Source organism: Streptomyces sp. NPDC033845 (genome assembly GCF_055576225.1).
Window position 1 is genome coordinate 1 of the sequence record NZ_JBVIRI010000026.1, and the last position, 53,959, is coordinate 53,959.

55 protein-coding genes (1 of these 55 cut by a window edge) are annotated in these 53,959 nt (G+C 74.5%); 28 read left to right on the plus strand and 27 right to left on the minus strand.

Features of this window, described 5'->3' with window-relative positions; translation table 11 throughout:
- Positions 1-362 (plus strand): hypothetical protein (locus tag ACZ50K_RS33235; RefSeq protein ID WP_468910154.1); only part of this gene is annotated, 362 nt, incomplete at its 5' end.
- Between the two features lie 146 nt (positions 363-508).
- On the opposite strand, the gene ACZ50K_RS33240 is transcribed toward ACZ50K_RS33235, so the two are convergent.
- Positions 509-1,717 (minus strand): NupC/NupG family nucleoside CNT transporter, encoded by a 1,209-nt coding sequence (locus ACZ50K_RS33240; protein WP_468910157.1) that lies wholly within the window; start codon positions 1,715-1,717, stop codon positions 509-511.
- Positions 1,718-2,026: 309 nt separating this feature from the next.
- On the opposite strand from ACZ50K_RS33240, the gene ACZ50K_RS33245 reads away from it, so the two are divergent.
- Positions 2,027-3,553: a peptide MFS transporter gene (locus tag ACZ50K_RS33245; protein ID WP_468910160.1), complete on the plus strand. Its 1,527-nt coding sequence runs from the start codon at positions 2,027-2,029 to the stop codon at positions 3,551-3,553.
- 43 nt (positions 3,554-3,596) lie between these two features.
- Here ACZ50K_RS33245 and ACZ50K_RS33250 read toward each other — a convergent pair whose 3' ends face one another.
- From ACZ50K_RS33250 to ACZ50K_RS33260, 3 genes are all read right to left on the minus strand, one after another.
- Complete coding sequence (locus ACZ50K_RS33250) at positions 3,597-4,877, minus strand: chloride channel protein (RefSeq protein ID WP_468910163.1); 1,281 nt, start codon at positions 4,875-4,877, stop codon at positions 3,597-3,599.
- A 79-nt stretch (positions 4,878-4,956) separates the two neighbouring features.
- Positions 4,957-6,084: an FUSC family protein gene (locus ACZ50K_RS33255; protein WP_468910166.1), complete on the minus strand. Its 1,128-nt coding sequence runs from the start codon at positions 6,082-6,084 to the stop codon at positions 4,957-4,959.
- Positions 6,085-6,196: 112 nt separating this feature from the next.
- Positions 6,197-7,672 carry a multicopper oxidase family protein gene (locus ACZ50K_RS33260; protein WP_468910169.1) on the minus strand — a complete coding sequence of 492 codons (1,476 nt, stop codon included), beginning with the start codon at positions 7,670-7,672 and terminating at the stop codon, positions 6,197-6,199.
- 310 nt (positions 7,673-7,982) lie between these two features.
- Here ACZ50K_RS33260 and ACZ50K_RS33265 point away from each other — a divergent pair, with 310 nt between their 5' ends.
- Positions 7,983-9,335 carry a bifunctional 3,4-dihydroxy-2-butanone-4-phosphate synthase/GTP cyclohydrolase II gene (locus tag ACZ50K_RS33265; RefSeq protein ID WP_468910172.1) on the plus strand — a complete coding sequence of 451 codons (1,353 nt, stop codon included), beginning with the start codon at positions 7,983-7,985 and terminating at the stop codon, positions 9,333-9,335.
- A 33-nt stretch (positions 9,336-9,368) separates the two neighbouring features.
- Here the strand turns inward: ACZ50K_RS33265 and ACZ50K_RS33270 are convergent, their stop codons facing one another.
- Positions 9,369-9,632, minus strand: coding sequence for a hypothetical protein (locus ACZ50K_RS33270; RefSeq protein WP_468910174.1), 264 nt, complete (start codon positions 9,630-9,632; stop codon positions 9,369-9,371).
- Positions 9,633-9,853: 221 nt separating this feature from the next.
- Between ACZ50K_RS33270 and ACZ50K_RS33275 the strand changes: the two genes are divergently transcribed.
- On the plus strand, positions 9,854-11,374 hold the full coding sequence (locus ACZ50K_RS33275; protein WP_468910175.1) for an SDR family oxidoreductase: 1,521 nt from the start codon (positions 9,854-9,856) through the stop codon (positions 11,372-11,374).
- Positions 11,375-11,404: 30 nt separating this feature from the next.
- On the opposite strand, the gene ACZ50K_RS33280 is transcribed toward ACZ50K_RS33275, so the two are convergent.
- Positions 11,405-12,214: a hypothetical protein gene (locus tag ACZ50K_RS33280; protein ID WP_468910178.1), complete on the minus strand. Its 810-nt coding sequence runs from the start codon at positions 12,212-12,214 to the stop codon at positions 11,405-11,407.
- Positions 12,211-13,089, minus strand: a complete 879-nt coding sequence (locus tag ACZ50K_RS33285) for an MbnB/TglH/ChrH family RiPP precursor modification enzyme (protein WP_468910181.1) — start codon at positions 13,087-13,089, stop codon at positions 12,211-12,213. The genes ACZ50K_RS33280 and ACZ50K_RS33285 overlap by 4 nt, the downstream gene beginning before the upstream one ends.
- Positions 13,090-13,511: 422 nt before the next feature.
- Here ACZ50K_RS33285 and ACZ50K_RS33290 point away from each other — a divergent pair, with 422 nt between their 5' ends.
- The 7 genes from ACZ50K_RS33290 (at position 13,512) to ACZ50K_RS33320 (ending at position 18,158) form a co-directional block, all read left to right on the plus strand.
- Positions 13,512-13,697, plus strand: a complete 186-nt coding sequence (locus tag ACZ50K_RS33290) for a hypothetical protein (RefSeq protein WP_468910184.1) — start codon at positions 13,512-13,514, stop codon at positions 13,695-13,697.
- Positions 13,698-13,765: 68 nt separating this feature from the next.
- Positions 13,766-13,948, plus strand: coding sequence for a hypothetical protein (locus ACZ50K_RS33295; RefSeq protein ID WP_468910186.1), 183 nt, complete (start codon positions 13,766-13,768; stop codon positions 13,946-13,948).
- 123 nt (positions 13,949-14,071) lie between these two features.
- Positions 14,072-15,160, plus strand: a complete 1,089-nt coding sequence (locus ACZ50K_RS33300; protein WP_468910189.1) for an ABC transporter ATP-binding protein — start codon at positions 14,072-14,074, stop codon at positions 15,158-15,160.
- Positions 15,157-16,023, plus strand: a complete 867-nt coding sequence (locus ACZ50K_RS33305; RefSeq protein WP_468910192.1) for an ABC transporter permease — start codon at positions 15,157-15,159, stop codon at positions 16,021-16,023. Before ACZ50K_RS33300 ends, ACZ50K_RS33305 begins: the two co-directional genes overlap by 4 nt.
- A gap of 216 nt (positions 16,024-16,239) precedes the next feature.
- Complete coding sequence (locus ACZ50K_RS33310; RefSeq protein ID WP_468910195.1) at positions 16,240-16,371, plus strand: hypothetical protein; 132 nt, start codon at positions 16,240-16,242, stop codon at positions 16,369-16,371.
- Positions 16,372-16,449: 78 nt separating this feature from the next.
- Positions 16,450-17,970: an aKG-HExxH-type peptide beta-hydroxylase gene (locus ACZ50K_RS33315; RefSeq protein WP_468910198.1), complete on the plus strand. Its 1,521-nt coding sequence runs from the start codon at positions 16,450-16,452 to the stop codon at positions 17,968-17,970.
- Entirely contained in the window at positions 17,967-18,158 is a 192-nt protein-coding gene (locus tag ACZ50K_RS33320; RefSeq protein ID WP_468910200.1) for a DUF2180 family protein, read from the plus strand. The genes ACZ50K_RS33315 and ACZ50K_RS33320 overlap by 4 nt, the downstream gene beginning before the upstream one ends.
- 100 nt (positions 18,159-18,258) lie before the next feature.
- Here the strand turns inward: ACZ50K_RS33320 and ACZ50K_RS33325 are convergent, their stop codons facing one another.
- From ACZ50K_RS33325 to ACZ50K_RS33335, 3 genes are all read right to left on the minus strand, one after another.
- A complete protein-coding gene (locus ACZ50K_RS33325; protein WP_468910202.1) occupies positions 18,259-19,599 on the minus strand; it encodes an aminotransferase class III-fold pyridoxal phosphate-dependent enzyme in 1,341 nt (446 codons plus the stop codon).
- Between the two features lie 187 nt (positions 19,600-19,786).
- The gene (locus tag ACZ50K_RS33330) at positions 19,787-20,440 is read right to left on the minus strand and encodes a response regulator (protein WP_468910205.1); all 654 of its coding nucleotides are present in this window, start codon (positions 20,438-20,440) and stop codon (positions 19,787-19,789) included.
- Complete coding sequence (locus tag ACZ50K_RS33335; RefSeq protein WP_468910208.1) at positions 20,437-21,783, minus strand: ATP-binding protein; 1,347 nt, start codon at positions 21,781-21,783, stop codon at positions 20,437-20,439. The genes ACZ50K_RS33330 and ACZ50K_RS33335 overlap by 4 nt, the downstream gene beginning before the upstream one ends.
- Positions 21,784-21,988: 205 nt before the next feature.
- Here ACZ50K_RS33335 and ACZ50K_RS33340 point away from each other — a divergent pair, with 205 nt between their 5' ends.
- The 3 genes from ACZ50K_RS33340 (at position 21,989) to ACZ50K_RS33350 (ending at position 24,120) form a co-directional block, all read left to right on the plus strand.
- The gene (locus ACZ50K_RS33340) at positions 21,989-22,807 is read left to right on the plus strand and encodes a carbon-nitrogen family hydrolase (RefSeq protein WP_468910210.1); all 819 of its coding nucleotides are present in this window, start codon (positions 21,989-21,991) and stop codon (positions 22,805-22,807) included.
- A gap of 197 nt (positions 22,808-23,004) precedes the next feature.
- Complete coding sequence (locus ACZ50K_RS33345; protein WP_468910213.1) at positions 23,005-23,736, plus strand: aquaporin; 732 nt, start codon at positions 23,005-23,007, stop codon at positions 23,734-23,736.
- A 207-nt stretch (positions 23,737-23,943) separates the two neighbouring features.
- The gene (locus ACZ50K_RS33350) at positions 23,944-24,120 is read left to right on the plus strand and encodes a hypothetical protein (RefSeq protein WP_468910216.1); all 177 of its coding nucleotides are present in this window, start codon (positions 23,944-23,946) and stop codon (positions 24,118-24,120) included.
- A 73-nt stretch (positions 24,121-24,193) separates the two neighbouring features.
- On the opposite strand, the gene ACZ50K_RS33355 is transcribed toward ACZ50K_RS33350, so the two are convergent.
- Both ACZ50K_RS33355 and ACZ50K_RS33360 read right to left on the minus strand, forming a co-directional pair.
- Complete coding sequence (locus tag ACZ50K_RS33355) at positions 24,194-25,726, minus strand: TfuA-like protein (protein WP_468910219.1); 1,533 nt, start codon at positions 25,724-25,726, stop codon at positions 24,194-24,196.
- 1 nt (position 25,727) lies between these two features.
- Positions 25,728-27,023 (minus strand): YcaO-like family protein, encoded by a 1,296-nt coding sequence (locus tag ACZ50K_RS33360; RefSeq protein WP_468910221.1) that lies wholly within the window; start codon positions 27,021-27,023, stop codon positions 25,728-25,730.
- A 606-nt stretch (positions 27,024-27,629) separates the two neighbouring features.
- Here ACZ50K_RS33360 and ACZ50K_RS33365 point away from each other — a divergent pair.
- Complete coding sequence (locus tag ACZ50K_RS33365; RefSeq protein ID WP_468910223.1) at positions 27,630-28,046, plus strand: ATP-binding protein; 417 nt, start codon at positions 27,630-27,632, stop codon at positions 28,044-28,046.
- Between the two features lie 87 nt (positions 28,047-28,133).
- On the opposite strand, the gene ACZ50K_RS33370 is transcribed toward ACZ50K_RS33365, so the two are convergent.
- From ACZ50K_RS33370 to ACZ50K_RS33400, 7 genes are all read right to left on the minus strand, one after another.
- The gene (locus ACZ50K_RS33370) at positions 28,134-29,459 is read right to left on the minus strand and encodes a cytochrome P450 (RefSeq protein WP_468910224.1); all 1,326 of its coding nucleotides are present in this window, start codon (positions 29,457-29,459) and stop codon (positions 28,134-28,136) included.
- Between the two features lie 145 nt (positions 29,460-29,604).
- Entirely contained in the window at positions 29,605-30,525 is a 921-nt protein-coding gene (locus tag ACZ50K_RS33375) for an alpha/beta fold hydrolase (RefSeq protein ID WP_468910227.1), read from the minus strand.
- A 162-nt stretch (positions 30,526-30,687) separates the two neighbouring features.
- Complete coding sequence (locus tag ACZ50K_RS33380; protein WP_468910229.1) at positions 30,688-32,235, minus strand: multicopper oxidase family protein; 1,548 nt, start codon at positions 32,233-32,235, stop codon at positions 30,688-30,690.
- A gap of 175 nt (positions 32,236-32,410) precedes the next feature.
- Positions 32,411-32,584, minus strand: a complete 174-nt coding sequence (locus ACZ50K_RS33385; protein WP_468910230.1) for a hypothetical protein — start codon at positions 32,582-32,584, stop codon at positions 32,411-32,413.
- A gap of 109 nt (positions 32,585-32,693) precedes the next feature.
- Positions 32,694-33,032 carry a hypothetical protein gene (locus ACZ50K_RS33390; RefSeq protein ID WP_468910233.1) on the minus strand — a complete coding sequence of 113 codons (339 nt, stop codon included), beginning with the start codon at positions 33,030-33,032 and terminating at the stop codon, positions 32,694-32,696.
- 122 nt (positions 33,033-33,154) lie between these two features.
- Positions 33,155-34,873: an FAD-dependent monooxygenase gene (locus tag ACZ50K_RS33395; protein WP_468910236.1), complete on the minus strand. Its 1,719-nt coding sequence runs from the start codon at positions 34,871-34,873 to the stop codon at positions 33,155-33,157.
- A 13-nt stretch (positions 34,874-34,886) separates the two neighbouring features.
- Complete coding sequence (locus ACZ50K_RS33400; RefSeq protein ID WP_468910238.1) at positions 34,887-35,126, minus strand: hypothetical protein; 240 nt, start codon at positions 35,124-35,126, stop codon at positions 34,887-34,889.
- A gap of 343 nt (positions 35,127-35,469) precedes the next feature.
- Here ACZ50K_RS33400 and ACZ50K_RS33405 point away from each other — a divergent pair, with 343 nt between their 5' ends.
- Both ACZ50K_RS33405 and ACZ50K_RS33410 read left to right on the plus strand, forming a co-directional pair.
- Complete coding sequence (locus tag ACZ50K_RS33405; RefSeq protein WP_468910241.1) at positions 35,470-36,408, plus strand: MbnB/TglH/ChrH family RiPP precursor modification enzyme; 939 nt, start codon at positions 35,470-35,472, stop codon at positions 36,406-36,408.
- The gene (locus ACZ50K_RS33410) at positions 36,408-37,214 is read left to right on the plus strand and encodes a hypothetical protein (RefSeq protein WP_468910244.1); all 807 of its coding nucleotides are present in this window, start codon (positions 36,408-36,410) and stop codon (positions 37,212-37,214) included. The genes ACZ50K_RS33405 and ACZ50K_RS33410 overlap by 1 nt, the downstream gene beginning before the upstream one ends.
- A gap of 92 nt (positions 37,215-37,306) precedes the next feature.
- Here the strand turns inward: ACZ50K_RS33410 and ACZ50K_RS33415 are convergent, their stop codons facing one another.
- Positions 37,307-37,507: a hypothetical protein gene (locus ACZ50K_RS33415; protein ID WP_468910247.1), complete on the minus strand. Its 201-nt coding sequence runs from the start codon at positions 37,505-37,507 to the stop codon at positions 37,307-37,309.
- A gap of 204 nt (positions 37,508-37,711) precedes the next feature.
- Here ACZ50K_RS33415 and ACZ50K_RS33420 point away from each other — a divergent pair, with 204 nt between their 5' ends.
- Positions 37,712-38,578, plus strand: coding sequence for a GNAT family N-acetyltransferase (locus ACZ50K_RS33420; RefSeq protein WP_468910250.1), 867 nt, complete (start codon positions 37,712-37,714; stop codon positions 38,576-38,578).
- A gap of 34 nt (positions 38,579-38,612) precedes the next feature.
- On the opposite strand, the gene ACZ50K_RS33425 is transcribed toward ACZ50K_RS33420, so the two are convergent.
- Positions 38,613-39,425: a DUF4328 domain-containing protein gene (locus ACZ50K_RS33425; RefSeq protein WP_468910252.1), complete on the minus strand. Its 813-nt coding sequence runs from the start codon at positions 39,423-39,425 to the stop codon at positions 38,613-38,615.
- Between the two features lie 207 nt (positions 39,426-39,632).
- Complete coding sequence (locus ACZ50K_RS33430; RefSeq protein WP_468910255.1) at positions 39,633-39,755, minus strand: hypothetical protein; 123 nt, start codon at positions 39,753-39,755, stop codon at positions 39,633-39,635.
- 100 nt (positions 39,756-39,855) lie between these two features.
- Between ACZ50K_RS33430 and ACZ50K_RS33435 the strand changes: the two genes are divergently transcribed.
- The 4 genes from ACZ50K_RS33435 to metX all read left to right on the plus strand — a co-directional run bounded on the left by ACZ50K_RS33435 (position 39,856) and on the right by metX (position 44,466).
- On the plus strand, positions 39,856-40,128 hold the full coding sequence (locus ACZ50K_RS33435) for a hypothetical protein (RefSeq protein WP_468910257.1): 273 nt from the start codon (positions 39,856-39,858) through the stop codon (positions 40,126-40,128).
- Positions 40,129-40,437: 309 nt separating this feature from the next.
- Complete coding sequence (locus ACZ50K_RS33440; RefSeq protein WP_468910260.1) at positions 40,438-41,901, plus strand: hypothetical protein; 1,464 nt, start codon at positions 40,438-40,440, stop codon at positions 41,899-41,901.
- A 43-nt stretch (positions 41,902-41,944) separates the two neighbouring features.
- Positions 41,945-43,309 (plus strand): bifunctional o-acetylhomoserine/o-acetylserine sulfhydrylase, encoded by a 1,365-nt coding sequence (locus ACZ50K_RS33445; RefSeq protein WP_468910263.1) that lies wholly within the window; start codon positions 41,945-41,947, stop codon positions 43,307-43,309.
- 71 nt (positions 43,310-43,380) lie between these two features.
- A complete protein-coding gene (metX, locus tag ACZ50K_RS33450) occupies positions 43,381-44,466 on the plus strand; it encodes a homoserine O-acetyltransferase MetX (protein ID WP_468910265.1) in 1,086 nt (361 codons plus the stop codon).
- A 63-nt stretch (positions 44,467-44,529) separates the two neighbouring features.
- On the opposite strand, the gene ACZ50K_RS33455 is transcribed toward metX, so the two are convergent.
- Both ACZ50K_RS33455 and ACZ50K_RS33460 read right to left on the minus strand, forming a co-directional pair.
- Positions 44,530-44,745: a DUF6243 family protein gene (locus ACZ50K_RS33455; protein WP_468910268.1), complete on the minus strand. Its 216-nt coding sequence runs from the start codon at positions 44,743-44,745 to the stop codon at positions 44,530-44,532.
- A gap of 86 nt (positions 44,746-44,831) precedes the next feature.
- Complete coding sequence (locus tag ACZ50K_RS33460) at positions 44,832-45,446, minus strand: TetR/AcrR family transcriptional regulator (RefSeq protein ID WP_468910270.1); 615 nt, start codon at positions 45,444-45,446, stop codon at positions 44,832-44,834.
- Positions 45,447-45,538: 92 nt separating this feature from the next.
- On the opposite strand from ACZ50K_RS33460, the gene ACZ50K_RS33465 reads away from it, so the two are divergent.
- Positions 45,539-47,275: an amidase gene (locus ACZ50K_RS33465; protein WP_468910272.1), complete on the plus strand. Its 1,737-nt coding sequence runs from the start codon at positions 45,539-45,541 to the stop codon at positions 47,273-47,275.
- Positions 47,276-48,198: 923 nt separating this feature from the next.
- Here ACZ50K_RS33465 and ACZ50K_RS33470 read toward each other — a convergent pair.
- The gene (locus ACZ50K_RS33470) at positions 48,199-48,720 is read right to left on the minus strand and encodes a MarR family winged helix-turn-helix transcriptional regulator (RefSeq protein WP_468910275.1); all 522 of its coding nucleotides are present in this window, start codon (positions 48,718-48,720) and stop codon (positions 48,199-48,201) included.
- A 108-nt stretch (positions 48,721-48,828) separates the two neighbouring features.
- On the opposite strand from ACZ50K_RS33470, the gene ACZ50K_RS33475 reads away from it, so the two are divergent.
- The 5 genes from ACZ50K_RS33475 to ACZ50K_RS33495 all read left to right on the plus strand — a co-directional run bounded on the left by ACZ50K_RS33475 (position 48,829) and on the right by ACZ50K_RS33495 (position 53,197).
- Entirely contained in the window at positions 48,829-49,689 is an 861-nt protein-coding gene (locus tag ACZ50K_RS33475; protein ID WP_468910278.1) for an SDR family NAD(P)-dependent oxidoreductase, read from the plus strand.
- A gap of 138 nt (positions 49,690-49,827) precedes the next feature.
- Positions 49,828-50,448, plus strand: a complete 621-nt coding sequence (locus ACZ50K_RS33480; RefSeq protein ID WP_468910279.1) for a hypothetical protein — start codon at positions 49,828-49,830, stop codon at positions 50,446-50,448.
- 89 nt (positions 50,449-50,537) lie between these two features.
- The gene (locus ACZ50K_RS33485) at positions 50,538-51,974 is read left to right on the plus strand and encodes an NAD(P)/FAD-dependent oxidoreductase (protein ID WP_468910281.1); all 1,437 of its coding nucleotides are present in this window, start codon (positions 50,538-50,540) and stop codon (positions 51,972-51,974) included.
- A complete protein-coding gene (locus ACZ50K_RS33490; RefSeq protein WP_468910283.1) occupies positions 51,971-52,933 on the plus strand; it encodes an FAD-dependent oxidoreductase in 963 nt (320 codons plus the stop codon). The genes ACZ50K_RS33485 and ACZ50K_RS33490 overlap by 4 nt, the downstream gene beginning before the upstream one ends.
- Positions 52,934-53,026: 93 nt before the next feature.
- The gene (locus ACZ50K_RS33495; protein WP_468910285.1) at positions 53,027-53,197 is read left to right on the plus strand and encodes a hypothetical protein; all 171 of its coding nucleotides are present in this window, start codon (positions 53,027-53,029) and stop codon (positions 53,195-53,197) included.
- Between the two features lie 69 nt (positions 53,198-53,266).
- Here ACZ50K_RS33495 and ACZ50K_RS33500 read toward each other — a convergent pair whose 3' ends face one another.
- Together ACZ50K_RS33500 and ACZ50K_RS33505 are read right to left on the minus strand one after the other, a co-directional pair.
- Positions 53,267-53,818 carry a hypothetical protein gene (locus ACZ50K_RS33500; RefSeq protein ID WP_468910287.1) on the minus strand — a complete coding sequence of 184 codons (552 nt, stop codon included), beginning with the start codon at positions 53,816-53,818 and terminating at the stop codon, positions 53,267-53,269.
- Positions 53,819-53,882: 64 nt separating this feature from the next.
- Positions 53,883-53,959, minus strand: the 3' end of a protein-coding gene (locus ACZ50K_RS33505) for an ABC transporter permease (protein ID WP_468910289.1). The gene runs 817 nt beyond the window's last position; the window shows 77 of its 894 coding nt (coding positions 818-894); the start codon falls outside the window, past its right edge; its stop codon occupies positions 53,883-53,885.

The following is a 53,959-nucleotide window of genomic DNA, read 5'->3' on the forward strand; positions in this document are numbered from 1 at the left end:
TCCGCAAACTCAGCGACGGCGAAGGCCCCGACGGCGAGAAGACCATCGTCCAGCTCATCCACGACGGCCAGGTCGACCTCATCGTCAACACCCCGACCCGCTGCGGGACCAGCGACCCGGGCAGCGACGGCCACGCCCTCCGGGCCACGGCCGTCGCCAGGTCCGTCCCCTGCCTGACCACGGTCCGCGCGCTCGCCGCGGCCGTCCAGGCCGTCGAATCGCTGCGCCGCGCCGAGACCGGGGTCCGTTCCCTCCAGGAGGCCGTCGTACCGCCCGGCGGCCGGGACCGTCGGCGGGAGCGGAACGGGCGGGTGCCGCACCGGTCGCCCCGCGCGCCGGGCCTGTTGCCCTGGGCCGCGTGACCGCCCCGCCGGAACGTACCGGCCGCCGGAAAGCCCGAGGGCAGCGGGCGCTTCGGGCCGGCCCCGCGGCGGCGGCCGTAGCCCGGCGCCACCGGTAGGCCGAAGGGGCGGGCCGCGTGGCGGCCCGCCCCTTCCGTTCGGCCCGGTCAGCCGACGATGCCGACGATGGCCGCGTTGCTGAGGTTGGCCAGGGTCCCCGCGAAGAGGGCCAGGAGGCCGAGGCGGGCGACGTCGGACCGGCGCTCGGGTGCCAGCGCGCCGAAGGAGCCGAGCTGGATGGCGATGGAGCTGAAGTTGGCGAAGCCGGCCAGGGCGAAGGTGGTGATGAGGACGGTCTTGTCCTCCAGGGTGGGGATCTCCGGGCCGAAGGAGGCGTAGGCGACGAACTCGTTGATGACCAGCTTCTGTCCGAGGTAGCTGCCGACGGTGGTGGCCTCGTCCCAGGGCACCCCGATCAGCCAGGCGACCGGGGCGAAGACCCAGCCCAGGATCCGCTGGAAGGTGAGGCCGTCGATGCCGACCCAGCTTCCGGCGACGCCCAGGATGCCGTTGGCCAGGGCGATGAGTGCCACGAAGGCGATGAGCAGGCAGCCGACGATGACGGCGAGGCGGCCGCCGCTGAGCGCGCCGCGGGCGACCGAGTCGATGGCGTTCGCCGACTCGGTGTCGCGTACGGCGCTGATGTCGCCGCTCTGCTCCACCTCCTCGGTCTCCGGGTAGATCGCCTTGGCGATGACCAGCATGGCGGGGGCGTTCATGACGCTGGCGGCGAGCAGGTAGGGCAGGGGGGCGCCGAGGAGGGAGTAGCCGACGAGGGTGGAGCCGGCCACGGAGGCGAAGCCGCCGGTCATGCAGGTGAAGAGTTCGGAGCGGGTGAGCCGGCGCAGGTACGGGGCGATGAGCAGGGGTGCCTCGGACTGGCCGAGGAAGATCACCGTGGTGGCCCAGATGGATTCGACGCGGCTGGTCCTGAGCAGTTTGGAGATGGCGCCGCCGACGATCTGGACGACCCATTGGATGACGCGCAGGTAGTAGAGCAGGCCGACGAGTGCGCCGAGGAAGATGATGACGGGGAGCACGCCGAGGGCGAAGGGGACGTTCGAGCCCTTGGCCAGGGAGCCGAAGAGGAACTCGGTTCCGGCGGTGGTGTAGCCGATCAGTTTGGCGATCATGTCGGCGAAGGCGCGGAGTGCTTCGCGGCCGGGGCCCCACTTGAGGACCAGCAGGGCGATGGCCACCTGGAGGGTGAGGCCGATGCCGAGGGTCCACCAGTTGATGCGGCGGCGGTGCCGGGACATGGCGTAGCACAGTCCGTAGATCACGATGAGGCCGAGTAGCCCCTGCAGCCGGGTCATCGGACGCGATCTCCCCATCGGGCCGAGGCCGGCCCCTGGTGGCCGGGCGGGCCGCACGGATCTGAAGCCGGGCAAACCGGTCGATCAGAACTTACGAGACATCTGCCGGTGCGGTGCTCAGGACACGCCCGTCCCGCGTCGCAGGTCACACGGGCTCCGGGCGCCCAAACCCTCCGACCGGGGTCGGCCGGGGTCGAACCGGAACCAGCCCCGGGGCGCTGCGAACGGCTCTGTCTCCCGGTTGCGGGCGGCCGGAAGAGTGGCCGGTGCGCTTCTGCGCTCCCCCGGAACCACGGAAGCGGGCACCTCATGTCCCCCACCAGCACCACGACCAGCGCGGCGGCCACCCCGGACCGGCCGCCCCGGACGTTCTTCGGGCACCCCCGTGGGCTGACCACGCTCTTCCTCACCGAGATGTGGGAGCGGTTCAGCTTCTACGGCATGCGGGCCCTACTGCCGCTCTATCTGATCGCCGGCGGGCCGGCCGCGGCGTCCGGTTCCCAGGGCCACGGTCTGGCCCTGGACGCGACCACCGCGCTGGCGGTCACCTCCCTGTACCTGGCCATGGTGTACCTGCCCTGTATGGCCGGGGGCTGGCTGGGCGACCGGCTGTGGGGCCCGCGCCGGACCGTGATCGTCGCGGGCTGTGTGATCGTCGCGGGGCATCTGCTGCTGGCGGTTCCCGGGCCGGGCACCTTCTACGCGGGCCTGGTGCTGGTCGCCCTCGGCTCCGGGCTGCTGAAGGCCAACATCTCCACGATGGTCGGCCATCTCTACGAGGGTCCGGCCGATCCGCGCCGCGACGGCGGCTTCACCGTCTTCTACATGGGGATCAACCTCGGCGCCCTGCTGGCCCCGCTGGTGATCGGCACGGTGGGCCAGCAGGTCTCCTGGCACCTGGGCTTCGCCCTGGCGGCCGCGGGCATGGCCCTCGGCCTGGCCCAGTTCGTGATCGGCACCCGGCACCTGTCCGCCCGCAGCGACATCGTGCCCGAGCCGCTGCGGCCCGGTGAGCTCGCCTCCGTGGTCCGCCGGTTCTGCCTGTTCCTGGGCGCGGCGGCGGTGGCCTACGGCGCGCTGGCGCTGTCCGGCCGGTTCACGATGGCCTGGGCGCTGGTGCCGCTGGCCCTGGCGGGCGTGGCGATCCCGGTCGGGGTGCTGATGCGGATCAAGCGGGACAGGACCCTGGACGCGGCGGAGCAGTCGCGGATGAACGCGTACCTCTGCTTCTTCGCGGCCGCCGCCTTCTTCTGGATGATCTACGACCAGGGGGCCTCGACCATGGCGGTGTTCGGTGCCGGCCACACCACCGGGGAACTGTTCGGCCTGGGGTTCCCCAGCTCCTGGTACCAGACGGTGAACCCGCTGTGGATCCTGATCCTGGGGCCGGTGTTCGCCTGGCTGTGGACCTGGCTGGCGCGGCGCGGCAAGGAGCCGCCCACCGTGGTGAAGTTCGCCCTGGGCCTGGGATTGGTCGGGTTCTCCTTCCTGGTCTTCGTCGTGCCGATGGCGATGGCGGCCGGCGGGGGCGCGGTCGGCCCGATGTGGCTGATCTCGGTCTACTGGATCCAGACGGTCGGCGAACTGTGCCTGTCTCCGGTCGGTCTGTCCATGACCACCAAGATGGCGCCGGTGAAGTACGCCGGCCAGATGATGGGCATCTGGTTCCTGGCCGTGACGGCCGGGGACAGCGTGGCCTCCCTGCTGCTCCAGGCCGGCGTCAACCTGAGCACGACACCGGTGGTCGCCGTGGAGGGCCTGCTGGCCCTGGCCGCGGCGGTGGCGGTCTATCTGGTGCGCGGCCGGATCCAGCCGCTGCTGGGCACGGCCCGCTGAGCCCGGGGCCTACGCGGCCCGGAGGCCTACGGAGCCCGGAGGCTTACCCCGCCGGCTTGCGGAGCGGCAGCCGGGGCCCCCGAAACGGGCCGGAGCCGCGCAGCAGGGCGGCCGTGGCGGTGGCGCCGGAGACGGCGATCAGGAGCGGGATGAGCACCTCCTGCTGGAAGCCGGTGAACTCCAGGGCGAGCACGGCCGCCGTCAGCGGCATCCGCTGGGACACCGCCAGGAACGCTCCGGCGGCCACCACCGCGTAGGAGCCCAGGACCGTGCCGGGCCACATCAGCTCCCAGAGCCGGCCCGCGACGATGCCGAGCAGCGCGCCGTTGGCGAACGACGGTGTCAGGAGCCCGCCGTAGGCGCCGGCCCGCAGGCACAGGGCGACGACCAGGGTGCGCAGCAGCAGCAGTAAGACGGCCAGCAGGAGCGAGGGGTGGGCGGTGAAGGCCAGGTCGGCGGGCCCCTTGCCGTTGCCGAGGAGCTGGGGGAACGGGATGGCGAGCAGGCCCACGCACAGGAACGCGGCCGGTGCGGTCAGCAGCAGGGTGTTGCCGCGCGGGGCGCGGCCGCTGGCGCCGGCCATCAGCCGGGCGAAGCCGTGCGCGCAGACCCCCACCAGGGGTCCCACCAGGAGGGACCAGACGATCAGCGAGCTGCTGAAGGGGAGTTCGGGGAGCCGGTAGACCGGCTCGTCCGGGACCACCAGCCGGGCGACGAGGGTGGCGACGGCAGCCGTGAGCAGCGCGGGCACCACGGAGCGCAGGGCCCAGGTGCCGAGGAGGACCTCCAGGGTGAACAGGGCGCCGCCGAGCGGGACGTCGTAGACGGCCGCGAGGCCGCCGCCGGCCGCGCAGGCCACCAGGATCCGGCTCTGGTCGGGGGTGAGTCCCGTCCGGCGGGTGATCCCGGTGGCGAGGACGGCGGCCAGCTCGCGGGGGGCGACCTCCCGCCCGAGGGGGGAGCCGAGGCCGATGGTGACCACCTGGAGGGTGGCGTGGGCGGAGGTGGTGAGGCCGGGCATCCGGGGCGGGCGCATCCGCAGCGCCTGGGCGATGCCGACCAGGGGTCGGCCGTAGCGGTGCAGGGTCCACCAGCCGAGGCCGGCGACGACTCCGGCGAGGGCCATGGCGGCCAGCCGGCGCCCGGGTGGGGCGGCTTCGACCCCGTCGAGGAAGGATCCCTGGTCGTAGCCGTAGGCGAGGTGCTGCACGGTGTGCAGGAGCAGGGCCAGGGCGGCGCCGGCCCCGCCCGCAGCCAGTCCGACGGCGAGGGCCGCGGCGGCGAACCGGAGCCGCCGCACGGTGGGGCTGTGATCGACCGGCATGCGGGAACAGTAGACACCGGGGGATCCCGGGGCCGGGAGGACGCTCGGGCGGGCCCGGTGGATGGCCCGGCCGGCCGTGTCAGCGGGCGTAGGCCGCCCGGGAGCGGGCACCGGGGCGGCGGGCACGGATCCGGCCGGCTCGGGTGCGGTGGGCTCCGGTGCGATGGGCTCCGGTGCGATGGGTGCGCGGCCAGAGGGCGTGGCCGGCGACCAGGGCGATGGCGCAGCCGATCAGGCTGTCCGACATCAGCTGGCCGGCCAGCTCCGCGCCCTCCAGGTTCGCCAGGTCGGACAGCAGCAGGATGACCGGGGTGACGGCCGCGGTCTGGGATCCGTAGCCCCGGGAGGAGAGGACCGGGACCAGTGCGCCGAGCAGCAGCATGACCGGCACCTCCCACCAGCCGCGCGGTACGGCGAGGAACACCAGGACCGCCGCCAGCAGGCCGACCGCGGTGCCGGCGGCCCGCAGCAGGGCCCGGTCGAGCACCGGGCCGAGGTCCGGTTTGAGGACGAACACCACGGTGACCGGCACCCAGTAGGCGCGTTCGAAGGGCATCAGGAACACCAGCGTCTGGGCCAGTCCCACGCACAGCGCGAGCCGGAGTCCGTAGTTCCACGGGGCCACCGGGGGCACCGGAGGCACCGGGGGCGCCTGCGGGGTGGCGGCCGGGGGCACGGGCGGGTCCGGCGGCCGGGCGCGGGCGGCCCGGGCCGGGGTGGCGGCGTACAGCGCCAGGACGAACAGTCCGCCGCCCGCGACGAGCAGCGGCGGGATCCAGCGGGGCCCGGTCGGCGGCGGTCCGGCGGCCAGGACGGCGTTCAGCAGCAGCATCAGCCCGGCCAGCGAGGCGGCCCGGCCACGGGCCGAGAGCATCCCGGAGAGGAGCGCCAGCAGCGTCAGCGCCCCGACGGCGACCCAGCCGTGGCCCTGGAGGAGCCCGCCGACGGCGGCTCCGGTCCCGCCGAGCAGGAGGCAGCCGGTGACGGTGCGCAGCCGGGTCCGGCGGTCGGGCGCGGTGGCGGCGAGGACGGCGAGCAGGGCGCCGAGGGAGGCCGCGGCGCCGTACTCGGGGCGCCGCAGGGCCAGCCCCAGCGCGAGCGGTGCGGCCAGTGCCAGCGCCGCCCGCGCGGCCGTCCCCACGGGTGCGGCGGACGGTTGCGCGGGCGGCGGCGGGCTGTCGGGCGGGCGGGGGCCGGGGCGGTTCATTCCGGTGTCCTCCGACGTCGTACCGGGTCACGGGGTGGTCGTGGAGTCCCAGCACAGCAGCCGCGGCGGCGGTCCGCGGTCATGCCGTCGGAGGATCGGGGGGAGGAATCCGTTACTTCTCGATCTCCAGCGTGGCCATCATGCCCGCGTCCTCGTGGTTGAGGATGTGGCAGTGCAGCACGGTCTTGCCCGGGAAGTCGACGAAGCGGGAGCGGATCACGATGTTGCCCCGTGCGGGGACGTCCACCGTGTCCTGGAAACCGTAGTTGACCTGCGGTTCGCCGTTGATGCTCATGACCTGGAAGTCGTTGGTGTGGACGTGGTACGAGTGGACCTCGTCGCTGTCGTTGCGGATCGTCCATTCCTCGACGGTGTTCAGCTTGACCTTGAAGTCGATCCGGTTGTGGTCGAACTGCTTGCCGTTGATGTAGAACTGCGTGCCGTCCGCGTTCTCGGTGAACACGATCGTCTTGCGGCCCGCGATCGGCTCCTTGGCCAGGTCGTCGACGGGCGCGAAGGTGGTCGGGAGGGCGGCCTGCTCCACCGGGGTGCCGGCGGTCTCCACGGTCGCGAGGGTGGCCTGCGGGAACTGGTTGCCGGCCTTGCCCGTGTTGTAGGGCTGGGTGACGAGCTCCTTGGTTCCGGCGTCGCCGCCCTGCACGAGCACGTCGTAGCGGGCGCCGGCCGGGATCACGATGGAGTCGACCGGGTAGACCTTGTTCACCGGGTAGCCGTCCTGTGCCACCACGTGGAAGGTGGTGCCGGGCAGGGCGACCTTGTAGAAGATGTTGGCGCCGATGTTGGCGAGCCGCCACAGCTGGGTCTCGCCCGGCTTGATCCGGATCCGCGGGTTCAGCTGTCCGTTGACGGTGCGGGTGGTCGGTGCGCCCATCTTCAGATCGGTGGTCTTGATCTGGTCGCCGACGATCTGGAAGTCCTTGAGGGCGATGGAGTGCTCGGTGATCCCGCGCAGCGGCTCCGGCATGTAGCGGTCGAGGCCGTCGACGACGATGAGGCCCGCCATGCCGCCCGCGGTCTGCGCGGCGGACTGGGTGTGCGGGTGCGGGTGGTACCAGTAGGTGCCCGGTTCCAGCGACTTCAGGAACTGGTACTTGAAATCGAAGGTCTTCCCCGGGTCGATGGTGAGGAAGATGTTGTCGGAATTCCCGACGGGCGAGACGTGCATGCCGTGGACATGGAGGTTCGTGTAGTTGGTGACCTCGTCCGGGAGCCTGTTCTCGAAGGCGATCTCCATGCGGTCCCCGGGCCGCAGGCGCAGCGTCGGCGGCATGTAGAGGCCGTTGTAGGTGAGGGCCCACAGGTCCTTGCCGGCCAGCCGGACCTTCTTGCGCTCGACCACGATCCGGGTCTTGAGCAGGCCGTTCTCGCTCACCACCTCGGCGGGGTCGCGCAGGTCCTCGGTGGCTGCCGCGGTGATGGCGGGCGACGGGCTGACCGCCGCCGACGTGGCGGCGGTGGGGGCCCCCGCCCCGCCGTCGGGCGTGCTCGTACCGCATCCGGAAGCGAGGGCCAGGGCCGCGAGGAGCGACCCGATTGCGGTCCACCTGCGAAGGGGGTGTCTGATCATCCGGTCTCTCCGAAAAGGAAGGGAAACACACGGCCGCCGGGGCCGGTTCCGCGCCATCATGCCGCGCCGGGGCGGACAACCCTTTCAATGACCCGCAGTGCGGGCAGAGTTGCCGGAATGGTGCGACTGGAAATCCGGAGATCACGCGTCGGATATACGTAATTCATTCCGGAGGAGCGGATTTCCGTCGGCTTCCCCTCCGAATGGAGGACAGCCCGGGAGGGTCCTTCGTGGGGTACTCGGGAGAGCTGCCGGCACCCTCGCACGCCATCCGCCGGTTCCGTAGTCCGCCTCCCGGAAGGCCAGCCTGATGAACAGCGCCGACGAAACCACCAGCCGACCCTCCCGGCCGGGCGGCCGCCCCGCACTCGACACCGTGGAGCGGGCCGTCGCCGAGATCGCCGCCGGCCGCCCCGTCGTCGTGGTCGACGACGAGGACCGGGAGAACGAGGGCGACCTGGTGTTCGCCGCGGCCCACGCCACGCCCGAGCTGATGGCCTTCACCGTCCGGCACACCTCGGGGGTGGTCTGCGTCCCCATGACCGGGAGGGCCCTCGACGCTCTGCGGCTGCCCCCGATGACCGCCGTGAACGAGGACCCCAAGGGCACCGCCTACGCCGTGTCCGCCGACGCCCGCACGGGCGTCACCACCGGCATATCGGCCGCCGACCGGGCCCGTACCGTACGGCTGCTCGCCGACCCCGCCACCGGCCCGTCCGACCTGACCCGGCCCGGCCATGTGTTCCCGCTGCGCGCCGTACCGGGCGGGGTGCTGGCCCGGGCCGGGCACACCGAGGCCGCCGTGGACCTGGCGCGACTCGCCGGGCTGCCGCCGGTCGGGGTGATCGCCGAGATCGTCGACGACGACGGCTCCATGGCCCGGCTGCCGCGGCTGCGGGCCTTCGCCCGCGAACACGGGCTGGCCGTCATCTCCATCGAGGACCTGATCCGGCACCTGAGGCACGGCGCCTCCCGCGTCGAGCGGGCCGCCACCGTCTCGCTGCCCACCACGTACGGCAACCTCACCGCGGTCGGCTACCGGGACGCGGCGACCGGCTCCGAGTACGTGGCACTCGTCGCCGGCCGGCTCGACGAGCGGGGCCGGGTGCCGGACGGCTCCGAGGTTCCCGTCCGCCTCCACTCGGGATGCCTGACCGGCGACGTCTTCGGCTCCCTGCGCTGCGACTGCGGACCCCAGCTGCACGAGGCGCTGCGGCGCATCGCGGGCAACGGCCGCGGGGTCGTGGTGTACCTGGCCGACCACGAGGGCCGGGGCATCGGCCTGGTGCAGAAGCTGCGCGCCTACGCCCTCCAGGAGACCGGCCGGGACACCGTGGACGCCAATCTCGACCTGGGGCTTCCGGCGGACGCCCGGGACTGGACGGCCGCCACCCGGATCCTCGCCGACCTGGGGGTCCGCTCCTGCCGGCTGCTGTCCAACAACCCGGACAAGGCGCGGGCACTGGCCTCGCTGGGGGTGCTGGTCACCAGCGTCGAGCCGCTGCCGGCCCCGGCCTGCGAGGACAACCTCCGGTACCTGCTGACCAAACGCGACCGGATGGGCCACCGGCTGCCGTGGCTGTCCGAAGCCTGCGCCGAAACCGAGACGGAGACCGAAGCCCGCGCCACCGCCGACGCCACCACGAGCACCACGGTGGGCTGATGCCCACCCGGCCGGCCCGCGCGGGGCGGGGACTCAGGTCTCGCGGTCGCAGGCCGCGCAGATGCGGATGCCGCTGACCGGCGGCCACCAGCTGTCACCGGCCGTACCGGGCCGGTCACCGGGCGCGGGTACCATCCCGGAGGTGCTGAGCCCGCACAGGGTGACCGGGCCCGCCCGAAGCCCGCTGTCGTCGGTCTCCGCGGCATGGACGGTACCGACCCCCTCCCGGCCGGTGGGCCCGCCCGGGCGCGGCGGCATCTGCTCCGCCGGCTCGTGGACGGCCGCGTATCCGTTCACCCGGGTCCCCTTCCTCGCTGTGTGGGCCCGCCCAGGGTAGCCACCGCCACCGCCTCGAACCCCTCGTCGGCACCGCCCCGGACCTGGTGTCGAGCGGCGGGCGGGCATGAGAGCGCGATGAAATCGGGTGACGGTGCGTGTGACGCTGTTGCATGCTGGGGCGCCGGCGGGCGTGGACGCCCTGTCCGCCGAGGGCCGCCACGACACCCGTAGGACATCACATGGACAGCGCGCGCGTTCAGGACTGCCTGGACCTCCTCCGGCAGGCCCGGGAGCTTCCCCTCGACGACTCCCGGCGGCGGCTGGTGGAGCGGGCCGCCGGCGACCTCGTCCGGGACGGGCGGCACCGGCGCCGGGCCGGCGCGCGGGCGGAGCGGGCGGCGGCCGACGCGAAGGTCCTGGCCGGCACGCGCATGGGCGCCGCGGACCGCACCATGGACGCCCCGCTGTCCACCGGCACCGCGCCCGAGCGGGCCGTCGCGGGCCGGGACTCCCCCGGGGTCCGGCCCGGCCGCGCGGAGGGCTCCGGGTCGGCGCGACTGCTGCACCGCCCCCAGCGCTGCTATGTGTGCAAGGGCCACTACCGGCAGGTCCACCCCTTCTACCACCTGCTCTGCCCGCCGTGCGCCGACGAGAACCTGGCCCGCCGCACGGCCCGTACGGACCTGACCGGCCGGCGGGCCCTGCTGACCGGCGGACGGGTCAAGATCGGTTTCCAGACCGCGCTGATGCTCCTGCGCGACGGAGCCGAGCTCACCGTGACCACCCGCTTCCCCCGGGACGCGGTGCGCCGCTTCGCCGCGGCCACCGACGCCGCCGACTGGTGGGACCGGCTGCACGTCGCCGCCCTCGATCTGCGCGATCCCCGACAGGTCCTCGCCTTCGCCGACCACCTGCTCTCCCGGGGCCAGGCCCTGGACATCCTGATCAACAACGCCGCGCAGACCCTGCGCCGTTCCCCGCACACCTACAGCGCGCTCGCCGAGATCGAGACCGGGGCCGAGACCGGGACGGCAGCCGGGTCCGCGACCGGCCGGACCGCGCTTCCCCCGTCCCGGACCTGGACCGCTCCGGGATTCTCCGTTCCCGGGGCCGGGACCGGGACCGGCGCCGCTCCCCTTCCCTGGACGGGCGAACTCGCCCCACGCCCGGCGGCGTTGTCCGCCGTGGGCGAGTCCGTCGGCGCCGTGTCCGCGCCGCCGGCCGCCCGGCTGCCCCGGCAGGCCGTCGACGAGGCGGGGCTGCTGCCCGAGACGGCCGCCGTCAACTCCTGGACGCTGCGGCTGGGTCAGGTCGACCCGGCGGAACTCCTCGAAGTCCAACTGGTGAACGCGATAGCGCCGTTCCTGCTCGCGGACCGGCTGCTCCCGCTCCTGGAGGCATCGCCGGGGCCCCATCGCTACCTCATCAACGTGTCGGCGGTGGAAGGCCAGTTCGCCGTCCGCAACAAGACCGGCGGCCACCCGCACACCAACATGGCCAAGGCCGCCCTGAACATGCTGACGCGCACCAGTGCCGACGAACTGGCCGCCCGCGGGATCCACACCTGCAGCGTCGACACCGGCTGGGTCACCGACGAGAAGCCGCTCCCCGCCCGGGAGAGGCACGCCGCCACCGGGTGGCGGCCGCCGCTGGACGTGGTCGACGGGGCCGCACGGATCTACCACCCCATCGTCGCGGGCCAGGCGGGCGCACCCCTGCACGGGGTCCTCCTCAAGGACTACCGGCACGTCCCCTGGTGACCGTGCGGACCCTCCCTCCGGGTGGGGTGCTCATCCGTCCGCTCCCCCGCGCGGGACCAGCAGGCCGGCGTCGGCGAGCGCCCGCAGGACCGTGCCGGCCTGTGCGGGGTGAGCTCCGGCCTCGGCGGCGGCGCGCGGAGCGGTGCGGGTGCCGTCGCACAGCCGGAGGAGTGCGCGGGTGCCGGGGTCGAGCCGGAAGGCGCGCACCGGCTCCCGCCACACCCGTTGCAGGGCCACGGTGACCGGTTCTTCGGGGACCTGCTCCGGGGCGCCGGGGGCGGTCACGTCGTGGCCGTAGGAGACGACCAGGACGGTGGCCGGTACGACCGGGACGCCCCGGTCGACCCAGGCGGCCGGGTCGTCGGGGGCGTTCCGCCGCCGGGCCGCGGACTGGTGCAGGTAGTGGGCGGCCTCGGAGGCGATCTCGTCGCGGCGCAGCCGGAAGCGTTCCAGTTCGAACCGGCCGAATTCCACTAGTCCCGCGGGGAGTCGGCCGGCGGCGTGGTCCAGGAACGCCTGGGCGGCCCGTTCGGCTCCGACCGGGTCGTCCGGCTGCGGGGGGCGCACGGTTCCGTTCAAGTAGGCGTCGAGTACCGGACGGTGACGCGCCGTCACCTCGGTGATGGTGTCCGGCATCGGCTGGGCGATCACCAGCCGGTGCTTGGCCGCGACGTCCTGGGCCACCCGGCCGTAGGCGCTGTCGGGGACCCCGGCGAGGAGGGCCAGTTCCTGTTCGGTGAGGGCGAACCGGGTGCGTACGGCCTCGGGGTCCTCGTGGAGCTCGGTGGTGGTCAGCAGGGGGCCGGTGATCAGCGCGGCGAGCGCGTCCATCAGGCTCATCGTCCGGCCCTCCCCCGGCCGGGCACCGGGACCCGGGCGTCCGGCGCGGCCGGGGTCCAGCCCGCGGTGTCGCGGGCCCGGGCGATCTCGGCGGCGATCTCGGCGAAGTCCTCGGGGAAGTCCTGGTCCCGCTCCAGCAGGGTGGCCTTGATGTCGGCGCGCGAGGAGAGTTCGGCCAGCATCTCCCAGACCCGTTCGGGCACGGGGGCGCTGTGGGTGTCGCGGGCCGTGCCGTCGGCGTCCTGGGTGCCGCCCGCGAGGTGCACCTGGACCACGCGCTCCAGCGGGATGGTGTCGAGGAACTCGCCCACGTCGTAGTGGTGGTTGCGGGAGTTGATGTCGAGGTTGGTGAGGTCCAGCAGCAGTCCGCAGGAGCAGTTCTCCATCACCTCGGCGATGAACTGCGCCTCCGTCAGGGGGTTCGGCAGGTCGATGTGGTAGGTGATGTTCTCCAGGATCAGCGGAGCCCCCACCTCGTCCTGCACCCGCTGGGCGCGGCGGGCGACGTCCCGGGCGATGCCGCGGCTGCGCGGCAGCGGGGCCAGGGTGCCGACGGAAACGGTGTCGGCGCGGGTGAAGCAGAGGTGGTCGCTGAACCAGGGGGCGCCGATCTCCTCGACGAGCCCGGCGAGGGCCTCCACGTAGTGGGGGTCGGGGGCCTGCGGGGTGCCCAGGGAGAGTTCCAGGCCGTGCGGGACGAGCCGGTGGCCGCGGCGCAGTTCGCGGAGGGCCTCTCGGCTGTCCGGCGGCGCGAACAGGTAGTGCTCGGTGATCACTTCCAGCCAGTCGACGGCGGAACCCGAAGCGGCGATGCCTTCGGCCAGTTCCCGGCGGTATCCGAGTCCGGAACCGAGGTGCGGCAGGTATGCGGGCATGTTCTCTCCTCGATCGTGCGTCTCCTCGGACGGCGGTGGCGGGCGGGCGGGTCCGACCGTTCGCACCGGGGTCCCTGCCGACGCTAGGCGGCGGGGCGGCCCCGCACCGTACTGCGAACGGTCGAAGCCGAGGGCGGATCCGCCGCCCCGGCCGCCGGCCCGGCGCCCGGCCCGGGCGGGAGTCGCCCGGGCGGGGGTCGTCCGGGCGGAGGTCCGATCGAAGGACAGCCCCGGCCGGGGCGGGTTCCTAACGTGGTGGCTGTCGCCGGACGGCGCGGCACCCCCGCTCCGTCCTCCGATCCCGCACGGACGCCCCGGAGGGCGGTGCGAAGAACCGCCTCCGGCCCGTGCTCGCTCCCATCCGCAGGAAGTGCCGCAGTCGTCCCGTGATCCGGGCCCTGCGCCAACCCTCAGGAGTTCACATGACCAGCACCCGCACCAGCTCGGCCGGCACCGCCCGCACCGCACGCTCGTTCGGCTTCGAACAGCTGCCGGCGGCGGTCGAGGGCCCCGCGGCCGCGTGCCAGCAGTCGTGCGTCGACTGCGTGGCGGTCGCCCCGGACCGTGACGTCCGGAGCCGCCGGACCGCGGCCCGGTCGCCCCGCTGAACTCCGGCCCCCGGGCCGTACGCCACCGGACCATCCCGTTCCGGTTCAGTGTTTCGAGAGGAGTACCCATGTCCCCCACGTCCGCCGCACCCGCGCCCACCACGGCGCCCGGCACCGGACCCGCCGCGGAGCTCGGCTTCGCCGCGGTGCCCTGGGCCGGCCGCCGGCACGCCGACCCGATGATGCGCTGTATCTCCTGTGCCGGTCCGCCGCCGCCCCCTCCGGGCTGCAGCACGCGCGTCCGGCACTGACCGGCCGGACGGCCGGACGGCCGATCGCCGTCGGGGGAGGCCGGGCACGCCACAGCGCCCGGCCTCCCCTCCTCGCTCCCCGCCCCCGGCCGGCCGGCGCCCCACCGATCCGAGGAGCCCACCGTGAGCATCGCCCCCTCGTTCCTCCGCCCGTCGCCGCCTCCGGCACCGCCCGCACCGTCGCCCGGGCTCCCCGGCCCGCCCCCGGCGTACGCCGTCGAGGCGCGCGGCCTGCGCAAGGCCTACGGGGACATCGAGGCCGTGCGCGGGGTGGACCTCAGCGTGCGCCCCGGGGAGATCTACGGGTTCCTCGGCCCCAACGGGGCCGGCAAGTCGACCACCATCGGCATGCTGTGCACCCTGGTGGAGCCGACCTCCGGGAGCGCGACCGTGGCCGGTCACGACATCGTCCGCGAACGGGACGAGACCCGGCGCCGGATCGGCCTGGTCTTCCAGGAGTCCACCCTGGACTCGCAGCTGACCGTGGAACGCAACCTCCGCTTCCACGCGCGGATGTACGGGATGCCCCGGGCGGCCGTCGGCCCGCGCGTGGACCACGTCCTGGAGCTGGTGGAACTGACCGACCGGCGGCGCGCCAAGGTGAAGGAGCTGTCCGGGGGCATGCGGCGGCGCGTGGAGATCGCGCGCGGCCTGCTGCACGCGCCGCGGGTGCTGTTCCTCGACGAACCCACCGTCGGGCTCGATCCGCAGACCCGCCGCCGCCTCTGGGACTGCATCCGCGAACTGCGCCGGACCGAGGGCGTCACCGTCTTCATGACCACCCACTACCTGGACGAGGCCGAGGTCTGCGACCGCATCGCGATCATGGACAGGGGGGTGGTCGTGGCCCTGGGCACCCCGGCCGAGCTGAAGGCCCGCACGGGTGCGGACACGATCAGGTTCGCCACCACCCGGGCCGCCGACGCGGAGGCCGCCGTGGCCGCCCTGAGCACCCGGTTCGGCCTGTCCGGCCGGATCCTCGACCGCCGGGACGGCACGGTGGCCGTGCCGGTGCCGGACGGGGCGGCGTTCCTGCCCCGGCTCGCCTGCGGGCTCGGCGTACCCGTCCGGTCCATGGAGCTGACCCGGCCGACCCTGGACGACGTGTTCCTGTCCTGGACCGCCCGCCCCGGCGGGGAGCCCGCCGAGGACGGAGGCCCGGGCCGTACCGAACGGGCCGAGTGGGCCGCGCACCGGAGGGGGTCGCGATGAGCGCGATCGGTCTGCGCCTGCTGCCGGCGCCCGCACCCCCGGCCGCCTTCACCCGGCCTCCCGTGACGGGCGCGCGCGCCCATCTGCGGACCGTGTGCGTGGTCTGGCACCGTGACCTGCTCCGGCTGCTGGCCGAACCGGTCCGGGTGGCCACCGCGATGCTCCAGCCGCTGCTGTTCCTGTTCGCCCTGGGCGGCGGGCTCGGTTCGCTGACCCGGTCCGCGTACGGGGTGCCGTACCAGACCTTCGTCTACGCGGGCGCGCTCGCCATGCCGGTGGTGTTCGCCTCCATCGGCGCGGCCTCCTCGATCGTGTGGGACCGGGAGTTCGGGTTCCTGCGGGAGATGCTGGTGGCTCCGGTGAGCCGGACCGCGGTGGTGGCGGGCAAGTGCCTGGGCGGCATGACCACGGGCCTCTTCCAGGGCACGATCGTGCTCGCGCTGGCCGGCGCGGTGGGGGTCCCCTACGAGCTGCCGCTGATGCTGGAGCTCCTCGGCTGCATGGCCCTCCTGGCCTTCGTCTTCGCCTGCTTCGGGGTGCTGGTGGCGGCGCGGATGCGTTCGGTGCAGTCGTTCATGGCGCTGACCCAGATGGTGGTCCAGCCGCTGTTCTTCCTGTCCGGGGCGCTGTTCCCGCTCTCCCGGCTGCCCGGCTGGCTGGCCGTGGCCACCCGCTTCGACCCGCTCACCTACGCGGTGGACCCGATCCGCCGGGCGGTGCTCGGCGCGGTCGGCGCGACGACCGCGGCCCCCGGGGTGACCTGGGGCGGCTATCTGGTGCCCGTCTGGCTGGAACTGCTGCTGGTCCTCGTGTCCGGCACGGCCATGCTGTGGGCGGCCTCCCGGGCGTTCCGCCGCGGCTGACCCGCGGCTGACCCTCGGCTGCCACACGGCCGACGCATGCCCGACCCGTGCCGGACCGCGGCTCCGCCCCCGGCGGGCCGCGGCCCGGCCGTGCCCCGATCGGGGCCTCCCCGGGTCGTCCCGGCAGAGGACCGAACGGATGACCGGACCGGTGGGCTCTCCTTCCTAGCGTGGGCGTACCGCGGCGAACCCCGCCGCCCGATGGAAGGACGCCTCATGCCGACCTCACACATCGCACCGCCCCGCCTGGTCCTGCCGGCCCACTCCGCTCCCGAGGTGAGCGCCGACCTGGCCGAGGAGCGGGACTGGATCCCGCCGCTGGTGGCCCCGGCGGCGACCGCCCGCTAGAACCCCCGCGGGGCGGGCCCGCCGGCCCGCCCCGCCTCGCACCCCCACCCCACTCCCCCACACTGCGAGGTGAATCGCATGCAGCGCACCTGTGCCGAGATCGACCGGCTGCTCGGCTCCGATCCCCGGTTCGGCTCCGCCGACGCCATCGCGGCCCGCAACACGGCCCGGTTCCGCGTCGGACTGCGGCTCCTCGGCCGCCACCACGTCTCCTCCGAGGCAGAGTTCCGCCGCCTCGAAGAGCTCTCGGACGACGCCCTGCGCCGCGTGCTGTACGACCCGGTGCTCCGCAACGCCTTCGAACGCGACCTCAACCTGATGTCGGTCCGGCCCGAGGACCCCAGCACCCTGGCCCTGATGCTGCGCCAGACGGACCCGCGCGAGCGTGAACTGGGGCCCTGCGAGGCGCTGATGGACGTGCGCCACCAGCCCTGGCCGCACCTCGGTCCGGCCTGGACCTGGACCTCCACCCTGCCCGAGGAGGACCATGCGCTGCTGACCGCGCTGGGCCGGCGGCGCGACGACGTCTTCGAGGAGATGGGCGCCGACCGCAGGGTGGTCCCCGACGCCGAGACCCTGCAGGCGCTCGCCCGCGGGGCCCGGCTGCTGGCCGAACTCCTCCCGTACAGCGGGGCCGGCGCACTGCGGCACGTCTCGCTCATCGGCTTCGCCGAGGGCGAGGACGAGGACGGCAGCGTGCACTCCTTCGCCTGCGGCGACCGGCTGCCGTCCGCGCTGTTCCTCTCCCCGGGAGCCCTCGGCGACCCGTGGAAGGTGGCCGAGCTGCTGTTCCACGAGTCCCTGCACCTCAAGATGTTCGACATCATGCGCACCGGCGCACTGGTGTCCGACATCGGGCGGATGACGGGCGTCCCGCCCTGGCGGGTGGTCGACTGGAACCTGCGCCGGGTGTACAGCTCCCTGCACGTCTACGGCCACATGGTGCTGTTCTTCGCGGCCGCCGCCGAGGCCCCCGCCGACCTGCGCCGCCGCTACGGAGAACCCCCGGCCGCCGACTCCGTCGGCATGGTGACCCCGGGCAGTGCGGCCGCCGCCGACGGTACGCACACCACCAGCGAGGAACGCACCCGCTATCTGGCGCGGCAGGCGCTGGAGGCGCACCCGGACGCGCTGACTCCCGACGGCCGCGCCCTGGTGGGCTGGATGCTGGACGCCCTGGAGCCGCTGCTGCCCGGTGCGGCGCGGCCCGCCGCGGCCGTCCCCGGGACCTCGGAGTGGGAGGCCCCCGAGGAGCCGGCGCCGGCCGTCGCGTACCGGCAGTGCCGTCCGGTGACGGGGCTGCCGCTGGAGGACCAGGGGCTGCTGCTGGCGGCCGCACCGGCCACCCACCGCATGCACTGGCTCAACTCCCGCGCCTGGCTGGTCTACGCGCTCTGCGACGGCCGGTCCCCGGAGCGGCTGGAGGCCGAATACCGCCGGGCGGTTCCGGACGACCCGGCGGGACCGGGCCGGGCCCTGGCCGCGCTGCTGCGGGCCGGTCTGATCACCCCGGCCGCCGACCGCGACGCCGCGGCGGACCGTGCGGGGCGCTCGCACTCCGCGGAACACGGCGCCGTGCTGGAAGGAGCCCTGCGATGAACTGCCTGAGCTGCCGCGCCGAGACCGCCCTCGCCCGGCCCGCCGAGGGCGTGTGCCGCTCCTGCGGTGCCGCCGTCTGCGGGGAGCACCTGCGCCTGGTCCGCCGGGAACGGACCGTCGCGATGGGGCTCGGCACCAGCCGGGTCCACACGGTGACGGCCGTCCACTGCGCCGGTTGCCGTTCCTGATCCGGCGCCGGCCGTATGGGTGACCCCCCACTCCGAGGAGGAGCGGGGGGTCACCCATACGGTCGGCGCCCGAGCCGATCCCTCGGCCCGAGCCGACCCCTCAGGGGCAGGGGATGCGGGGCCCGGCCGCCGGGGGCACGTGGTGCCCGCCGAGCCGGCGGACCTCGGCGGTCACCACGTCCACGATCCGTTCCGCCTGGCCGTCCGTGAGCACCAGCGGCGGGGTCAGCCGGACCAGTCCGAAGACGTTCGGGACCAGGACGCCCGCCTCGGCGGCCCGGGCGGGGATCGCGCGGGCCCGTTCGGCGACGGCCGGGTCGTCGGTCAGGACCACGGCGAGCATCAGGCCCCGGCCCCGGACCGTCCGGACCCAGGGCAGTTCCTCCAGCGGCCGCAGCGCCTCCAGCATCCGGGCCCCGGTCTCGGCGGCCCGGGTGGCCAGACCCTCCTGTTCGATGATGTCCAGGTTGGCCAGGGCGACGGCCGCCGCGGTGGCGTGCCCGCTGGCGGTGAATCCGTGCCGCAGCGGGAAACCCTCCAGCATGCCGAGGACCCGGCGCCCGGTCAGGACCGCCCCCATCGGGATGTATCCGCTGGTCAGGGCTTTGGCGGTGACCACGATATCGGGTTCCAGACCCAGGCCCGGCGAGGCGAACCAGTCGCCGGTGCGCCCGTATCCGGTCGCCACCTCGTCGGCGACGAGCAGGATGCCGTGGGCGTCCAGGACCTGCCGGACGGCGGACCAGTAGCCGGGCGGCGGGACCACGTTGCCCGCGACCCCCATGACCGGCTCGCCGATCATCGCGCCGATCCGGGAGGCCCCGACGGATCGGATGCCCTCCTCCAGCTCGGCCATCAGCCCGGGGACCGGGTCAGGGCCGAGGGCGGCCGGGTCGGGGCGGGTGAGCCGGATCGTGTACCGGGCGGAGTCGGTGCCCAGTCCCCGGTGCACCTCCTCGCGTGCGGTGACGGCGAGGGCGCCGGCCGTGGCACCGTGGTAGGAGCCGTCGAGGGCCAGCACGTACGGCCGGTGCCGTCCGCTGTGGTGGAAGTGCGCGAGCCGGACCAGCTTGAGCGCGGTCTCGGTGCCCTCGCTTCCCGAGGAGGTGAAGGAGACCCGGCTGCCGGGGGCGGGCGACAGCGCCGCGAGCCTGCGGGCCAGCAGCAGGGCCGGTTCGTTGACCGGCCCTGCGTGCAGCGGATACGCCATCAGCTCGCGCATCTGGGCGGCGGCGGCTTCGGCGAGTTCCTCGCGGCCGTAGCCGACGGCGCACTGGCCGAGGCCGGCGAGGGTGTCGATCAGCGCCCGGCCCGCACTGTCCCACACCACCGCTCCGCGACCGCGGACGAGGCACAGCCGGTCGGCCGGGGACCGTCCGACGAACGCGTTGGGGAGCAGGACCGGGCAGCTGGTGTCCCGGTCCGAGACGGTGGCGGTCACGGCAGGCCCCTCTCCGTGCGGTGGGGCCCGGCCGGCAGTGGGGGGTTCGGCACCATGGTGCGCCTCCTCGGGTCGCGCGTGCGGGGACGCGTTCACCGTAGGCGCGGGGCCGTGGACCCCCCGTCATGCGTTCGAGTGACGCCCAGGACGACGGCCGGGCGGGCGGTCCGCGGCCGGGCGGCCGTCGTCATTCGAGGAGGTGGGTCCGCATGGCCTTGGCGACGGCCGCGCCCCGGTCGGACACGCCGAGCTTCTCGTAGAGCCGGCGCAGGTGCGTCTTGACGGTGGTCGGGGCGAGGTACAGCTCCTTGGCCATGTCGGGGACCGACAGACCCTGCGCGATCATCTGGAGGACCTGTCGTTCGCGGGCGCTGAGCAGCGGTTCCTCCGACCGGGCGCGCGAGCGCACCTCGGAGGCGAGGCCGGTGACCAGTTCGGGCGGCAGTACGCTCTCGCCCTTGGCGCAGGCGATGACGGCCGCCACGATGTCGTCCCGGTCGGAGCCCTTGGAGAGGTATCCGGCGGCGCCCTCCTGCACGGCGCGGTAGACGACGTCGCTCTCGGTGGTCGCGGACAGCAGCAGCACCCGGGTTCCGAGCTCGTCCCGGGCGACCGCGTGCGCCACTTCCAGTCCGTCGAGTTCCGGCATCCGGTAGTCGAGCAGGGCCACCGCGGGCAGGTGCTCGCGGATGGCCTCCAGTGCGGTGCGGCCGTCGCCGACCGCGGCGACGACCTCGATGCGTCCGCTGCCGGTGAGGGCGGAGACGATGCCTTCGCGGTAGACGGGATGGTCGTCGCCGACCACCACGCGCACCCGCTCCTTCTGCCCGTACGCCGTCATGGTGCCTCCCCGTCGGGGCCTGCGGGCCCGGCGGGGGTGCCGTCCGGGTCCGGCCGGTCGGGCCGGTCATGGTCCACGGGCACGGTGACCCGTACCCAGGTGCCCCGTTCCACGGGGAGCAGCTCCATGCGTCCTCCCAGGGCCTCGATCCGGGCGCGTTGCGAGGCCATTCCGATGTGGCCCTCGGCGAGCCGGCCGGAGAGCAGGTCCGGGTCCACGCCGACGCCGTCGTCCTGCACTTCCAGGATCACCGCTGCACGGGTCTCCCGCAGCCCCACGCGGACGTGGCGGGCCCGGGCGTGACGGACCACGTTGTTGAGGAGCTCCCGGGCGGTGCCGAAGAGCAGGGCGTCCGCGGGGCCGGCCGGCCGGATGCGTTCCAGGTCGTAGTCCACGGTCAGCTCGGCCCGTTCGGCGGCGGTCTCGGCGAGGGTGCGCACTCCGGCGGCCAGGCCGGCCTCCTCCAGTACCGAGGGGTGGAGGGTGACGCTGACCTGGCGGAGTTCCCGCTCGACCTCGGCGAGCAGGTCGTACGCCCGGTCGACGAGGGCGGGGCGGCCGTCGGGGGCCTTGCGTGCCTGGCCGAGGTCCTGGCGGATGGCCAGGACGGTCTGGAGCGGGCCGTCGTGCACGGATTCGGCGACGGCGCGGCGCTCGCGGCTCTCCGCGGACACCACGTCCTGGAGCAGCACGGAACGGCTGATCGTGAGTGCGGCCACGCGTGCGAGCCGGCGTTCCTGGACCCGGGACACGGCGATGGCGACCACGCACAGGAGCGCCAGCATGGCGAGGACGGCCAGGCCCCGGCCGTTGCCGAGCTGTTCCCGGAAGGCGGGGTCGGCGAGGACGGAGCCGCCGCCGAGGATGGCCGCGAGCGACAGCAGCAGGGCCCGGCGGCCCGGGTGGGTGGCGGTGAAGAACGGCAGGAAGGCCAGCAGCCCGAGGGAGAGGTAGCTGCCGATGGACAGGAACTGGAGTCCGCAGACGGCCGCGACGTCGGCGATGGCCATCGGGGTGGTCTCGCGGATGCGGCGGGCCCGGCCGGGGCGGTGCCGCCACATCCACCAGGCGAACAGGGAGAGCAGCCCGTACGCGCCGACCAGGGCGAACTGGGCGGGCCACTGGCCGGAGGGGGTGCCGGCCCAGGCGACCAGGGCCATGACGCCCACCAGGGCGAGCCGCAGGAGGCTGCGCAGGCGCTGCGCCTGCCCGTCGAAGTCGAGGTAGATGGCCGTGACCGCGTCGGCGCCGGCCGCTCCGGGGTCGCCCGGTGGCCAGCCGGGTCCGGCCGCACGGGGTCCGGCGGCACGTGGTCCGGCGTCCGCGCTGCCGTCCTGGTGCACCGTCCCAGTTTAGGCCGCCCCTGTCGGATCGGGCCCGGCCGGAGCGGGTGGGCGTCCTCCGAACGGGCGCGGGGCGGCTGATCCGGCAGGGGCCGGTGGACGGCCCGGACGGGTGGTCCGCCGCCGTGCGCCCGGCTCCTACTCTGGCGCCCCCGCGAGCTCCGGCATCCCCCCGCGAGCGTGCGCGGTCCGAGAGGAGGACGCCATGCGCGTCGCACTGATCCAGCTCCGCGTCGACGACACCGAGGGCCCGCCGGACCGCCGCCGCCGGGCGGCCGAGCTGGTGCGGGCCCGGGCCGGGGACGACCTGGTGGTGCTGCCCGAGGGGTGGGCCGCCGGCGCCTGGAACCACGCCGGGTGGGCCCGGGACGCCGAGCCGCTGGACGGGCCGACCGCCCGCGCGATGTCGCGGGCGGCCCGGGAGGCGTCCGTCTGGCTGCACGCCGGGACCATCGTGGAGCGGGCCGGGGACGGCACCCTCTACAACACCGCCCTGCTGTTCGGGCCGGACGGAGTGCTCCGGGGGCACTACCGCAAGATCCACCGGTATGGCTTCGACACCGGTGAGGCGGCGCTGATGGGGGCCGGGGAGCACATCGTGACGGTTCCCGCGGACTTCGGCACGGTGGGCCTGGCCACCTGCTACGACCTGCGCTTCCCGGAGCTCTTCCGGGCCCTGCTGGACGCCGGGGCGCGGTTCCTGGTGGTTCCGGCGGCCTGGCCGGCCGGACGGTTGGAGCATCTGCGGCTGTTCGTCCGCGCCCGGGCCGTCGAGGAGCAGTGTTTCGTCCTGTCCTGTGTCGCGGCGGGCGAGCACGGCGGGGTCCGGCAGGCCGGGCACAGCATGGTCGTCGACCCGTGGGGCGTGGTCCTCGCCGAGGCCGGGGAGGACGAGGAGGTCCTGACGGCCGAGGTGGAGCCGGGCCAGGTGGACCGGGTGCGCGCGGATCTGCCCGTGCTCCGGGACCGGGTGCTGGGCATTCCGGTGCCGGTGCCGGTGCCGGCGGGTCCTGCGTTCGGATGACGGGGCGGGGGACGCTGTCCGGTTCCCCGGTCCGACCTGCCGGAGGACGCGGCCGGGCGGCCCCCTCCGGCACAGTCTCAGGGGGAGTGCCCTCGGCACCCCCTCCACCCCCTCCACCCCCTCCACCCCCTCCACCCCCTCCACCCCCTCCACCCCCTCCACCCGAGAACGATCCCTTTGAACCGGGAGCACGCACCATGAACAACCGCGCCATCGCCGCCGAGTTCACCGGCACCGCCCTGCTCGTCTTCTTCGGTGTGGCGGCCGCCGCCATCGGCGGGCCGCTGATCGGTCCGGTCGGCATCGCCCTCGTCTTCGGCCTGGTGCTGATGGCCCTGGCCTACGCGCTGGGCCCGGTCTCCGGGGCCCATCTCAACCCGGCGGTGACCTTCGGGCTGATGCTGGCCCGGCGGATCGATCCCCGTACGGCCGTCCGCTACGCCCTCGCGCAGTGTGCGGGCGGTGTGGTCGGCGCGGGCGTGCTCTACGCGCTGGTCCTGGCCATACCGGGCTTCGCGGTGCACGGGGCCTTCGGCTCCAACGGCTGGGGCGCCCGCTCCGCGGTGGGCATCAACGGGGCCGGCGCCTTCCTCGCCGAGGCCGTACTGACGATGCTGCTGGTGCTGGTGGTGCTGGGCGTCACCCGGCGCAGCCCGGCACCGGGTGCCGGGGGCGCGGCCATCGGGCTGACCCTGACCACGCTGGTGCTGGTGGGTCTGCCGCTGACCGGCTGCGGGGTGAACCCCGCCCGCAGTCTGGGACCGGCCCTGTTCGCCGGCGGCCCGGCCCTGTCGCAGCTGTGGCTGTTCCTGCTGGCCCCGCTGGTGGGCGGTGCGCTCGCGGCCGGCATCGACCGACTGATCCACCCGGTTCCGCGCGCCGTGGTGCAGCTGCCGTCCCTGGGCTCCGCCCCGGTGGGCGCCGCCTGAGGCGTCCCCGCCCGACCGCCCCGCTCCGGCTCACCCGCCGCCCCCTCCCCGGGCGGCGGGTGAGCCGTATCCGCTCCCGGGGCGGTCCGCGGGGCTGTCGTCCCGATGCGGACCTTATGGAGGACAGGCCGGGGGCCCGGTCGCCCGCACGATGGGGGGTGGACGTCCGACCGGGCGCCCGTCCCTCGAATCCCCGAGGAGTCGGCCATGTCCTCCCTGATGCTCAGCCCGAACAGCGCGGTCCCCGCCCCGCAGGTACCGCTCCGCTGGGAACTCCTCGCCGGAGACCGCCGGCCGGCCGGCGACAAGCGGCTCTGTTACAGCCCCAACTGCGGCTGCGCCGCGCGGAACCACACGGCGGCCCCGCGCCGATCGGCCGTCTAGACGGCTGCGAGCGCACGGGCCGTGCGGGCTTCCTGCCCGCACGGCCCGTGCGCTCGTGTGTGCGCCGAGGGGATCAGCTGGTGGCCGGGCCCCGGGAGTGGGGGGCGGGCCGGTCGAGGAGGGTCAGCCGGGCGCGTACGGCGTGGACGAGGCCGCCGAGGTCCAGGAAGCCGCGTTCCCGGAGGGCCGGCAGCAGCTCCTCGGTGCTGGTGACCCCCCAGCTGCCGAGGATCCGGTCGCACTGCGCCCGGGTACGGCGCTGCTCCTCCGCCCCGTCCACCGGGGCCGCCCCGGCCTCGGCCTCGGCTTCGGCAGCGCGGGCCAGGGCCCCGGCGGTGGCGGCGAAGGCCGGGTGGCCCCGCAGGGCGGCGACGGCGGGGGTGGCCCAGTCCAGCAGGGCGGTGGTCCGCCACAGCCGGGTGGCCAGCAGCGGGCCGGCCTGCGCCCAGGGCAGTTCCCGCTCGCGGGGCCGCAGCAGGGCCTCGTAGGGCCGCGCGGCCGCCGCGTCCGCCGGCAGCCCGAGCCCCGCCAGCCGCGGGGACAACGCCCGGGCCAGCGCGTCCCAACCCGAGTCGGCGACCGCCGATTCCCCACCGGCCCCGGGGGCGACCCCTGCTCCCGCCGGTTCCGAGACCCGTGCCGTGGCCGTGGCCGTCGGCACGGGAGTGGCCGTGGTCAGCAGGTGGGCGGCGGCGATGTCGCGGAGGGCTTCCGGGAAGCCGGGCCAGGTCAGGGCCATGGCCTCCAGCACCTCCTCGCAGCCGAGCGGGGCATCGCCCCGCTGCGGCTCGGGGAGGCAGTCCGGCGGCAGCTCGGTCAGACGCCAGGAGCGGAGGTGGACCGTCTCGGCCAGCGGGGTCGGGGTCCCCCGGTAGGTGAGCCGCCCGCGCGGCGTCCCCGCCGGACCGGCCGAGCGGCAGGCGGCGGGGGCGGGGGCGGGGGCGGTGCGGGCCAGGTGGCGCAGGGCCGTCAGGGCGTCGCGCCGCTTGATGCCCGGTCCGCCGGGCCCGTAGCGGGCCCGGAAGGCGTGGAGTTCGGCCGGGTCCGCGCCCCGTTCCCGGGCCGCCGCGAGGATGGTGGCGCTGTCGCGCCCGGTGAAGGGCAGTTCCGCCGCCGTGGACACGATCAGCCCGGCCGTCCCGGGGCCGATGATCCCGGCCCGGCGGGCGTGGTCCGTCGCGTACCGGAGGTCGACCAGGGCCCAGCTCAGCGCCCGGTGACCGGCGTCCGCGTCGGCGTGCAGCAGGGCCACCTCGTCGTCGCCGACGAGCTCCCCGTCCCGGTAGGCGCGGAAGACCGATCCGATGCCGGTCATCCCGAAGGGGGCGAGTTCGGCGGCGCGCAGGGCGCCCATGCTGGCGGCGCCGCAGACCTCGACGCCCGTGTCGATCAGGGCGAGCAGTTCCTTGTGGCGTACGGCCCGGGAGTGCAGGAACAGTCCGTCGACGATCAGCAGCCGGTCGCCCGGGCGCAGGCCCCAGCGCAGCACCCGGTCCGCGGCCACCGGGGGCCGGACTTCCGCCCCGGGCAGTCGGTGGTGGATCTCGGCCGCGGACAGGGTCGGTCCGGCGGTGACGACGGTACGGATTCGGTCGGGAGCGGGCATGTCAGTCCACCGCCTTGTGGTCGAAGAGGAGGCCGGGCACGATCACGCGCACCACCGGCAGCGGGGAGCCTTCGGGGGTGAGGTCCACGCGCAGGACCCGGTGGCCCGCGGCGGCCAGGAGGTCCAGCAGGGACCCGAGGTCGGTGTCCAGGTCCCGGCCTGCGGGCTCGGGTCCGGGCGGCTCCTGGTGGCGGGCCACCAGGTCGTCGCTGTCCGGGGCGTCGGGGCCGGCCGGGTGGGCGGCCACGGGGGTGTGGGTGATGAAGGGCAGGTCGTCGCGGGCGCCGGCGACGGCGGTCAGCCGGGACTGGACGGCCTCGGTGACCGCCCGGGACAGGGCCACGTCCGCGTCCTGGTGGGTGCCGGAGCCGGAGAACCAGCTGGGCACGCTGGGCGACCACAGGCGGGCGGCGAAGGTGGGCACGCCCCAGGGGCCGGTACGGTCCGCCACCTCGACCACCGCTCCGGCCCCGGCGCAGTGCCGCAGCACGGCGGCCGCCGCACCGGACCGGCCCGGCCGGACGGCTACGGCGGCGGTCCGGAGCCCGCTTCCGGCGTCGGCGCGGGCGGTGCGGGCGGCTCGGGCGGTACGGGCGGTACGGGCCAGCTCGTGGCGCTCGACCACTTCCAGGAGGGCGTGCAGGGTCGCCTCGGTGCGGGTGTTGCCGCCGGCCAGTCCGTTGCTGGTGACGGCCGCGAAGGCGTCCGGGGTCCAGTCGGGCCGGACCCGAATGTCCAGGGTGACGGCGGTGACCGGCACCCAGGTGGTGCCCCCGCCGGTCAGGTCCTCGGCCGGGCACCACCTGACCGCCGCTCCCGCGCGGGGCCCGCGGTGGGCGTCGGCGGCGAGATCGGCGGGGTCGTAGGTCAGCTGCCCGGCGAGCTCGGCCGGGTCGGCGGTGATCGCGTCCGGCCGGGGGAGTTCGGCGGCGTGGCACTCGTAGGCCTCCATGGCGGCCGAGACGCGTGCGAGGCGGTGGCTGAGACCCTTGCCCTGGGCGACGGCGAGACCGAAGGAGTTCGGCCGGACGGCCTGCCAGACCGGCAGGCCGATGTCGTCGAGCCGGGTCAGGTCGGCGACCCGGGTGATGCCCGCCCCGGGGAGCAGCGGCTCCAGTCGGCGCCAGGTCTCCTCGGCCGGGACGGCCCGATGGGTGCCGAGGCGCTCCACGCTCAGGGCGCGGGCGCACGGTACGGGAACGGGCGCGGCGAGCACCACGGATGTGCCGGGTGCGGTGGATGTGGTGAGTGCGGTGGATGTGGCGGGTGCGGGGGCGGGCGGGCTGGTGCGGATCATTCGGCGGGCCGTCCTGGGGGTTTCGGGGGTCGGGGAAAACGGAAACCGGGGTTCCCTGCGCCAGGAGGCCGGCGCGGGGAACCCCGGTGGTCGGGTGGTCGGAGACCGGAGCGATGGCCGCCCGTCGGTCTCCGCCCCGGTGCCCGCTACTCCGACAGCGTCCCGGCGTGGCAGGCACCGAACTCGGCGTCGAGGGCGAGGGCGAGCTCCTGGGAGAGGGTCATGGCGCATTTCCTTTCGGACACGTCGTGCGTGCGGCGGTTGCCATCGCTCCACGGACCGTTCGTCCGTGTGCTGCCGCCAGTCCAGCAGCCGGGCCCCGGGGCCGTTGTCGTCCGGACGGAGGAACGGGACGACGACCGCGCTCCGGGCCCGGCCGACGGGCGGACGCGGACGGCCCGCTCCCGGTGGCGGTGGTGGCGGCGGCGGTGGCGGTGGCCCGGTGCGTCGACCGACCGGAGGACACGCCCGGGGCCCCGGGTGTGGCGCACTGGACGGCATGTACGAGGCCGAGAGCACCGGAACGCGCGGGGGAAGAAGCCCCCGCCCCGTACGCCGTGTGCCGGCCGCCCCTCCTGCCCGCGGCCGCGACCGGATGTGATCCCCATGCGCACGACCAGGCACGAACACGCCGAGCACGCCTTCACCGCCGTACCGGAGTCCGTCGCCGAGGCGCGCTCCTTCACCCTGCGGACCCTGACCGCCTGGCACCTGGACGGGCGCGCCGACGACATCCGGCTGTGCGTCTCCGAGCTCGCCTCCAACGCCGTCGAGCACGGCACCCGGGCCGGCACCGGGCGGGGGGTGTTCCTGCTGCGGATCGACGCCGACGACACGCACGTGCGCGTCGAGGTCGAGGACGAGGACCCGCTGCGGGCGCCCCGGGTGCGGCCGGAGTCCCAGGAGGCCACCAGTGGCCGCGGCATGGCGATCGTGGCCTCCCTGGCCAGCGCCTGGGGCTTCGAGAACCGGGCGTTCGGCGGCGGCAAGTCCGTCTGGTCGGACTTCGCGACCGGTTCCTGAGCCACGTCCTCCTGAAGCGCATGCCCCGAAGGGTGGGCGGGGACACGGACCAGGGTCCGTGTCCCCGCCCACCCTTCGGCCACCGGCTCAGCTGACTCGGGGGCGGACGCCCGCGCAGGCGACGGGAAGGCTGCGCGGACCGCGCAGGACCGCGTTGGCGCGGTAGGGCGGCGGGTCGGCGAGCAGTCGGGGGGCTTCGAGCCGGGCGGCGATCCGGGACAGCGCGATCTGGGTCTCCAGCCGGGCCAGCGGGGCTCCGAAGCAGCTGTGGATGCCGCTGCCGAGGCCGAGGTGACGCAGACCGGGCCGGTCGGGGTCGAAGCGATCGGGGTCGGCGAACTGCTCCGGGTCGCGGTTGCCCGCGGCCAGCACCAGCCACATCGAGGAGCCGCGCGGGATCGTGGTGCCCCGGACCTCGATGTCCGCGAGCGGGGTCCGGTGCGGCAGCAGCTGGACCGGCGGTTCGTAGCGCAGGAGTTCCTCCACCAGGGGCACGGCGAAGCCGGGGTCCTTGCGCAGCCGGTCCAGGGCCCAGGGGTGGCGCAGCAGGGTGAGGACACCGTTGGTGATGAGGTTGACGGTGGTCTCGTGGCCGGCCACGAGCAGCAGCGCGGAGGTGGTGAGCAGTTCCATCGTGCTCATGGGGCCGTCCGGGCCGTCCGCTGTGGCGAGTTGGGAGATCATGTCCTCGCCCGGCCTGCGGCGGCGTTCCTCGATGAGCTCGGCCAGATATCCGCCGAGGGCGAGCCGGGCCTCCCGGGAGGCGGCGTGCCTGGCGTGCGGGTCGGATTCGTCCGGGTCCGGGTCGAGGCTCGCGGCAATGGTCTCCGCCCAGCCGTGGAACCGCACCTCGTCCTCCCGGGGGACCCCCAGCACCCGGCAGATGACGGTGACGGGGAACGGGTAGGCGAACCCGTGCACGAGGTCCAGGTGTTCGAGGTCGCCGTCACGGGCGATGGTGTCGATGAGCCCGTCCACGACGGTGGTCAGTTCCTCCCTCATCCCGTCCACCCGGTGCGGGGACCGGGGCGGGCCGAAGGGCCGGTTGGTCATCCGGCGCAGCCGGTCGTGGTCGGGCGGGTCCAGACGCAGGAACCCGGGCGGGAGGGTGCCTCCGGGGTCGGCTCCGGGGTCACCGCCGGCCTCGTTCCCGCCCTCCGGGCCCTCGGCGCCCTCGGCGGCCTCCGCGAGCGGATCGGCGGCCGGGGCGGTCAGGTTGCGGGCGTCCGAGCTGATCCTCGGGTCGCCCAGCAGCCGTTCGATGTCCCGGAACCCGCTGATGACGTACGGGCCGTCGCCCTCGTGGAGCACCGGGGTGCGGCGCAGCTCCCGGTACAGCGGGTAGGGGCAGGGCCGGCTGGCCGGGTCCAGGATCCGGCGGAGAAGGCTCTGGGTCGTGGCGGTTCGGGTCACGGCGGTGTCCTTGCCTGTGCGTTGCGGGGTCCTTGGTCCTTGCGGATGGAGGGCGGTCGTCCTCCACGCTAGGAAGCGCCGGAGCCTCGCGGTGTCCTCCACCCGGCCCCCTCCTGGGACGACCTCCCGGCCGGACGCCGGGCCTTCAGGGGCGGGCCGGGTGGGCGGCCAGGTGGGACAGCAGCAGCGGTTCGACGGCCTCGGCGTGCGCGTCGGGGAGCCAGTGGCCGGCGCCGGCCAGTACCTCGAAGCGGTATTCGGCCTCGACCCGGGCTCCGGTGGCCTCCGCGGCGGTGCGGCCCAGTGCCGGGTCCAGGTCCCCCCAGACGTACAGGGTCGGCACCTGGACCGGGCCGACCGGCGGGGCCCCGTTCATCGGCCGCGCCCGGTACCAGTTGAGGGCGGCGGTCAGGGCCCCTGGTTCGCCGAACCGGGCGACGTAGGCCTCGACGAGGCCGGGCGGGAGGGCGCCCCCGTAGAGTCCGCGCAGCCGCTCGGCGTCGTGCGCGAGCAGTCCGGCCTCGGCGACCCCGCCGGGCTTGCGGAACTCCAGGACGTACGCGCTGCTGCGGGCCTGGGCGGGGTCGTCGCGCATGGCCTCGTACAGGGCGACGGGATGGGGGGTGGACAGGACGGTGAGGGAGGCCAGCAGGTCCGGATGGTCGGCGGCCAGGTGCCAGGCGAGGACACCGCCCCAGTCGTGGCCGACCAGATGGAAGGGCCCGTCGTCGGCGAAGGCCCGGAGGAACGCGCGGACGTCGCCGAGGAGCAGGTCGGTGGTGTACTCCCCCACGCCCTTGGGCCGTGCGCCGCGCGCGTAGCCCCGCTGGTCGACGGCCATCGCGCGGTAGCCGGCCCGGCCGAGCGCGGTGAGCTGCGCCGACCAGGACTCGGCGAACTGCGGGAATCCGTGCAGCAGCAGGACCTTCTCGCCTTCCGGCGGTCCGGCGACGAGGGCGGTGTGGGTGTGGGAGGCCGCACCGGGGATCCGGATGCGGGTGAGGAGGTCCGGCGGGCCGTTGCCGTCGGTCGTCGGCGGGTTCCATCCGTGCGGCATCGCGCTCATCGCCTTTCGGGTCGCAAGCCCTTGGGGTCGCGGTGGGGTCGGCGGGGCGGAGGCCCCGTCCGCCGAGCCCATCACGGCCGGGTCGCCGCCCGCGTCCTCCGACCGGACCCCGCCCGGGAGGACCCGAGCGCGGGGAAGCCCCCGGGTACTACCGGTGGCGCGTCAGCCGCCGTGCTGCACGCCGTGCATGCCGTGCCCGTGGCCCGACGGGTGACCGGCGGACGGCTGGCCCGCGGCGCCCGGGCCGGACGGCGCCTGCCTCGGGGTCCCGTTGCGGACGATGTCCAGGACGGCCATCATCCCCGCGTTCTCGTGGTTGAGGATGTGGCAGTGCAGGACCGTCTTCCCGGTGAAGTCCAGGAACTTGGTGCGGACCACGATCGAGCCCCTGACCGGCACCGTCACCGTGTCGTACCAGCCGCGCGACGGGCTCACCGGCTTGCCGTTGACGCTCATCAGCTGGAACTGGTTGGTGTGCACGTGGAAGGAGTGCTGCTCGTCGGTGTCGTTGCGGACGGTCCACTCCTCGACGGTGTTCAGCCGGGAGGTGAAGTCGATCCGGTTCGGGTCGTAGGTGTTGCCGTTGATGTAGAACACGGTCCCGTCCGCGTTCTCGGTGTAGGTGATGGTCTTGCGCGCGGCGATCTTCGCGTGCGAGAGGTCCGGCTCCGGGCCGAAGGTGGACGGGATCCGGGCCGGCTTCATCGGCTTCCCTTGGGTCACCACCGTGGCCAGGTTCGCCTGCGGGAACGTGTTGCCGGCCGGTCCCGTGTTGTAGGGCAGCGTCTCCAGCACCGCGGCCCCGGGCTTGCCCGCCTGGACCAGCACGTCGAACCGGGCGCCGGCGGCCAGGACCAGGCTGCTCGCCGAGTACACCCGGTGCACCGGGTGGCCGTCCTGGCCGATCACGCGGAACGTGGAGCCGGGAAGGTGGACCTTGTAGTAGATGTTGGCGCCGATGTTGGCCAGCCGCCACAGCTGGGTCTCCCCCGGACGCATGTGGATCGCCGGGTTCTGCTGCCCGTTGACGGTCCGGTTGGTGGGGGCGCCCATGCTCAGCGGCGAGGTCTTGATCGAGTCGCCGTCGACCTGATCGTCCTTCAGTCCGATGGTGTGCTCGGTGATGTCCTTCAGATCGTCCGGCAGATAGCGCCGGATGTCGTCGATGATGAGCACGCCGGACTGCCCGCCCGCCACCTGCGCGGCCGAGTAGAAGTGGGCGTGCGAGTGGTACCAGTAGGTGCCCGGGGTGATGCTCCTCGGCAGGGTGTAGCGGTAGTGGCGGGTCTGCCCGTACACGATGGCGATGAAGATGTCGTCGGCCGGCGGGCGCGGGGAGACGTGGAGTCCGTGCAGGTGGAGGTTGGTCTCCTGGTCCACCAGGTTCGTCATCCGCAGCTCGATGACGTCGCCGGGCCGGGCCCGGAGCGTGGGGGGCATGTAGAGGCCGTTGTACGTCAGCGCGTACAGCATCTGGTTCCCGACCCGCACCTGCTTGCGTTCCACCGTGAGGGCGACCCGCAGGACCCCGCCGCGGCTCACGACTTCGGGCGGGTCCTGTAGTCGGGGCCCCCACGTGGACGGGGGCTTCCCGTCCGCGCGCACTCCGCTGGCGGCAAGTGACGCGTCGGCGAGGGGGGTTTGGGCCGTGGTGAAGTAGACGGCCAGCAGGAAGACGGTCGCCCAGAACGCTTTGAGTCGGGGCCGCATGAGGGCTCTCCTTGGGGGATGTGTCCGGTGTTCCCGCTCCAGATACCACCTCCTGACGGCGCGGTACGGCGCACAGGACCGCAGTTCGGGGGCAGTTCGCCCGACCAGCCCCCGCATACGGCGGCGCCCGGACCTTGACGGCCCGGGCGCGGAGTTCGGCGTTTGTACGACGGTGTCAGGAACGCCGTACCGGGCCGGAGACGGCCCGGGTGAGGCAACCGTGGGCGCACAGGGCGCCGCAGGCGTCCTTGCGCAGGACCGCATCCGCCAGCGTCTGCCAGTGGGGCAGCGGGGTCAGGGTGAGGTCGCGGCCGGTGGCGGCCGGGGCGGTCGGGGTCGGGCTGGTCATGGTGTTCATGGTTCCTCCCGGATCTGGTCGGGGCGGTGGGGATCGGTGGGACCGGTGGGGACCGGTGGGGGTTCCGCCCCTGTGGGGCGCGCGGTCCGGCACCGGGGCGTCAGGTCTTGAACACCGTGGACGGCAGGTTGAGCACGGTCGACGGCAGCGGGGTACCGGCGAGCTCGATGGCCTTGGCGCCGCTCGGCAGCATGATGGCCTTCTCGTTCGCCGACAGGGCGATCGCCTTCCCTCCGCCGGCCGGCAGTTTGAGGGCCTTCCCTCCGCCGGTCGGCACTTTGAGGGCCTTCCCTCCGCCGGTCGGCCGGCTGATGCCGGCGGCCTTCGCCGTCGAGCCGTTCGGCGAACCGGTCGTGGCCTGAGCCGTGAAGGCGGTGGCCGCGAGGGACACGGCACCGACGGTCAGTACGGCAGCGGTGAGAGCGCGTGGCTTGCGCATGATCTGTACCTCCGAAACCTCAGAACGCGGGGCGCATCGGGCGCCGATGCCTCCAGTGAAGGCGAGGGCCGCCCGCCGCGGCCTCATCCGACCGGAGGACCGTCGGGACGAGCGCAGCGGCCTCATGCCGCGACCGGTCCGGACGTTCGGGCGCTGACCGGGGCGAGGGCTGCCGGGCGCTCCAGGGCCTCGCGCACGGCGGCTTCCAGGGCGGCATCCGTGCGGGGCGCCGTCGGCCAGCTCCGGGCGATGTACCCGTCGGGCCGGACCAGTGTGGCTCCCTCGGGGCCGATGCCGTAACGGGCGGGGAACACCCGGCCGGGGTCGCGCAGCGTGCTGTCCGGGCCTCCGATCCGGAAGGCCTCCAGCTCGGCGCCGAGGCCGGCCGCGGCGGCGGTCGCGGCGGGCAGCCAGCGCTGCCCGAGCGGTCCGGCGAGCAGGGTGAACCCGGCGCCGAAGAGGTCGAGCACCGAAATCCGGCGGGCGGCGCCGTCACCGTCGCCGTCGCCGTCGCCGTCAGGGTCGTACGGCAGCCACAGGTGCGGGGCGCGGCCGCCGGGGCGCCCGGAGGGGTGGTAGGGGTCCTCGCACGGGCCGTCGGCGGGGTCAGGGGCGGGGGCGTGGTCGGGCCCGGGGCGGGGGCCCGCGGTGGGGTCGGGGTAGCGGTAGCCGAGCTGGAGGACCTCCGGGTCCAAGGCCTCCGGCAGCCCGCGGGCGGTCGCCAGGACGTGCCAGAGCGTGTGGGCCGCCACCCGGGCGCGCTCCACGCCGTAGCTGTGCAGGAGCTCGGCGCCGGCGCCGCCGTGCAGCACCGCGGCCAGCTTCCAGGCCAGGTTGTGGGCGTCCTGGATGCCGGTGTTGCCGCCGAGGCCGCCGATCACGGGCATGGTGTGGGCGGCATCGCCCAGCAGGAAGACCCGCCCCTCGCTGAACCGTTCGGCCAGCACCGCGGAGGCTCCCCAGCTCAGCACGCTGCGCACGTCCGGTTCGAGGGCGGGCAGGCCGGTGACCCGGCGGAGCCGGTCCCGGACGAAGCGGTCGAGTTCCTCCTCGCCCGCTCCGGGGCCGAAGGGGCTGTCGGGGATTCCGTACTCCCACAGCGGCGCGCTCGGGGTGCCGCGGGCGAAGAGCACCTCCCGGCCGGGGAAGACGACGGCGGTGGGACGGCGGCCGTGCAGGACGGGGTCGAGGTCGGCGGCGAACACCGTGCTGAGGAAACGCGGTTCGCCCCGGCGGCCGTGCAGCCCGATGCCGAGGGCCTCCCGGACGGGGCTGCGCGTGCCGTCGGCGGCGAGCAGATAGGAGGCCCGGACGGTGCGGGAGCGGCCGGTCACTCGGTCGAGGATCCGGGCGGTGACCCCGTCCGCGTCCTGGACGAAGTCGGTGAGTTCGCGGTCGTGGAGCACCCGCGCGCCCAGGCGGCGGGCCTCCGCCAGCAGGATCGGTTCCAAACGGTTCTGGTCGCAGAGCCGGCTGCCGGCCGGACTGATCGACCGGATCGGGTCCCCGGGCTCGTCGAGCCGGGTGTAGGCGGCGTCGGCGAGGGTGTGCGCGTAGAACCATCCGCCGGGGCGGCTGCTCACCCGGTCGATGGCGGGCTTCAGACCGAGGGAACGGAAGACCTCGCCGGAGCGGGCGGTGAGGACGCGGGACCGGGGGTGGCTGCCGGTGCCGGAGCGCCGCTCCACCACCAGGCAGTCCACCCCGTGGTGGGCGAGCAGCACCGCCGCCGACAGTCCGCTGAGGCTGCCGCCGGCGATCAGCGCCGGCACCCGGTCGGGTCCCGGCCCCCGGTCGTCCGCGGTACCGGGGGTCGGGCCGTGGTCCGTCGTGGCGTTCATCCTGGGCGGCGGCTCAGCGGCCCATGGAGGCCGCCGCGACGGCCAGGTCGATGCGCTGGGCCCGTGCGCGCTCGGCGGGCGTGGACCGGTCGCAGGTGCGGGGCGCGTTCATGGCATGGCACACGCAGAAGCACAGCCAGCCCTCGGCCCGCAGGGTGCTCCGACTCCCGAGTTCGGTCAGGGCGAGCCAGTCGTGGCCGGTCCCGCCCTGGGTGGCCGTGATCGTGTTCGCCTGCTCGTGGTGGTTCCTCATCGTCCGCGTCCCTCCTGCGGTCGGTGGCCGATCCTCCGGCCGGGGCCGGGACGGCGGGTTCGGGCATTCTGCTGTGCCGGCCCGGGCGGTGCGGGGCGCACCACCCCTCCAGTGCAGCCGCCGGGCCCCGCCGCCGGTGTCGTCCGACCGGCCGAACCGGAGGACGACCGGCACCCGGGCACTCCGGCCGATCGGGCGGCCCCCGGCCCCGGGGCCGTCGCGGGGGCGTGTCGTCCTGTCGATGGGCCGACCGCAGGACGGGACCGGCCCGGAGCCGTCCCTACGGTGTCCGCAGGAGGCCGTACGCGCAGAGCACCGGCCCGCACCGTGAGAGGACCCGCCCATGACCACCGCACCCTCGCACTCCGCCCAGGCCACCGCCGCCACCACCACCGGCACCGCTCCCGCCACCGCCGTGCCGGTCGACGGCCTCCCCTACCTCGGCTCCGGGATCGGCTACCGCACCGAGATCAAGGACGCCATCGACTCCCCCGCGAACCGCGTCGACTGGCTCGAAGTGATCACCGAGCACTACCTGTTCGCGCCCCCCGACGTCCGCGACCTCCTCCAGCGACTGCGCCGCCGGTTCCGGATCGTCCCGCACGGCCTGGAACTCTCCATCGGCGGCCCCCGCGAGCCCTCGCCCCGCTATCTGGACGCCCTCGCCGCACTCGTCGACGAGATCGACGCCCCCTGGTTCAGCGACCACCTGTGCTTCACCCGCGCGGCCGGAGTGGCCCTCGGCACCCTCACCCCGCTGCCCCGGACCCGGGAGATCGCCCGCGAGGTGGGCCGGCGCGCACAGCGGGTCCAGGCCGCCGTCGGCCGGCCCCTGATCCTGGAGAACGTCACCTACTACATCGACCTGGAATCGCCTTTGTCAGAGGCCCAGTTCATCGCCGAGGTGATGGAGCACTGCGAGTGCGGGCTGCTGCTCGACCTGACGAACCTGGACATCAACGCCCGCAACCACGGCTACTCGCCCACGGAGTTCCTCGACACCATCCCCGTCGAACGCGTCGTACAGGTGCACCTGGCGGGCGGGACCGCCGGCGAGGACGACCGGATGGACCTGGACACCCACAGCGAACCGGTCCCGCCGGCCGTCTGGGACCTGCTCACCGAGCTGGTGGCACGGGCCCCGGTACGGGCCACCCTGCTGGAGCGCGACCAGAACTTCCCCGAAGACTTCGGCGAGCTCCAGGCCGAACTCGACCATGCCCGGCGGATCCTCGACGGGGCCCGCGGCGGGCGGTCCGGTGCCCGGACGGGGGTGCGGTGATGGGTCTGCGCGAGGCGTTCGCCTCCGTGATCGCCTCCCCCGCGACCCTGGTACCGGTACTGCGCGAGGACCCCGGCGAGGTCCAGGCCCGCTTCGGCCTGACCGACGCGGAGCTGGCGGTGCTGACCGGCGTCGACGGGGACAGCTACGCCTTCATGGCCGAGGAGAGCGGCGCAAAGCGCCGGATCCACCTCTCGGTCGGGATCCCCCGGACGGTGGAGGAACTCGCCGAGCACCATCCGGGAGTCCTGGACGCCTTCCTGACCACGACCACGCTGCGCGAGGATCCCGACGAGCCGATGGGGATCGTCCGGGCCTGCGAGCACCTGCTGGCCTTCGCGGGGCTGCCGCCCGCGACGGCCGACTTCGGCCGGTTCGAACTCGACCAGTACCTGCTGCTCAACGACACCGTCGCCGCCGAGGCCTGCCGCCCCGGCCCCCCTCCAGCGCTCACGGCGCCGCCCCCGCGGGCCGACGGGGTCCGGCTGGTCCTGTCCCCGGCCGTACGGGTGGCGACGTACGGGCACGACGTCACCGACCCCGAGGCACCGGTCCGGCTCCCGCGCGAGGAGGTGACCGTACTGCTCCAGCGCTCCTGGGACGCCCCGCTGCGCGCCTACCGGATCGGGGCGGGCACCGGACTGCTGCTGGCCCTCTGCGACGGCACCCGTACGGGCCGTGAGGCCGCCCGGGACGCCGACCTGCCCGAGGCGGCGGCCCTGGGCCTGCTGGAACAGCTGGTGACCGGCGACATCGTGCGCCCGGCACTCCCACTCGGCCGCCAGGGCCGCCCTCCGACCGTATGAAGGTCCATGTGAAGGTCCATGAGCGACAGGGCCCCCGCAGCGATTGCTGCGGGGGCCCTGGTGGATCACTGGTGGATCAGGGGAACAAGGGATCAGGAGCGGGTCGGGAGCACGACGGCTTCCCGGACGCGCTGCGCGGTGGCCGCCGCCGGGGCGAAGCGGTGGCTGAGCGCCCACTCGGCGGCGTCGAGCGAGAGGTACTCGCCCCGGACCCGGCCGTCTCCCGTACGCACCTCGTAGCGGTCGGCCATCTGGTGGATCCTGTCCTGTGCCGGGCTCTCCGTGCGGATCATGGTCCCGCTCCTTCGCGGTGTATCGCGGTCTTGCCTGCCTGTGCCTCCACCGTGCGTCTCGGGCGCGGGCCACGTCGTCACCCGACCGCAGGATCCACCGGACGACCCGGGGACCTCCACCGGGCCACACCCCCCGGCACCCCGGCACCCCGGCACCCGCAAATCACTTGCAGCCCTCCAGTGCCTGCGTGTGGGATCCGGGGTATGACGATCACGCTGGGGACCCCTGCGTCCCAAGGGACCCGCGAGGCCATGGCCGCGCTGCGGGAGTGGCAGGACGACCGAGCGCCGATGCAGTTGCACGCGGGCGACATCGGCTGGCACCACCGGCTCGGGGCGGCCGAGACGGCCTCCGCGGTCCGGATCTGGCGCCGGGACGGCCGGATCCGCGCCGTGGGCCTGCTGGACTCCCCGACGGTGCTGCGGATGACCCTCGCCCCGGACGCCTCCCGGGACGAAGGACTTGCACGGCGCCTCGTCGAGGACCTCTCGCTGCCCGAGCGGGGGGTGCTGCCGGAGGGACCGGTATCGGTCGAGGTCCCGCCCGGACTCCTCCTGCACGACCTGCTGACCGCGGGCGGCTGGGGCGTCGACGAGCCGTGGACGCCGCTCTTCCGCGGCCTCGCGGAGCCGGTCGAGGACCCGGGCGTACGCATCCGGGAGATCGGCCCCGAGCGGGCGCGGGAATTCGCCGAGGTGCTGCGGTCCGCTTTCGGGGGCAGCCGCCCCGCCCGTGAGTACTGGCGCCCGCTGTCGGCGGGCCCGTTCTTCCGGGACGCCCGCTGCCTGGGCGCCTACGACGACCGGGGCGACGCGGTGGCGATGGTGACGGTGTGGTCGGCCGGTCCCGGCAGGCCGGGGCTGGTCGAGCCGATGGGGGTCCACGCGGACCACCACCGGCGCGGCTTCGGCCGGGCGATCACCCTGGCCGGGGCGGTCGCGCTGCGCGAGATGGGCGCGTCGAGCGTGCGCGTCTGCACCCAGAGTGCGAACGCCGCCGCCGTCGCCACGTACAAGGCGGCCGGCTTCCGGGCCCAGCCGGAGGTCCGGGACCGCACCCGCGGCACCTGACCCCGCCGTGCCGGATTGTGCGCCCGGCCCTCGCTCAGGCCTGGGGTGCGGCGGCCGGCCCCGGGGCCCCGGTGGCCATGTGGTTCTGCATCGCCGTGAGCCTGCGGACGAAGACGACGGCCAGGACCGTCATGGCGTCGGACACGAGGACGAGCATCGTCGCGTCCTGGAACTCCTCGACCGTTTCCGCCCTGACGTAGTAGCGGCTTGCGGCACGGTCCAGGACGAGGGAGACCGCCCAGACCAGCCACCAGGCGGCAACCGGTGCGATGGAGGCGCGGCGGGTGGCGTCCCTCGGCGCGTCGGGGGTGCTGGCGTGCCAGGTCTGGAGGGCGATCCGGTACGGCATCCACAGGTTGGCCACCGGGATGAACCAGGACCCGATCGCCCAGCCGCGGCCGCTGGTGAAGCCGTCGGGACGGAAGTACTCGCCGTTGGCGCGAACCCGGTGGAACCACACGAGGAAGACCACCATGGTCGGTGCCAGCGGGAGTGTCTGGAGTGTTCCGGCGAGGGTGTTGAGCCGGTCCGCCCGGTCCAGGTCGGCGTCCGTGGAGGCGAAGGGGTCCTGGACCGCGGAGCCCAGCAGGGACCACATGTGTCCGTCCACGGCCACACCGAAGAGGTTGACCACGGCAGTCACTCCGAGCAGCACCGTCAGGGCGGTGCACAGCCCCAGCGGCGACCGGAGGGTGACGGGCTTGGCGGTACGGCCGGTTTGGGCGCCCAGAGCGGTGGACGGGCCCGGGAAGGGCGTGATGGGTGCGGTGGGCGTGGTGGTCGTGCCGGGGTCGGCGGGGCCGGAAGCCGACGGTGGTGGTGTGGTTCCGGGCGTGTTGACGGACATGACGGTGTACCCCCCACGGGAACGGCCTGAAGATGCGGTCTCCGCAGGGCGCGGCGTGCCAGGGCGCGGCGTTGCGACGGAGCCGCGCCGACCTTACGGGCACCGCTGCCCGAAGTCCATCCGTTTCCGCTGGTCAGCCATGGTGCTGGGGGGGGTGGGGGGGGTGACATCGCGGGATGGCTACGGCCTGACGGCCGCCTGGTGGGCCTACGCATAGGTAGGCGTGTCCGCGATCAGGCCGTCCGCGAAGGCGGCGGCGTCCTCGCCGTCGAGGATTTCGAGCACGCAGCCTTCGAGCGTGCCCTTCAGCATCTCCGTCAGGTCCTCCACCGCCGACCGCCCTCCCCTCTCCCGCTACTCCGTAGCACCGAGTACCACTACGCGGTATCACCGAGTAGCCGGCCGGCAACCACCCCAGGGCATCGTCCTGTTGGCGACGCCCGAGGGCTGGCGCCACAGCATCCTCGGCGTGGACGGCGGAATGCTCCGCGGGAGCCTCGGCGTGCCGGACGATACCGACCCGCAGGACGCCCGGTCCGCGGCGGCCCTGATGGTGACGGAGCTCGTCCGGCAGTTCCACGACACCGAGGTGGAGGTGAGCTGGGATCCGCCCCGGGAGCCCTGGTCCTGGACCGCCCGGATCACCGTCGCCCCCGGGGCCGACCCGGCCGCGCCGGAGCCCGGAGGCCGGACAGCGGGCTGAGCACCGGGCAGGCGGGCACGGCGGGCAACCCCCTTCCCCCCGCCGCCTGTTGCCCGCGTGCTGCGGGAACGTGAACTGCGTGAACAGCCTGTGGCGGGCGGCCGCAGGCCGACCCGGATCGTCCCGGCAGGGGCTAGCGTCCCTGCCAGAGCCGTTCCGAGGAGCACCCCCGCACGGAACGAGGGGGGCCGGGCCGCACCATCGGCAGCCGCCGTGCCCTCGACTCCGCCGTGGCGGCCGACCCCCGCGACACCACGGCGTACTCGACGGCACCTCTCACCCACTCACCCTCCGCTCCTAGGACCCCCGATGCCGTTCTCCCTGCCCTCGGGCGGGCGCCTCGCCGTGCTCGCCTTCTCCCTCGCCGTCACGCTCGGCGCCGCCGGTCTCGGCGGGCCGCCCGCCTCCGCCTCCGACCCGGTCTCCCCGTACGGGCCGCAGGCGCCGCAGAACCCGGCCACCGCGGCCAACGGTGCCGCGACCATGCACGGGGACAGCGCCTCCAGCGGCACCACCCCCTACCCGGGTCCCGGCACCGGCGGCATCGACTACGCGCGCACCGCGCTGGCCTCGGCCTGCCCGACCGTGGTCGTGGGCGGCGACGGCCTCGTCGTGACCCTCTGCACCACCATCTTCGGCCAGACCCCGACCGTGCACCTGCTCGACCCCGCGACCGGCGCCGACCTCGCCTCGCTCGCCCTGCCCAAGGGCAGCCTCTTCGGCGGCGTCTACGCCTATCTGGACCACCAGGACCGGCTCGTCGTCGTCGACGGGACCAACCACCTCCTCCGCATCGGCCACCACCGGTCCGGATCCGGCTGGGCGCTCCGGATCGACGAGTCCACGCCGCTCGGCACGGCGGTCCCCGCCGGGGACAACATCGTCGGTCTGACCCCCGCCTGGGACGGCCGGGTCTGGTTCGCCACCAGCGGTGGCGTCATCGGGACGGTCGACACCGGCACCGGGGCGGTGCGCAGCATCAGCACCGGCGAGGGGGTGCAGAACAGCATCTCCACCGTGCCCGGCCGGACCGCCGTCGCCACCGATCGTGCCCTGTACCTCTTGTCGGCCGCCCCGGACGGCACTCCGGTGGTGGACTGGCGGGCCCCCTACGACCGGGGCCCGGGCCGCAAGCCCGGCCAGCTGAGCTGGGGCACCGGCACCACTCCGAGCTTCTTCGGACCGGGCAGCGGCACCGAGTACGTCGCCATCGTCGACAACGCGGCCCCGCACGGGAACCTGCTCGTCTACCGGGCGGCCGGCGGGCCCGACCCGGTCTGCCGGATCCCCGTACTGACCCAGCACGCGCGCAGCGGCACCGAGGACGCGGTGATCGCCACCGGCCGCAGCGTGTTCGTGACCAACACGTACGGGTACCCGTATCCGGCGCTGCCCGAGGGGGCGCCGGCGAGCAGCCCCTCCTCCGCGAACTTCGACGGGGGTCTCAGCCGGATCGACGTCAACCCGCAGGGCACGGGCTGCGAGGTGGTGTGGAACAGCTCGGTGAAGTCGGCCGCGCTGCCCCGGCTCTCGCTGGCCGACGGGAAGATCTACACCGTCTCGGTGACCGGACCGACCGGCAGCGCGGGGCTGAACACCTTCGCCCAGTACCACCATTCGGTCATCGACCCGGCCACCGGCGCCCAGCTCGCCGGCTCCTTCCTGGGCATCGGGCTGGTCTACAACCCGCTCCAGATGCGGGGGTCGGCCGCCCCCGACGGGACCCTCTACCAGGGCACGACCACCGGGGTGGTCCGCATCTCCAAGCGCTGACCGTCACCGCCTCGCCCCCGCCACCTCAGCTCCGAGGAGACCCATGAGCCAGCACACCGATCCCACCGCCGCCGCCGACCCCGCCACCGGCGGTGACACCGACGCCGACGCCGTCACCGACTGGTCCTTCGAGACCAAGCAGCTGCATGCCGGCACCTCCCCCGATCCGGTCACCGGCGCCCGCGCGGTGCCCATCTACCAGACCACCTCGTTCGTCTTCCGGGACACCCGGCACGCCTCCGACCTGTTCTCCCTCGCCGAACCGGGGAACATCTACACCCGGATCCACAACCCCACCCAGGACGCGCTGGAGCAGCGCGTCGCCGCCCTGGAGGGGGGTGTGGCGGCCGTCGCGCTCGCCTCCGGGCAGGCCGCGGAGACCCTCGCGCTCCTGACGGTGGCGTCGGCGGGCGACCACATCGTCTCCAGCGCCTCGCTCTACGGCGGCACCTACAACCTCTTCCGCCACACCCTCCCGAGGTTCGGCATCGAGATCTCCTTCGTGGCGGACCCCGACGACCTCGACGCCTGGCGGGCCGCCGTACGACCGAACACCAAGGCCTTCTTCGCCGAGACGCTCGGCAACCCGCGCGGCAACGTCCTCGACGTCCGGGGGGTGGCCGACGTCGCCCACGCGGCGGGTCTGCCGCTGATCGTGGACAACACGGTGCCGACCCCGTACCTGCTGCGGCCGATCGAGCACGGGGCGGACGTGGTCGTCCACTCGGCCACCAAGTTCCTCGGCGGGCACGGCACCACGCTCGGCGGGGTGGTGGTCGACGCGGGGACCTTCGACTTCGGGGCGCATCCCGAGCGGTTCCCCGGGTTCACCGAGCCCGACCCCAGCTACCAGGGCCTGCGGTACTGGCCGGCCCTCGGGCCGGGTGCGTACGCGGTGAAGCTGCGCGTGCAGCTGCTCCGGGACCTCGGTCCCGCCATCGCCCCGCACTCGGCGTTCCTGCTGCTCCAGGGCGTGGAGACGCTGAGCCTGCGGCTGGAGCGGCATTCCGCGAACGCGCAGCACCTGGCGGAGTGGCTGGAGGGGCGCGACGAGGTCTCCGCCGTCCACTACCCGGGGCTGCCGTCCAACCGCTGGTACGAGGCGGGGCGCCGCTATCTGCCGCGCGGTGCCGGGGCGGTGCTCTCGTTCGAGCTGCGGGGCGGTGTGGAGGCGGGCCGGCGGTTCGTGGACGGGCTGGAGCTGTTCAGCCACCTGGCCAACATCGGTGATGTGCGCAGTCTGGTGATCCATCCCGCCTCCACCACCCACAGCCAGCTCGACGAGGCGCAGCTGGCGGCCACCGGTACCGGCCCGGGGCTGGTGCGGCTGTCGGTCGGCATCGAGAACCCGGCCGACCTCAAGGCCGATCTGGAGGCGGGGTTCCGCGCCGCGAAGGAAGCGTCCTGAACCCGGCCACCGGGGGCCCGGCCACCGGGGTGCTCCCTCCCGCCACGGGTGCGTGGCGGGAGGGCGACCCGGTGGGCCGCCGCCGGTGGCACGCGCTCGACGGGCCGCTGGCCCTGGAGGCGGGCGGGGTACTCCCCGGGGTGCGGCTGGCGTACGAGACCTGGGGGCGGCCGGCGCCGGACCGGTCCAACGCGGTCCTCGTGCTGCACGCGCTGACCGGTGACAGCCATGTGGCGGGTGCGGCGGGTCCCGGTCATCCGACGGCGGGCTGGTGGGACGCGCTGGTGGGGCCGGGCCGGGCGCTGGACACGGACCGCTGGTTCGTGGTGGCGCCGAACGTGCTGGGCGGCTGCCAGGGCAGTACCGGTCCGGCTTCCGCGGGCCCGGGCGGTCGGCCGTGGGGCGGGGCCTTCCCCCGGCTGACCCAGCGCGACCAGGTGCGGGCCGAGCGCGGGCTCGCGGACGCGCTGGGGATCGGGCGCTGGGCGCTGGTGGTCGGCGGTTCGATGGGCGGGATGCGGGCGCTGGAGTGGGCGGTGGGCGAACCGGACCGGGTGGCCGCGCTGTTGCTGCTGGCCTGTCCGGCCGCGGCGAGCGCGGACCAGATCGCCTGGGCCGGGGCGCAGCTGCACGCGATCCGCGCCGACCCGCACTGGCGGGGCGGTGACTACCACGGTGCCGGGCCGGGGCGGGGTCCGCACACGGGTCTGGGCATCGCCCGCCGGATCGCGCACATCACCTACCGGTCGGCCGGGGAGCTGGAGACCCGCTTCGGTCACGAGGCGCAGCGGGGGGAGGATCCGTGGCGCGGCGGCCGGTACGGCGTCGAGTCCTATCTGGACCACCAGGCGGCCAAGCTGGTGGGGCGGTTCGACGCGGGGAGTTATGTCGCCCTGGTCGAGGCGATGAACACCCACGACATCGGGCGTGGCCGCGGGGGCCGGCGCGCGGCCCTGGCCCGGGTCCGGGCGCGGACCCTGGTGGCCGGGGTGGACTCCGACCGCCTCTACCCGCTCGACCAGCAGCGGGAACTGGCGGCCGGCATCCCGTCGGCGGACACCGCCCGCATCATCCGCTCCCCGCACGGCCACGACGGCTTCCTCCTGGAGACTCCCCAGGTCGCCCCGCTGGTCCGGGAACTCCTGCCGGCCGACTGACACGGGGCAGGGCCCGGGACGCGGTCCCGGGCCCTGCCCCGTGTCAGTCGTGCGTCAGCCGCGTCAGCTCTGGGTGGTGTCGTCCGCCGGCTGCGGCGTGGTGTCGGGCTTGCCGGCCTTCTCGCGCATCTTGCGGAGCAGCTCGGCCTTCTGGTCGGCGGCGCCCTGGCGGTCGCGGTTGCGGTGCGGGCCGTTCTCCTGGCGCTCGGCGCGGGACAGCCGCTTGCGCTGGCCGCCGCCCTGGCCGATGGGGTTGTTGATGTTCTTGCTCACGGTCATGGCCAGGACGTTACCCGGTCCCGGCGCCTCCGCGCACCAGCCTTTCGCCGCCCCGGCGTCCGCCCGGCTCCGTCCGTTCCGTCGGGTCAGGCACGGCCGGGCGGGCGCAGTTCGCGTGCGAGGGCGGACAGGGCGAAGGTGTGGGCGGAGGTGTGCTGCCAGCGCTCCCGTCCGAACATCACGTCCTCGGCGAGTCCGCTCAGCATGGCCACCGACCGGATGACGAACTCGGGCAGGTCGACCTCCGTGAACCGGCCGAGGGCCCGGCCCTCCAGCACGATCGTCTCCAGCCGCTCGTCCCAGGTGTCGAGGAGCTCGGTGAGGAGTCGCCGGCCTTCGGCGTCGTGGCGCTGGGCGAGCACCTGGGTCCACAGGGCGTAGCGTTCGTCGCCCGGGTGGCGGGGCAGGTAGTAGCGGACGAAGAGCTCCAGTTTCTCCTCGGGTCCGGCGGCCTCGTCGGCGGCCTGCTGGAAGCGGGTCCCGAGGTCCGCCTCGCTCCAGGCGAGGACTTCGAGGAGCAGCCGGTCCTTCCTGCCGAAGTGGTAGAGGATGTGGCCGGTGCTCATGCCGGCCCGCTCGGCGATGTCCGACATCCGGACGGCGGCGGTGCCCTTCTCGGCGATGACGGTGATGGCCGCCCGCATCGCGCGCCCCCGCGCCCCGTCCCCGCTGGGCTGGCGCCTCCTGTCGACCGGCGGCATGCGCTCTCCTCGGTTCTGGAAATTAGATCCCTAGTCTAGACTGAAAATCTAGTTAGTACGTCTTGTTACGCCGTGATCCGGGAGGCCAGCGCATGACGCGCGGATTCGATGTTGTGGAGACCTGTATCGCCGACCTGCGCACGGCGCTGGAGAAGGGCGAGACCACCGCGGTCGGGCTGCTCGACGCCTATCTCGCGCGGATCGAGGCGTACGACCGTCCCGGGACGGCCACCGCCCTGAACGCCATGGTGGTGATGAACCCGGACGCCCGCGCCGACGCGGAGGCCTCGGACGCCCGCCGCGCGCGCGGCGAGACCCTCGGCCCGCTGGACGGCATCCCCTACACCGCGAAGGACAGCTACCTCGCGAAGGGGCTCACGGCCGCCGCCGGCTCCCCCGCCTTCGAACACCTCGTCGCCCAGCACGACGCCTTCGCCATCGAGCGGCTGCGGGCCGGCGGGGCCGTCCTCATCGGGCTGACCAACATGCCCCCGATGGCGAACGGCGGCATGCAGCGCGGGGTCTACGGCCGCGCCGAGAGCCCGTACAGCGCCGACTGGCTGACCAGCGCCTACGGCTCCGGCTCCTCCAACGGCTCGGGCACCGCGACGGCGGCCTCGTTCGGCGCGTTCGGACTCGGCGAGGAGACCTGGTCCTCGGGCCGGGCACCCGCGTCGAACAACGCCCTGTGCGCCTACACGCCCAGCCGCGGCGTGATCTCCGTACGCGGCAACTGGCCGCTGGTCCCGACCATGGACGTCGTGGTCCCGCACACCCGCACCATGGCCGACCTCCTCGAACTCCTCGACGTGATCGTGGCCGACGACGCCGACCCGCGCGGCGACCTGTGGCGCACCCAGCCGTGGGTGGCGCTGCCCGCGCCCTCCCAGGTGCGGCCCGACTCCTACCCGGCCCTCGCGCCCGCCGACGCCGAGGCCGCGCGCGGAGCGCTCGCCGGCAAGCGGGTGGGCGTACCCGGGATGTACGTCAACGCCGACCCCGGCGCGGGCACCAACCCCGACGGCGGCATCGGCGGCTCCACCGGGCAGCGCATCGACACCCGCCCCTCGGTGATCGCCCTGTGGGAGGCCGCGCGCCGCGACCTGGAGGCGGCCGGCGCCGAGGTGGTCGTGGTCGACTTCCCCGTGGTCACCAACTACGAGTCCGACCGCCCGGGCGCGCCCTCGCTGCCCACCCGGGGGCTGGTGAGCCGCGAGTACCTCACCTTCGAGATCGAGGACCTGTCCGCCTGGGCCTGGGACGACTTCCTGCGCGCCAACGGCGACCCGGCGCTCCCCGGCCTGGACGCGGTGGACGGCGCCCGCATCTGGCCCAAGCAGCCGGGCGAGCTCCCCGACCGCTACACCGGGTTCGACGACACCATCGACGACTACCCGCGGCTGGTGCGCGAGCGCCCGTACGCCTCCCCGGCCGAGATGCCGCACCTCGAAGAGGGGCTGCGCGGGCTGGAGGAGACCCGGCGGGTCGACCTGGAGCTGTGGATGGACGGGCTCGGCCTGGACGCGGTGGTGTTCCCCGCCGTCGCCGACATCGGGCCCGCGGACATGGACGTCAGCGTGGAGTCCGCCGACCTCGGCTGGCGCAACGGCGTCTGGGTCGCGAACGGCAACCTGGTCCCCCGCCACCTGGGCATCCCGACGGTCACCGTGCCGATGGGCACCATGGCGGACACCGGCATGCCGGTCGGACTGACCTTCGCCGGCCGCGCCTACGACGACAACGCGCTGCTCGCCCTCGCCGCGGCCTTCGAGACCACCGGCGACCGGCGCACGGAGCCGGGGCGCACCCCGCGGCTGCCGAACGGCTGACGGGCCCCCGGAACGCTTCGGTGCGGAGCCGGAAGGCGCTCGGCCGGGCGCAGCCGACGGCGCGCAGCCTCCAGGGCCCGGACGGGTCCTGCCCGGCGCGGGGCGGCAGGGCGAGCTGGAGCCGCGCCTCCGACGCGCGTTCCGTCCCGTGGTCGGTGTGGGCCGCCGTCCAGGCGGCCATCACCAGAACCGCCCGCGCGGGCGGTTCCCCGGCGGGGAGCCGGGGGCGCCCGTCCTCGGGCGGCCGGGACGACCCGACGAGGTCCGGGCGGCCGCTCCGTTCCGTGAGGACCTGGGCGAACCAGCGGGCGAGGGCCGGGCCGCCCCGGTCCGACCAGGTACGGATCAGATCCCGGAAGGCGGCCTCCCGGCGGCGGGCACCGCGCCGCGAACCGGCGGCCAGGATCTGGCTCCCCGCTCCCGCGAAGGCGTGGCACAGGCCGAGCACGGGCACGCGGTCGGCCCGCGCGGCGTACCGGACCGAACGGAGTTCCAGCATGGCCGTGTGCAGCAGCCGGGCGGCGGCCTGCGCGTCGGCGCCCAGCTCGCCGCCGGGGGCCGGGCGGGCACGGTCCGGGCGGCCGGTGCGGGGCGGGGTGACCGCGTCCGCCCTCCGACCGGCGGCCGACAGGTGCCAGGACCGATCGTCCAGGGCCCACTCGCCGACGGCGGCGCGGAGCCGCCCGCCCGACCCGAGCGAGATCACGATCCCCCGCTCGCCGCGGTCCAGGGTCGCTCCCGCCACCCGTGTGCCGGCGAGGTCGAAGTCGATGTCCGTGACCCCGTCCAGCCATACGTCCAGCAGCGCGGGCGGCGGCGATCCCTCGACGGCGAACCTCCGGTCGGCGACCAGCCGCACAGAGGCCGTCAGACGCGTTCCGGCCCGCTCCACCTCCAGGTGGCGGCCAGTACGGCCGCGGCCGTCATCGGCCGGGGCCGGGTCCCGGGCCGGCCGGCCGGCGGGGCTCCTCAGGCGCTTCCCTGTGGGCTTCCTTGTGGGCCTTGAGCTTGTGCCACACGGTGCTGAGCGCCCGCAGGTCGTCCTCGTCGAGGAGGTCGGTGAAGACGGGGGCCAGGGAGGCCCGGCGGGTGGCGTCGGCCGCTTCGAAGAGCCGGCGCCCGGCCGGTGTGAGGGAGACCTCCACGGAGCGGGCGTCCCGTGCGGAGGGGGTTCGGGTGACGAGTTCGCGGCTCTGCAGGGTGTCGACGACGCGGGACACCTGGCTGCGGCTGAGCATGGTGCTGTTGCCGAGGACCGAGACCGGGACGGGATCGGGGCTGGAGGCGAGCCAGAGCAGCACCTCGAACCAGGAGACGGGCAGGTCGTGTGCTTTGACCAGGGCGCGGTCCACGCGGTCCGTCAGTACGGTGCCGGCCCAGACGAGCCCGTAGAAGGCGTGGTCGGCCCCCGGCATCTCCGCCTGGGTGAGCTTCTTCTTCGGCATGCCGCAAGCCTAACATTTGCGTGTGCGCACACACATATATTATGGTGTGTGTACACGCACTGATATTCGCGGCGTCGCCCCCACCCCTCCCTCCCGAAAGGCCGGACCATGTCCACCCCTGCTCCCGCCCCCGCCTCCCCCAAGGTCGTCCTGATCACCGGCACCTCCTCCGGCATCGGCCTCGCCGCCGCGATCGGCGCCGCCCGGGCCGGCTGGACCACGGTCGCCACCCTGCGCGACCCCGCCCGCGCCGACGCCCTCCGCAAGGCCGCCGCCGAGGCGGAGGTCGAGCTGGACATCCGCCGGCTGGACGTCACCGACGAGGCCATGGGCATCTCCGTGATCGAGGCCGTCCTCGCCGACCACGGCCGCCTGGACGCCGTGGTCAACAACGCCGGCGCCGGACATCTGGGCACCCTGGAGAACGAGCCGGTGGCCGAGGTCCGCGAGGTGATGGAGGTCAACTTCTTCGGAGTGCTCAACATCTCCAAGGCGGCCCTGCCCCATCTGCGCGCCACCGGCGGCCGTCTGATCACCGTCACCAGCGTCGGCGGCATCATCGGCCAGCCCTTCAACGAGGCCTACTGCGCCGCCAAGTTCGCCGTCGAGGGGTACATGGAGAGCCTGGCGCCCCTGGCCGCGGCCCACGGGGTATCCGTCTCCGTGATCGAACCCGGCGCGGTGGCCACCGAGTTCGTCGCCAACCTCGGCATCGACCTCCAGCAGGCCGTCGGCCGGGCCGGGATCTACGGCCCCCAGCTGGACGCCTACATCAGCCGCACCACCGCCCAGTACGTCGAACCGCAGACCGCCGCGGAGGCCGCCCTGTCGGTGACCGAGGCGCTCACCGCGGACCGGCCGCCCTTCCGCATCCAGACCTCCGAATGGGCCCGCCGGTTCGTCGCCGCCAAACTGGCCGACCTCGACGGCTCCGCCGTCCTCTCCACCACCGGCGCCTGGATCGCCTGACCCGCACCTCCCCGACGGGCATACCGCGATCGGGAAACGATCGTTTCATTGCATCATCTGACGTTTCCATGGTCTAGTGTCCCGGCGGCCGGGAGTCGGACCGCGGTCGAGCACCTCCCGCTCCTGCCTGGAGAGTTCATGAGTGACGACGGGCACCGGGACCTCGCCGAGACCCTCGCCGAAGTCCGGCGGCTGCTGGACGGCACCGGACTTCCCCCGGATTCCGTCCTCGACGTCCGGGAGCTGTCCTTCCACACCGCCCTGTCCGAGTGCGAGGTCCGGGCGCTCCTCGACGGTGGACGGGTGGTCAGGCCCCGGGACACCGACGGGGAGGTGGTCCGGCGCATCCGGTTCCTCACCGAGACCCGGGTGCACACCTCGGAAGGCCCCGGGGGTGCCACGGTCTCCCGGCCGTTCACCACCCGGGAGATCGCGGCCGGCAGCGGGATGACCCCGCAGTGGGCCCTGAGCCTGCTCAGCCGGAAGAAGGCGCCCAACCTTGCGCACAGCAAGGGGATCGCCGACTTCTTCGGCGTGCCGGTGGACTTCCTCACCGACTCCCCCGCCGAGGCCCTCAACCGGACCCTGCGGCACCGGGTGGTCCCCCGGCTCCTCGGATTCCTCGCGGATCCGGTCAGGGCCGCCGAAACGGAGTGCGGCAGGGCGCTCTCGGCGCGGGCGGCCGAGCTGGACCCCCAGGCCGCCGCCGCACTCGCGGTCCTCATCGACCGGATCGCCGGCGGGCCCCGCAGTCCCTGAACCGGGCGAGCAGGCACTGTCCCTGTCCGAGGGCGTACCGCCCCCCATCCCACCCCGGCACACCACGCCCATGCAGAAAGCAGACCGACATGACCACGGTGCTCGTTCTCGGAGGAGGCCTCGCCGGCAGCCTGGCCGCCGCCGCGCTGGCCGCGCACGCGGACGACGTCATCGTCGTCGAGCGCGACGAGGCCCCGCAGCCCGGGCCCGGCCCCCGCAAAGGGCTGCCACAGGGCGCCCACGCCCACATCCTGTGGTCGGCGGGGGCGGAGTCCGTGGAGGACCTGCTGCCGGGGACCCTCGGCCGGTGGAAACAGGCGGGGGCCAACACCGTGCCGGTCCCCGAGGCGATGATCGCGCTGTCGCCGCGCGGCTGGTACCGGCTCTGGTCGGCCTCGCACTACCTCATCGCCGCCAGCCGCGACCTCGTCGACTGGGGCGTACGCGAGTCCCTGGCCGCCACCACCCGCGTCCGGTACGTCCACCGGGCGGAGGCCGAATCCCTCCTCGGAACGGCGACCCGGGTCCGGGGCGCGCGGATCCGGCATCTGGACGGCGGGCAGACCGACATCCACGCCGATCTCGTCGTGGACGCCACCGGCCGGGCCTCGCGCACCCCCCGCTGGCTCGTCGAACTGGGCCTGCCCCAGGTCAAGAGCCAGACCATCGACCCCGGACTCGCCTATGCCACCCGCCGGTTCAGAGCCCCCGTCCCCACGTCCGGCTGGCCGGTGGTGACCGTCCAGGCCGACTCCCGCCGCCCCGAACCCGGCCGGGGGGCGACGATCCTGCCGATCGAGAACGACCAGTGGATCGTCAGCCTCTCCGGAACCCGGGGCGGCACCCCCACCGCCGCGAACCACGAGTTCCAGTCCTTCGCCCGCGGTCTGCGCACCCCCCTGGTGGCCGAGCTCATATCCCGCGCCGAACCCCTCTCCGACGTCGCCGTGACCCGGGCCACCGGCAACCGCCGGCTCCGCTACGAGAAGGCGAGGATGCCCGAGGGCCTCGTCGTCCTGGGGGACGCGGCCTGTGCCCTCAATCCGGTCTACGGGCACGGCATGTCCGTGGCTGCCGTCGGCGCCCGGGCCCTGCGGGCCGCCGCCGACCGGCCCGGCGGCATCACGGCCGACGGGTTCGCCCGCCGGGCGCAGCGGGGCATCGCCGTGCCCGCGGCCGACGCCTGGACCCTGGCCAGCGGTGGGGACATCCACTTCCCCGGCACCCGCGGCAAGGCGCCCAACGCCGGGGACCGGCTGGCGAACCGCTACGTCTCCCGGCTGATCCACACCGCCACCGGCAACCAGTTCGTCGCCACGGCCCTGACCGAGGTCATGACCCTGACCAAGGGGTCGGCGCTGCTGGGCCGCCCGAAGGTGTTGCTGGCCGCCGCGCGCGGCCCCCGGCTCCCGCTGCTGTCCGGGCCTCCGCTGCCGGAGCCCGTACAGCGCCTCCTCGACACCGTCCAGGCCCCCGACCAGCCTGCCCAGGGGCCGGTCGACCCTCCGCTGGAGAGGACGTCATGACCCACAGCCCGTATCCCACGCGTTTCGACGTCGTCGTCATCGGCGGCGGGTTCACCGGTCTGGTCACGGCGGTGGCGCTGTCCCGGAACGACCACGACGTCCTGGTCCTGGACGCCGGCGGCGGGGAGGCGGTCGGCGCCGGGGGCGGGGGCGGCGACGGGGGCGATGCCGGCCGCCGGACGGGCAGCCCGCCGCAGGTGCTGTGGCCCACCGCCCACTACGCCCTCGACCACCTGGTCTACGGGGCGACCTCCCGGCTCCTGTCGGCCGGCGCCCGGAAGATCCGGCTCACCGGGCCGCTGCCGGCCCCGGTGGCCGGCCGCATCCCGGCGGCGGCGACCGGCGGGGCGCACGCGGTCGCGTGCAGCCGGCCGCTGCTGTCGGCGATGCTCCGCGAGAGCGTGCTGTCGCCCTGGCCGGACGGCCACCACAGCGAGACCGCGATCGCCGGGGGCACCACGGTGCTCCAACTCGTCGGGGACCGGCGTACGGTGCGCGGGGTCAGGTTCCTGCGGCCGGACGGGACGGAGAGCACGCTCACCACGGGACTGGTCGTCGACGCCGGGGGCTGCCAGGCCCAGTCCGCGTCCAGGCTCCGCGCCCTGGGGGTTCCGGCCGCGCCGGTGCGCACCGGCGACGCGGAGGTCTCGTACGGCAGCCGGCACCGCTACGAGCGGGTGCGGCGGTGGCCGACCGGGTTCATCGCCCTGGGCGACGCGGTGGCCGGCTTCACCCCGTCGTCGGGGCACGGGCTGACCTCCTCGGCCGAGAGCGTGCTCGCCCTGCTCCAGGAGGCGGCCTGCGGCGGCATCCGTCACCCCTCGTTCGCCCGCCGCGCCCAGCGGCGGATCGGCCGCTACCTGGACGCGACCTGGGACACCAGCCCCCGGGGCATGCGCCCCCTGACCCGCCAGGTATCGGCCGAAGCCACGGCGGCCCTCTCGGCCTCCACCAAATAACCCACCGCGAGCCCGCAATGGGCCCGTCAGTGCCGCGGGCCCCACCGGCGGGGAGCCCGCGCCGGCCCGACGCACCAATTCGCTGTTGGAGTCGTGGAGTTCGAGACCGACGGCCGGCCCAAGCCGGTCCACCAGTTCCTCGAACCGCCGGGGGTCGACGACTCCACGGATCACGGCCGAGGCGTTCGCGGGTCCGGCCAGGACACCGCACACATCGTTGGCGACCTCCAACCGCGCGGGATCCAGCGGCTCACCCTGATCTGAAATCTCCACGGACGGAGTACGCGACAGCCGGCCTCGCGGTGCCTCGGCGTTTCTCGGCATCCTCCCGGGCTAAGGCGGCGGGGTGGGGCGGAGGGTGCGGTTTTGTCGGGACAGGGTTTCGGTCAGGATGCGGACCGCCTTGGGGCCCACGCCGTGCAGGGCCAGGAGTTGACCGGCGGTGTGCTGCGCGATCTGGTCGAGGGTGGTCAGCCCGGCGCCGTGCAGGGCGCGGGTAGCCGGGCGGCCGATGGCGGGCGGGAGGTCGCCGACCGCCGGGTCGGGGTCTTCCGCGGCGGCCAGGGCCTGGGCGAGCCGTTTCGGGGCGCGGTGCGCCCAGGCCGCTCTGACCAGGGCGTTCAGCTGTTGGCCGTTGATGTCGGCCAGCGGGACGCGGAAGCCGGCCGGGCGGCTCGCCCGGACCAGCAGCTCGCCGGTCGGGTGTGCGGCCGCAGCCGCTGTCGCCGCGTCCTCGGGGAGGTGGAGCCGTACGCTCCCGTCTTTCGACCGTTCGGCGAAGGGCTTCCCGGCGACGGTGAAGGTCGGGGTGCCCGGGTGGCCGGGGCGTTCCTCGGTCTCCGGGAGGGCCAGCGCGTAGCTGCGCAGATACGCCGTGGTGGTCATCCGTGGAGTGTCGCATGGCCCGCCGACAGGCCGGGGTGGTTGTCCCGGGGCCGGGGCCCGGGGGTCATTCGGGGCGGCTGAAGCGGCGGGTGGCCCAGAGCAGGGTGGCGGCCCCGACGGCCAGCAGGAGGCCGGCCTCCG

What these genes read in the sequence shown, in the direction of transcription:
- ACZ50K_RS33475 (WP_468910278.1), top strand. Translation starts at nt 48,829, where the DNA reads ATGTCCACCCCTGCTCCCGCCCCCGCCTCCCCCAAGGTCGTCCTGATC.
- ACZ50K_RS33350 (WP_468910216.1), top strand. Translation starts at nt 23,944, where the DNA reads ATGTCCTCCCTGATGCTCAGCCCGAACAGCGCGGTCCCCGCCCCGCAG.
- ACZ50K_RS33305 (WP_468910192.1), top strand. Translation starts at nt 15,157, where the DNA reads ATGAGCGCGATCGGTCTGCGCCTGCTGCCGGCGCCCGCACCCCCGGCC.
- ACZ50K_RS33460 (WP_468910270.1), bottom strand. Translation starts at nt 45,446, where the DNA reads ATGCCGCCGGTCGACAGGAGGCGCCAGCCCAGCGGGGACGGGGCGCGG.
- ACZ50K_RS33395 (WP_468910236.1), bottom strand. Translation starts at nt 34,873, where the DNA reads ATGAACGCCACGACGGACCACGGCCCGACCCCCGGTACCGCGGACGAC.
- ACZ50K_RS33320 (WP_468910200.1), top strand. Translation starts at nt 17,967, where the DNA reads ATGAACTGCCTGAGCTGCCGCGCCGAGACCGCCCTCGCCCGGCCCGCC.
- ACZ50K_RS33255 (WP_468910166.1), bottom strand. Translation starts at nt 6,084, where the DNA reads ATGAACCGCCCCGGCCCCCGCCCGCCCGACAGCCCGCCGCCGCCCGCG.
- ACZ50K_RS33480 (WP_468910279.1), top strand. Translation starts at nt 49,828, where the DNA reads ATGAGTGACGACGGGCACCGGGACCTCGCCGAGACCCTCGCCGAAGTC.
- ACZ50K_RS33365 (WP_468910223.1), top strand. Translation starts at nt 27,630, where the DNA reads ATGCGCACGACCAGGCACGAACACGCCGAGCACGCCTTCACCGCCGTA.
- ACZ50K_RS33295 (WP_468910186.1), top strand. Translation starts at nt 13,766, where the DNA reads ATGTCCCCCACGTCCGCCGCACCCGCGCCCACCACGGCGCCCGGCACC.
- ACZ50K_RS33405 (WP_468910241.1), top strand. Translation starts at nt 35,470, where the DNA reads ATGACCACCGCACCCTCGCACTCCGCCCAGGCCACCGCCGCCACCACC.
- ACZ50K_RS33385 (WP_468910230.1), bottom strand. Translation starts at nt 32,584, where the DNA reads ATGACCAGCCCGACCCCGACCGCCCCGGCCGCCACCGGCCGCGACCTC.
- ACZ50K_RS33390 (WP_468910233.1), bottom strand. Translation starts at nt 33,032, where the DNA reads ATGCGCAAGCCACGCGCTCTCACCGCTGCCGTACTGACCGTCGGTGCC.
- ACZ50K_RS33345 (WP_468910213.1), top strand. Translation starts at nt 23,005, where the DNA reads ATGAACAACCGCGCCATCGCCGCCGAGTTCACCGGCACCGCCCTGCTC.
- ACZ50K_RS33360 (WP_468910221.1), bottom strand. Translation starts at nt 27,023, where the DNA reads ATGATCCGCACCAGCCCGCCCGCCCCCGCACCCGCCACATCCACCGCA.
- ACZ50K_RS33455 (WP_468910268.1), bottom strand. Translation starts at nt 44,745, where the DNA reads ATGACCGTGAGCAAGAACATCAACAACCCCATCGGCCAGGGCGGCGGC.
- ACZ50K_RS33425 (WP_468910252.1), bottom strand. Translation starts at nt 39,425, where the DNA reads ATGTCCGTCAACACGCCCGGAACCACACCACCACCGTCGGCTTCCGGC.
- ACZ50K_RS33265 (WP_468910172.1), top strand. Translation starts at nt 7,983, where the DNA reads ATGAACAGCGCCGACGAAACCACCAGCCGACCCTCCCGGCCGGGCGGC.
- ACZ50K_RS33340 (WP_468910210.1), top strand. Translation starts at nt 21,989, where the DNA reads ATGCGCGTCGCACTGATCCAGCTCCGCGTCGACGACACCGAGGGCCCG.
- ACZ50K_RS33440 (WP_468910260.1), top strand. Translation starts at nt 40,438, where the DNA reads ATGCCGTTCTCCCTGCCCTCGGGCGGGCGCCTCGCCGTGCTCGCCTTC.
- ACZ50K_RS33485 (WP_468910281.1), top strand. Translation starts at nt 50,538, where the DNA reads ATGACCACGGTGCTCGTTCTCGGAGGAGGCCTCGCCGGCAGCCTGGCC.
- ACZ50K_RS33375 (WP_468910227.1), bottom strand. Translation starts at nt 30,525, where the DNA reads ATGAGCGCGATGCCGCACGGATGGAACCCGCCGACGACCGACGGCAAC.
- ACZ50K_RS33250 (WP_468910163.1), bottom strand. Translation starts at nt 4,877, where the DNA reads ATGCCGGTCGATCACAGCCCCACCGTGCGGCGGCTCCGGTTCGCCGCC.
- ACZ50K_RS33275 (WP_468910175.1), top strand. Translation starts at nt 9,854, where the DNA reads ATGGACAGCGCGCGCGTTCAGGACTGCCTGGACCTCCTCCGGCAGGCC.
- ACZ50K_RS33240 (WP_468910157.1), bottom strand. Translation starts at nt 1,717, where the DNA reads ATGACCCGGCTGCAGGGGCTACTCGGCCTCATCGTGATCTACGGACTG.
- ACZ50K_RS33260 (WP_468910169.1), bottom strand. Translation starts at nt 7,672, where the DNA reads ATGATCAGACACCCCCTTCGCAGGTGGACCGCAATCGGGTCGCTCCTC.
- ACZ50K_RS33290 (WP_468910184.1), top strand. Translation starts at nt 13,512, where the DNA reads ATGACCAGCACCCGCACCAGCTCGGCCGGCACCGCCCGCACCGCACGC.
- ACZ50K_RS33380 (WP_468910229.1), bottom strand. Translation starts at nt 32,235, where the DNA reads ATGCGGCCCCGACTCAAAGCGTTCTGGGCGACCGTCTTCCTGCTGGCC.
- ACZ50K_RS33355 (WP_468910219.1), bottom strand. Translation starts at nt 25,726, where the DNA reads ATGCCCGCTCCCGACCGAATCCGTACCGTCGTCACCGCCGGACCGACC.
- ACZ50K_RS33420 (WP_468910250.1), top strand. Translation starts at nt 37,712, where the DNA reads ATGACGATCACGCTGGGGACCCCTGCGTCCCAAGGGACCCGCGAGGCC.
- ACZ50K_RS33445 (WP_468910263.1), top strand. Translation starts at nt 41,945, where the DNA reads ATGAGCCAGCACACCGATCCCACCGCCGCCGCCGACCCCGCCACCGGC.
- ACZ50K_RS33400 (WP_468910238.1), bottom strand. Translation starts at nt 35,126, where the DNA reads ATGAGGAACCACCACGAGCAGGCGAACACGATCACGGCCACCCAGGGC.
- ACZ50K_RS33285 (WP_468910181.1), bottom strand. Translation starts at nt 13,089, where the DNA reads ATGCCCGCATACCTGCCGCACCTCGGTTCCGGACTCGGATACCGCCGG.
- ACZ50K_RS33315 (WP_468910198.1), top strand. Translation starts at nt 16,450, where the DNA reads ATGCAGCGCACCTGTGCCGAGATCGACCGGCTGCTCGGCTCCGATCCC.
- ACZ50K_RS33410 (WP_468910244.1), top strand. Translation starts at nt 36,408, where the DNA reads ATGGGTCTGCGCGAGGCGTTCGCCTCCGTGATCGCCTCCCCCGCGACC.
- ACZ50K_RS33465 (WP_468910272.1), top strand. Translation starts at nt 45,539, where the DNA reads ATGACGCGCGGATTCGATGTTGTGGAGACCTGTATCGCCGACCTGCGC.
- ACZ50K_RS33245 (WP_468910160.1), top strand. Translation starts at nt 2,027, where the DNA reads ATGTCCCCCACCAGCACCACGACCAGCGCGGCGGCCACCCCGGACCGG.
- ACZ50K_RS33415 (WP_468910247.1), bottom strand. Translation starts at nt 37,507, where the DNA reads ATGATCCGCACGGAGAGCCCGGCACAGGACAGGATCCACCAGATGGCC.
- ACZ50K_RS33470 (WP_468910275.1), bottom strand. Translation starts at nt 48,720, where the DNA reads ATGCCGAAGAAGAAGCTCACCCAGGCGGAGATGCCGGGGGCCGACCAC.
- ACZ50K_RS33490 (WP_468910283.1), top strand. Translation starts at nt 51,971, where the DNA reads ATGACCCACAGCCCGTATCCCACGCGTTTCGACGTCGTCGTCATCGGC.
- ACZ50K_RS33330 (WP_468910205.1), bottom strand. Translation starts at nt 20,440, where the DNA reads ATGACGGCGTACGGGCAGAAGGAGCGGGTGCGCGTGGTGGTCGGCGAC.
- ACZ50K_RS33280 (WP_468910178.1), bottom strand. Translation starts at nt 12,214, where the DNA reads ATGAGCCTGATGGACGCGCTCGCCGCGCTGATCACCGGCCCCCTGCTG.
- ACZ50K_RS33500 (WP_468910287.1), bottom strand. Translation starts at nt 53,818, where the DNA reads ATGACCACCACGGCGTATCTGCGCAGCTACGCGCTGGCCCTCCCGGAG.
- ACZ50K_RS33310 (WP_468910195.1), top strand. Translation starts at nt 16,240, where the DNA reads ATGCCGACCTCACACATCGCACCGCCCCGCCTGGTCCTGCCGGCCCAC.